Annotated in this window: 45 protein-coding genes (2 of these 45 only partly in view); 32 read left to right on the top strand and 13 right to left on the bottom strand. The window is 73.9% G+C overall.

Features of this window, described 5'->3' with window-relative positions; all coding sequences use genetic code 11:
• Nucleotides 1–1171 carry the 5' portion of a hypothetical protein gene (locus WMF33_RS12240; protein ID WP_437337297.1) on the bottom strand. 485 nt of this gene lie to the left of the window's left edge, so only the first 1171 of its 1656 coding nucleotides appear in the window; its start codon is at nt 1169–1171; its stop codon lies beyond the left edge, outside the window.
• 444 nt (nt 1172–1615) lie between these two features.
• Here WMF33_RS12240 and WMF33_RS12235 point away from each other — a divergent pair, with 444 nt between their 5' ends.
• From WMF33_RS12235 to WMF33_RS12220, 4 genes are all read left to right on the top strand, one after another.
• Nucleotides 1616–2203, top strand: a complete 588-nt coding sequence (locus WMF33_RS12235; RefSeq protein WP_437337296.1) for a hypothetical protein — start codon at nt 1616–1618, stop codon at nt 2201–2203.
• The gene (locus tag WMF33_RS12230; protein WP_061621451.1) at nt 2200–3774 is read left to right on the top strand and encodes a GMC family oxidoreductase; all 1575 of its coding nucleotides are present in this window, start codon (nt 2200–2202) and stop codon (nt 3772–3774) included. Before WMF33_RS12235 ends, WMF33_RS12230 begins: the two co-directional genes overlap by 4 nt.
• Nucleotides 3775–3839: 65 nt before the next feature.
• Entirely contained in the window at nt 3840–4931 is a 1092-nt protein-coding gene (ltaE, locus tag WMF33_RS12225) for a low-specificity L-threonine aldolase (RefSeq protein WP_437337295.1), read from the top strand.
• Nucleotides 4928–6040, top strand: a complete 1113-nt coding sequence (locus tag WMF33_RS12220; protein ID WP_437337294.1) for a tetratricopeptide repeat protein — start codon at nt 4928–4930, stop codon at nt 6038–6040. Before ltaE ends, WMF33_RS12220 begins: the two co-directional genes overlap by 4 nt.
• A 96-nt stretch (nt 6041–6136) precedes the next feature.
• On the opposite strand, the gene WMF33_RS12215 is transcribed toward WMF33_RS12220, so the two are convergent.
• Nucleotides 6137–6526, bottom strand: coding sequence for a hypothetical protein (locus WMF33_RS12215; protein ID WP_061621352.1), 390 nt, complete (start codon nt 6524–6526; stop codon nt 6137–6139).
• Between the two features lie 202 nt (nt 6527–6728).
• On the opposite strand from WMF33_RS12215, the gene WMF33_RS12210 reads away from it, so the two are divergent.
• From WMF33_RS12210 to trxA, 8 genes are all read left to right on the top strand, one after another.
• Nucleotides 6729–7520, top strand: a complete 792-nt coding sequence (locus WMF33_RS12210) for a hypothetical protein (RefSeq protein WP_437337293.1) — start codon at nt 6729–6731, stop codon at nt 7518–7520.
• Between the two features lie 75 nt (nt 7521–7595).
• On the top strand, nt 7596–9596 hold the full coding sequence (locus WMF33_RS12205) for an FHA domain-containing protein (protein ID WP_437337292.1): 2001 nt from the start codon (nt 7596–7598) through the stop codon (nt 9594–9596).
• Entirely contained in the window at nt 9593–11413 is a 1821-nt protein-coding gene (locus WMF33_RS12200; RefSeq protein WP_437337291.1) for a Stp1/IreP family PP2C-type Ser/Thr phosphatase, read from the top strand. Before WMF33_RS12205 ends, WMF33_RS12200 begins: the two co-directional genes overlap by 4 nt.
• Before the next feature lie 37 nt (nt 11414–11450).
• Nucleotides 11451–12524, top strand: coding sequence for a S1 family peptidase (locus WMF33_RS12195; protein WP_437337290.1), 1074 nt, complete (start codon nt 11451–11453; stop codon nt 12522–12524).
• Complete coding sequence (locus WMF33_RS12190; RefSeq protein WP_437339473.1) at nt 12524–14113, top strand: trypsin-like peptidase domain-containing protein; 1590 nt, start codon at nt 12524–12526, stop codon at nt 14111–14113. Before WMF33_RS12195 ends, WMF33_RS12190 begins: the two co-directional genes overlap by 1 nt.
• Before the next feature lie 15 nt (nt 14114–14128).
• Nucleotides 14129–15658: an ABC transporter permease gene (locus tag WMF33_RS12185; protein ID WP_437337289.1), complete on the top strand. Its 1530-nt coding sequence runs from the start codon at nt 14129–14131 to the stop codon at nt 15656–15658.
• Complete coding sequence (locus WMF33_RS12180) at nt 15655–16650, top strand: ABC transporter permease (protein WP_437337288.1); 996 nt, start codon at nt 15655–15657, stop codon at nt 16648–16650. Before WMF33_RS12185 ends, WMF33_RS12180 begins: the two co-directional genes overlap by 4 nt.
• A gap of 197 nt (nt 16651–16847) precedes the next feature.
• Nucleotides 16848–17489, top strand: a complete 642-nt coding sequence (trxA, locus tag WMF33_RS12175) for a thioredoxin (RefSeq protein WP_437337287.1) — start codon at nt 16848–16850, stop codon at nt 17487–17489.
• A gap of 107 nt (nt 17490–17596) precedes the next feature.
• On the opposite strand, the gene larC is transcribed toward trxA, so the two are convergent.
• Nucleotides 17597–18721: a nickel pincer cofactor biosynthesis protein LarC gene (larC, locus tag WMF33_RS12170; RefSeq protein WP_437337286.1), complete on the bottom strand. Its 1125-nt coding sequence runs from the start codon at nt 18719–18721 to the stop codon at nt 17597–17599.
• 434 nt (nt 18722–19155) lie between these two features.
• A complete protein-coding gene (gene larB, locus WMF33_RS12165; protein WP_129574425.1) occupies nt 19156–19908 on the bottom strand; it encodes a nickel pincer cofactor biosynthesis protein LarB in 753 nt (250 codons plus the stop codon).
• A 244-nt stretch (nt 19909–20152) separates the two neighbouring features.
• On the opposite strand from larB, the gene WMF33_RS12160 reads away from it, so the two are divergent.
• Both WMF33_RS12160 and WMF33_RS12155 read left to right on the top strand, forming a co-directional pair.
• Nucleotides 20153–20905, top strand: a complete 753-nt coding sequence (locus WMF33_RS12160; protein ID WP_437337285.1) for a hypothetical protein — start codon at nt 20153–20155, stop codon at nt 20903–20905.
• Between the two features lie 139 nt (nt 20906–21044).
• Entirely contained in the window at nt 21045–22409 is a 1365-nt protein-coding gene (locus WMF33_RS12155; RefSeq protein WP_437337284.1) for a TldD/PmbA family protein, read from the top strand.
• Between the two features lie 273 nt (nt 22410–22682).
• Here WMF33_RS12155 and WMF33_RS12150 read toward each other — a convergent pair whose 3' ends face one another.
• Nucleotides 22683–23312: a helix-turn-helix domain-containing protein gene (locus WMF33_RS12150; RefSeq protein ID WP_437337283.1), complete on the bottom strand. Its 630-nt coding sequence runs from the start codon at nt 23310–23312 to the stop codon at nt 22683–22685.
• 200 nt (nt 23313–23512) lie between these two features.
• Nucleotides 23513–25108 carry a lamin tail domain-containing protein gene (locus WMF33_RS12145; protein ID WP_437337282.1) on the bottom strand — a complete coding sequence of 532 codons (1596 nt, stop codon included), beginning with the start codon at nt 25106–25108 and terminating at the stop codon, nt 23513–23515.
• 77 nt (nt 25109–25185) lie between these two features.
• Here WMF33_RS12145 and WMF33_RS12140 point away from each other — a divergent pair, with 77 nt between their 5' ends.
• Nucleotides 25186–25530 carry a helix-turn-helix domain-containing protein gene (locus tag WMF33_RS12140; protein ID WP_061626783.1) on the top strand — a complete coding sequence of 115 codons (345 nt, stop codon included), beginning with the start codon at nt 25186–25188 and terminating at the stop codon, nt 25528–25530.
• 42 nt (nt 25531–25572) lie between these two features.
• Here WMF33_RS12140 and scpB read toward each other — a convergent pair whose 3' ends face one another.
• Together scpB and WMF33_RS12130 are read right to left on the bottom strand one after the other, a co-directional pair.
• Complete coding sequence (gene scpB, locus WMF33_RS12135) at nt 25573–27390, bottom strand: SMC-Scp complex subunit ScpB (RefSeq protein WP_437337281.1); 1818 nt, start codon at nt 27388–27390, stop codon at nt 25573–25575.
• A complete protein-coding gene (locus WMF33_RS12130) occupies nt 27377–29734 on the bottom strand; it encodes a segregation/condensation protein A (protein WP_437337280.1) in 2358 nt (785 codons plus the stop codon). Before WMF33_RS12130 ends, scpB begins: the two co-directional genes overlap by 14 nt.
• A gap of 125 nt (nt 29735–29859) precedes the next feature.
• On the opposite strand from WMF33_RS12130, the gene WMF33_RS12125 reads away from it, so the two are divergent.
• From WMF33_RS12125 to WMF33_RS12110, 4 genes are all read left to right on the top strand, one after another.
• Entirely contained in the window at nt 29860–32244 is a 2385-nt protein-coding gene (locus tag WMF33_RS12125; protein WP_437337279.1) for a serine/threonine protein kinase, read from the top strand.
• 10 nt (nt 32245–32254) lie between these two features.
• The gene (locus WMF33_RS12120) at nt 32255–33091 is read left to right on the top strand and encodes a hypothetical protein (protein WP_437337278.1); all 837 of its coding nucleotides are present in this window, start codon (nt 32255–32257) and stop codon (nt 33089–33091) included.
• Between the two features lie 147 nt (nt 33092–33238).
• On the top strand, nt 33239–34087 hold the full coding sequence (locus WMF33_RS12115; RefSeq protein ID WP_437337277.1) for a MaoC/PaaZ C-terminal domain-containing protein: 849 nt from the start codon (nt 33239–33241) through the stop codon (nt 34085–34087).
• A 50-nt stretch (nt 34088–34137) separates the two neighbouring features.
• Nucleotides 34138–34854 carry a peptidylprolyl isomerase gene (locus WMF33_RS12110; protein WP_437337276.1) on the top strand — a complete coding sequence of 239 codons (717 nt, stop codon included), beginning with the start codon at nt 34138–34140 and terminating at the stop codon, nt 34852–34854.
• Nucleotides 34855–34979: 125 nt separating this feature from the next.
• Here the strand turns inward: WMF33_RS12110 and WMF33_RS12105 are convergent, their stop codons facing one another.
• Complete coding sequence (locus WMF33_RS12105) at nt 34980–35999, bottom strand: DUF6599 family protein (RefSeq protein ID WP_061622174.1); 1020 nt, start codon at nt 35997–35999, stop codon at nt 34980–34982.
• Nucleotides 36000–36136: 137 nt separating this feature from the next.
• On the opposite strand from WMF33_RS12105, the gene WMF33_RS12100 reads away from it, so the two are divergent.
• From WMF33_RS12100 to WMF33_RS12055, 10 genes are all read left to right on the top strand, one after another.
• Entirely contained in the window at nt 36137–36970 is an 834-nt protein-coding gene (locus tag WMF33_RS12100; protein WP_437337275.1) for a pilus assembly FimT family protein, read from the top strand.
• Nucleotides 36967–37572: a type IV pilus modification PilV family protein gene (locus tag WMF33_RS12095; RefSeq protein WP_437337274.1), complete on the top strand. Its 606-nt coding sequence runs from the start codon at nt 36967–36969 to the stop codon at nt 37570–37572. The genes WMF33_RS12100 and WMF33_RS12095 overlap by 4 nt, the downstream gene beginning before the upstream one ends.
• A complete protein-coding gene (locus WMF33_RS12090) occupies nt 37569–38870 on the top strand; it encodes a PilW family protein (protein WP_437337273.1) in 1302 nt (433 codons plus the stop codon). The genes WMF33_RS12095 and WMF33_RS12090 overlap by 4 nt, the downstream gene beginning before the upstream one ends.
• Nucleotides 38864–39460: a pilus assembly PilX N-terminal domain-containing protein gene (locus WMF33_RS12085; protein WP_061622170.1), complete on the top strand. Its 597-nt coding sequence runs from the start codon at nt 38864–38866 to the stop codon at nt 39458–39460. Before WMF33_RS12090 ends, WMF33_RS12085 begins: the two co-directional genes overlap by 7 nt.
• Nucleotides 39461–39476: 16 nt before the next feature.
• The gene (locus WMF33_RS12080; RefSeq protein ID WP_437337272.1) at nt 39477–43121 is read left to right on the top strand and encodes a hypothetical protein; all 3645 of its coding nucleotides are present in this window, start codon (nt 39477–39479) and stop codon (nt 43119–43121) included.
• Nucleotides 43118–43663, top strand: a complete 546-nt coding sequence (locus WMF33_RS12075; protein ID WP_437337271.1) for a hypothetical protein — start codon at nt 43118–43120, stop codon at nt 43661–43663. Before WMF33_RS12080 ends, WMF33_RS12075 begins: the two co-directional genes overlap by 4 nt.
• A gap of 88 nt (nt 43664–43751) precedes the next feature.
• Entirely contained in the window at nt 43752–44873 is a 1122-nt protein-coding gene (gene gcvT / locus WMF33_RS12070) for a glycine cleavage system aminomethyltransferase GcvT (RefSeq protein WP_437337270.1), read from the top strand.
• Between the two features lie 68 nt (nt 44874–44941).
• Entirely contained in the window at nt 44942–45343 is a 402-nt protein-coding gene (gcvH, locus tag WMF33_RS12065; RefSeq protein WP_437337269.1) for a glycine cleavage system protein GcvH, read from the top strand.
• Nucleotides 45344–45384: 41 nt separating this feature from the next.
• Entirely contained in the window at nt 45385–46749 is a 1365-nt protein-coding gene (gene gcvPA, locus WMF33_RS12060) for an aminomethyl-transferring glycine dehydrogenase subunit GcvPA (RefSeq protein WP_437337268.1), read from the top strand.
• A gap of 152 nt (nt 46750–46901) precedes the next feature.
• Entirely contained in the window at nt 46902–50870 is a 3969-nt protein-coding gene (locus tag WMF33_RS12055) for a serine/threonine-protein kinase (RefSeq protein ID WP_437337267.1), read from the top strand.
• A gap of 36 nt (nt 50871–50906) precedes the next feature.
• Here WMF33_RS12055 and WMF33_RS12050 read toward each other — a convergent pair whose 3' ends face one another.
• The 3 genes from WMF33_RS12050 to WMF33_RS12040 form a co-directional block, all read right to left on the bottom strand.
• On the bottom strand, nt 50907–51110 hold the full coding sequence (locus WMF33_RS12050) for a hypothetical protein (RefSeq protein ID WP_437337266.1): 204 nt from the start codon (nt 51108–51110) through the stop codon (nt 50907–50909).
• Between the two features lie 399 nt (nt 51111–51509).
• Nucleotides 51510–52271: an esterase/lipase family protein gene (locus WMF33_RS12045; protein WP_437337265.1), complete on the bottom strand. Its 762-nt coding sequence runs from the start codon at nt 52269–52271 to the stop codon at nt 51510–51512.
• 70 nt (nt 52272–52341) lie between these two features.
• Entirely contained in the window at nt 52342–54390 is a 2049-nt protein-coding gene (locus WMF33_RS12040; RefSeq protein ID WP_437337264.1) for a hypothetical protein, read from the bottom strand.
• A gap of 61 nt (nt 54391–54451) precedes the next feature.
• Between WMF33_RS12040 and WMF33_RS12035 the strand changes: the two genes are divergently transcribed.
• The 3 genes from WMF33_RS12035 to WMF33_RS12025 all read left to right on the top strand — a co-directional run bounded on the left by WMF33_RS12035 (nt 54452) and on the right by WMF33_RS12025 (nt 57131).
• Nucleotides 54452–54979, top strand: a complete 528-nt coding sequence (locus WMF33_RS12035) for a tetratricopeptide repeat protein (RefSeq protein ID WP_437337263.1) — start codon at nt 54452–54454, stop codon at nt 54977–54979.
• 38 nt (nt 54980–55017) lie between these two features.
• Complete coding sequence (gene sthA, locus WMF33_RS12030; protein ID WP_437337262.1) at nt 55018–56415, top strand: Si-specific NAD(P)(+) transhydrogenase; 1398 nt, start codon at nt 55018–55020, stop codon at nt 56413–56415.
• A gap of 71 nt (nt 56416–56486) precedes the next feature.
• Nucleotides 56487–57131 (top strand): Uma2 family endonuclease, encoded by a 645-nt coding sequence (locus WMF33_RS12025; RefSeq protein ID WP_437337261.1) that lies wholly within the window; start codon nt 56487–56489, stop codon nt 57129–57131.
• Between the two features lie 37 nt (nt 57132–57168).
• Here the strand turns inward: WMF33_RS12025 and WMF33_RS12020 are convergent, their stop codons facing one another.
• Nucleotides 57169–57671, bottom strand: partial view of a hypothetical protein gene (locus tag WMF33_RS12020; RefSeq protein WP_437337260.1) — the 3' portion only. It continues 256 nt past the right edge of the window; 503 of the gene's 759 nt are visible here — the last part of the coding sequence; its start codon lies beyond the right edge, outside the window; the stop codon is at nt 57169–57171.

Here is a 57671-nt window from a genome sequence, read left to right as displayed (position 1 = left end):
GCCCTGCCGGCGGCGAGCTCGCCGCCCCGGAGGAGGCCCCACCCGGAGCGGCGGCCGCGGCGGGCTTGCCGGGATCCGGCGCGCCGCCGGACGACACCGAGGCTGGCGCCGCCGGCGAAGAGGCGGGCGCGTTGCCGGACGACGCGGGGGCGGACGCCGCGGGCGCCGAACCGGGCGCGCCGGCCGGCGACACCGGCGTGGACGCCGCCGGCTTCGACGCGGGCGCGCCGCCGGGCGAGACCGGCGCGGACGCCGCCGGGGCCGACGCGGGAGCGCTGGCGGCCGGCACGGCCGGCGCGGGCGCGCCGCCGGGCGGCGCGGCGGACGGCGCGGGCGCGCCGCTGCGGACCGACGACACCTCGGCCGGCGCCGCCTTCGGCGTGGCGGCGCGCGCCGCGTCGAAGCGCATCGCCTTCTGCGCGAGCTGCACCACGGGGAGGATCTCGCGCGGCGGGATGTTCGCGGCGATCACGTCCGGCCCGGCGATCGCGAGCTCGCCGTCGGCGTGGAACGGCACGCCCGGGCGCTCGCGCTCCTGCTTGAGCCGCGCGTTGTCGATGGCGACGCGGACCTCGAGCGGGATCCGGGTCTGCCACAGCCGGCCGTCGATCGCCGTGCGCACGTCCCACGGCGTGAGGATCGGCGTCCTGCCGATGCCCTCGAACGGGCTCCGGTCCGCGAGCAGCGCCTTGAGCAGCCAGGCGACGATCTCCTGGTGCTGCGGCGTGTCCTGATCCCACGGCATCGACTCGCGGAAGAACTGCCAGTAGCCCCCGGCCGGGCCGTACACGGCGAGATCGCGCGGATCGAACGCGGCCTCGAACGCGCGCGGGGTGATGTCGCCCTCGTCGATGACGGAGTCGATGAGCGCGCCCTGGAAGTCCGGCGTCTTGCGGCGGGCGGCCCGCGGCGAGAGGCCCGTGAGCGAGGTCGTGATCTGCTGGCGAACGTCGCTCCGCTCGCGGAACCAGCTCATCCGCTCGACCGCGCCGAACCGCTCGCGCAGCTTGACCGGCGTCCACCACGGCAGATCGAGCTCGCGCAGCCGCGCGATCAGCTCCGCCACGAGCTGCAGCGCAGGCTCGCTCGCGAGGTGCACGCGCGCTTCCCTCCTCAGCGTCTCGTCGTCCTTGCTATCGGGATCCCGGTGCTGCAGCGATCGCTCCGCCATCGTTCCTCCGTGTTCCCCCGGCCGCTCCGCTGAATACCAGAACCGGATCCGCGCCGGCAGCCCGCGCGCGCGGCGGTGGCGCGCGCAAGCCCGGCGGGAACCGAGCCTCGACGCGCGCGGCGCGCATCCCCGCGGACCGCCAGGATGTCGTTCTGCAACGACGCGCGAACGCGGGGCGGCGGCGCGCCGATCGAGCGCGGCCCGCGGCTCGCCACCGCGCGGTGCGTCGTGTCGGCGTCGAGGAGGAAGCGCCGGGGCCGAGGAGAGAGCGCCGGGCGCCTCGCCGCGCTCGGCCGGCCTCGACGAGCAGCGCCGCGGGCGGCGGCCGACCCTCGAACGCGACCCCTCCGCGTGGCCGCGGCCAGCGCCCGGGATCACCCGGCCGCGGCGCGCGCCGCCTTGGGCCTCGGCGCCGGGTCGATCCGGGCTTAGGCTCTCGCGGCCATGCAGGAGAACGCGGGAGAGGCGGCGCGCGAGCGCGCCGCGCGTGGGCTCGATCGGCTGGACCGCCCCGGGCGCGGGCTCTCGCCCTGGGCGCGCCGCGTCGCGTGGTCCGCCGCGGAGGCGATGCTCTGCGACGAGGACGAGCGCGGCGAGCTCGCCCCGCCGGGCGCCGAGGTGTGCGAGCGCGCGGTCGCGGCGCTGGATCTCTCGCTCGGGCAGGCCAGCCCCGAGACCCGGCGCGGCTTCGCGCTGCTGGCCGCCTGCCTCGAGCTCCTGCCGCCCTTCGTGATCGGCGCCTTCGGCCGGATGAGCCGGCTCCCGCTGGGCCGGCGGCTCGCCTACCTCGAGGCGCTGGAGTCGAGCCGCTCCGGGCTCCTCGCGATGCTGCTCGTCGCCTTCAAGGTGCCGATGTGCATCCCCGCCTTCGAGGAGGGCGCGGAGCTCGCGCTGACGGGCCTCGATCGCGAGAGCACCGCGGCGCGCCGCCGCCTGCCCGCGCTCCGCCCGGCCGCGGGCGCTCCGGCCGCGCCCCGCGCCGACGCGGGCGAGCCTCCGCGCGCGGCGCCCGCCGCCCGGGGCGACGCGTGAGCGGCGCCATCGCGTCGGGCGAGCCGATCGTCCGCGGGCGCGATCTGCCGGCGGGGTTCGACGAGGCGTGCGACGTCGCCGTGGTCGGCTCGGGCGCCGGCGGCGCGGTGGTGGCGGCGCTGCTCGCCGAGGCGGGGCGCCGCGTGATCGTGCTCGAGGAGGGCCCCTACTACCGCCCCGACGACTACCAGCGCTGGAAGCCCAGCGAGTCGCTGCGGCGATTGTTCCGCGAGGGCGGCATGGTCACGGCGTTCGGCGTGGGCGAGACGCCGATCATCTCCCTCACGCTCGGGCGCGCGGTCGGCGGCTCGTCGGTGGTGACCGGCGGGGTCTGCTTCCGCATCCCGGGCAGCGTCCACGCGCGGTGGGTGCGCGACCTCGGCCTCGACGAGCTCTCGGAGCGGGCGCTCGAGGCGGCGTACGAGAGCGTCGAGGAGCGGCTCCACGTCCGCGAGGTCCCGGAGGCGATGCGCTCCGCGTCGACGGCGCGGTTCGTCGAGGGGGCGCGGCGGCTGGGCATCCCGATGCGCCCGCTCCGCCGCAACACCGGCGACGCGTGCGAGGGGAACGGCCGGTGCAACTTCACCTGCCCCGCCGGGGCGAAGCGCTCGGTCGACGTCGCCTACCTGCCGTCGGCCACGGCGCGCGGCGCGCGCGTCGTCGCCGACGCGCTCGTCGAGCGGATCGCCGTGCGGCGCGGGCGCGCGGCCGGCGTCGAGGGGACGCTGCTCGGCGGAGAGCCCGGCGCCCCGCCGCGCCGCTTCCGCGTGCGCGCGAAGGTGGTGGTCGCCGCGTGCGGCACGCTGCACACGCCGCTGCTCCTCCGCACGGCGGGCGCGTTCAAGGCGAGCGGCGCGCTCGGCAACGACGTGACGCTGCACCCCGCGGTGCGCGTGGTCGCGCGGTTCGACGACGCGCTGAACGGCTGGGACGGCGCGCTCCAGAGCGTCTACTCCGACCACTTCGACGCCGAGGGGATCAAGCTCGTCGGCGTCTACTCGGCGGTGAACGTGCTCGCGGCCGGGCTCCCGGGCGTCGGGCCCGCGCTGCGGCGGCGGGTCCGCGCGCTGCCGCGCTGCGCGGTCTTCGGCGCCATGATCCACGACGAGGGCGGCGGCCGCGTCCGCCCCGGCTTCGGCCGCGAGCCGCTCGTCTCGTACGCGATGGCGCCGCGGGATCTCGCGCGGCTGCGCCGCTCGATCACCCTCCTCAGCGAGATGGCGATCGCCGCCGGCGCGCGCGAGGTCTACACCGCGATGATCGGCGCCCCGCCGATCACGTCGATGGACGCCGCGCTCGCGGCCGAGCGCGCCCCCGTCGACGCGCGCCGCATCGAGTGCATGGCGTTCCACCCGCTCGGGAGCGCGCGCGTCGCGAACGATCCGCGGCGCGGGATCGTCGATCAGAGCGGCGAGTGCTTCGAGCTGCCGGGGCTCTTCGTGGCCGACGGCTCCATCCTCCCCACGAGCATCGGCGTGAACTCGCAGGTGCCGATCATGGCGATGGCGACGCGCATCGCGTGGCGGATGGCCGAGCGGTTCCCGCGGCTCGCGGCGGAGGGCCCCGCGTAGGGGCGAGGGGGCGCGGTGCTAGCATGTCGGCCGGGCCGACAGCCGAGGTTTTCAGGAGGCAAGCGATGATCGATCTCCGCTCCGACACGGTGACCCGACCGACCGCGGCCATGCGCGCGGCGATGGCGGCGGCCGAGGTCGGCGACGACGTGTACCGGGAGGACCCCACCGTGCGCAGGCTCGAGGAGCGCGCCGCGGAGCTCACCGGCAAGGAGGCCGCGCTGTTCGTGCCCAGCGGGACGATGGGCAACCAGATCGCGCTGCTCTGCCACACGCAGCGCGGCGACGAGGTGATCGCGGGCGAGGGCGCGCACTGCGCGTTCTACGAGAGCGGCGCCGGGGCCGCGTGGAGCGGCGTGCAGTTCGCCTTCGCCGGGCGCGGCGGCCTGTTCACGGCGGCGGACGTCGAGGACGCGATCAAGCCGCCGCAGTACACCCAGCCGCGCACGCGCGTCGTCGCGATCGAGAACACCCACAACCGGGCCGGCGGGCGCGTCTTCCCGCAGGACGACGTCCTCGCCATCGCGGAGGTCGCGCGCGCGCACGGCCTCGCGCTCCACCTCGACGGCGCGCGCCTCTGGAACGCGGCGGTCGCCTCGGGCCGGACGGTCGCCGAGCTCGCGGCGCCGTTCGACACGGTGAGCGTCTGCTTCTCGAAGGGGCTCGGCGCCCCGGTCGGCTCCGCGCTGTGCGGCGGCGCCGACGCGATCCGCGCCGCGCTGCGCTTCCGGAAGATGCTCGGCGGCGGCATGCGGCAGGCGGGCGTGCTCGCCGCCGCCGCCCTGTATGCGCTCGCGCACCACCAGGGCCGCATCGCCGAGGACCACGAGGCCGCGCGCGCCATCGCGCGGGCGATGCGCGACGCCGCGCGCCGCGCCGCCCGGCCGGGCGCGACCGCGCCGCCCGCGACGATCGAGGAGCCCGAGACGAACATCCTCTACGTCGACACGCCCGGGATCCCGGCCGAGCGGCTCGTCGACGCCGCGCGGCGGCGCGGCGTGCTGATCGGGGCGACCGGCAAGAGCACCGTCCGCGCCGTGACCCACCTCGACGTCGCGCCGGAGCAGGTCGCGCCCGCGGCGCGCGCCCTCGCCGAGGCGCTCGACGAGGTGCTCTCGACGCCGCGCGATCGCGGCCACGAGGGCGCGCGCGCATGAGCCGCCGCGCCGCCGCCTCGGCGCTCGCCCTCGCGATCGCCGCGCTGCTCGGCCCCGCGTGCGCGCCCGCGCGCGGCGACGCCTACGTCGCCGCGATGGCCGCCGGCGAGCGCGCCTACCACGCGGGGCGCTACCACGAGGCGGCCCGCTCGTTCGACGGCGCCGCGTCGCGCGCGCTGCGCGTGAAGGACCGCGACGAGGCGCGCCTCCTGCAAGCGCGCTCGTTCGAGCGCGCCGAGGCCTGGGCCGAGGCGCGCGCGTCGTACGAGCGGCTGCTCGCCGACTCGCCGCGCGGGCCGCGTTCGGTGCGCGCGGAGTTCGAGCTCGCCGACCTCGAGATCGAGCACGGCGACGCCGACGCGGGCTACGCGATGCTCCTCGCGGCGACGCGGCGGAACCCGTCGCACGGGCTCGCGCGCAACGCGCTGAAGCGGCTCCTCCGACGCGAGGAGGAGCGCGCCGGCGCGGGCGGCGCGCTCGCGTGGCTGCGGCAGCACGGCCCGGCGTTCCGCGGGACGGAGCTCGATCAGGACGTCGCCTACAACACGGGGCTGCTCCTCGAGCAGAGCGGCGATCGCGAGGGCGCGCTGCGTACGCTCGTCGCCGCCGCGCGCGCGCACCCGTACCCGGCCGGCAGCCTGACCGACGACGCGCTGTTCCGCGCGGCGGAGCTCGCCGCCGCGCTCGGGCGCCCCGAGGAGGCCATCGGCTACCTGAGGGAGCTGCTCGCGCCGCGCGAGTCCGCCGCGACCGGCAGCTACGACCGCGCGCGGTTCGACGACGCGCAGCTGGAGATCGCGCGGCTCTACCGCGACGCGCTCGGCGATCGCGCGGCCGCCCGCCGCGAGCTGCGCAAGCTCTACACGAACCACCCCGCGTCCATCCTGCGCGACGACGCGCTCTGGGCCGAGGCGAAGCTGTGGCGCGAGGACGGCCGGACCCAGGAGGCGTGCGCGACCGCGGCGCTCATCACCCGAGAGCTCCCGGAGTCGCGCTACGCGCGATGCGCGCACGCGATCTGCCCGTCGCTCCCGGCACCGCAGCGCCCGTGCGCGGACTACATCGTGCGCGAGCTCGACAGCGGAAAGGACGGCGAAAAGGACCGCTGACGCGGGGCGCCGCACGGCGCATCGCCGTGTCGGCGGCCGGCCGTGTCGGCGGTCGGCCGTGGCGATGGACCGCCCTTTCGGCGGCCCGCCCCGCGGTCAGTCGTCCTCGTCGTCCTCGGGCTCGAGCTCGGCGTCGTCGTCGCCCTCCTCGTCGTCATCGTCGCCGAGGTCGTCGTCCTCAGCCTCGTCGAGGTCGTCGTCGTCCTCGCGCGGCTCGTACTTCAGGTCGATGCCGATGTCGCCGAGCTGCGTCTCGAGGAGCTCGAAGAGCTCGTCTACGTCGTCGCCCCCCCACTCGTCGAGCACGTCGGTCAAGAACTCAAAAAAGTCACCGCTGTCCAGACGACGCTCGATCTCTTCGACCTGCTCTTCCGAGAACGCTTCGAGGACGTCCTCGCGCAGCGCCTCGGTGTCGCCTTCCTCAACGGCATCCGCCGCAGAGAGGCGGATCTGCTTTACGGCACGCTTGTCGAGGTGAATCTCCATGAAGGTGGCTTCGTTTAGGCGACCCTCGCAGCTGCCGTCAAGCGGCGTATGGAGTCGAGCTTCACGAGACCGCTCGCCTCCCCCTCCCGTCCGCTCTTTTCCTGGCGGCGCGGCGGGGGACTGACAGCCGCCCCCGGGCCCCGCCGCCCGTGCGCGGACGGGCGTTGCCGGCGGCAGATCTCTCGCGTATCTCAAACAACTCGTGCGTTTACGACCTCCGCCCGGCGCGCTCTCGGCCGCGACCCTCGCGGCGAGCGCGCTGCTGTCCTTGACAGCGCCTGCCGCGCCGCCGGAGGGCAAGGCCGAGGGCGACCTCCCCGCCGCCGCGCCCGACGCTCGCGCCGACGCCCGGACAGGCGAGGCCGCGCGCGACGCGCAGGCGAGCGACGCCGCCGCGCGGCCACCGCCTCCTCCCGTCAAGCCGCGCGTCGAGCTCGCCGCGCGGCCGCCGCCGCTGCACGTCGAGTACGCGCAGTACGGCGTCGCCCTCGTGGCGGAGATCAGCCTCGACCCCGGCGCCGTCTGCCCGAGATCGGGGCCGCTGTACTCGTGCATCCTGGGCAGCGGCGGCGGGCTCGCGATCCGCGGCGGCTACCGATCGCCGGGCCCCTGGTACTTTGGCGGCGCGTACCAGTTCACGAAGATGGACTCGAGCAACCTCTACCGGCTCGGGATCTTCCAGCAGCTGCGCGCCGAGATGAGGTACATGCCGGACATCGGCTACCGAGCGGCGCCGTACTTTTCCGCCGGCATCGGCGGCGTCGTCTACGGCAACGAGTGGGGCGTCGAGACGGGCGGCGCGCTCATCTTCGGCGGCGTCGGCGTCGAGCTGGAGGTGTCGCGCCGCGCGGTGCTCGGCGTCAGCTGCGTCTACCGGCCGGTGCTGATCGCGGGCTGGAAGGACACGGCCAACTACGAGCGGGGCACCGGCATCGCGCAGTTCGTGGGCTTCGAGCTCCTGCTCGAGGTGCGGACCGAGCTCGGTCGGCGCTGAGCGGCTCCCCCTGCCCGCTCGAGAGAACGCACCGTCCACTTGACTCGACCGTCGCTCCGCGGTCCCCTCGGCAGCGTGATCTGCGATGTGTGCGGTCGCGACAACGCTGCCGATCTGACGTTCTGTCAGGATTGCGGCCGACGGCTCAAGGCGCGCGAGGCGCGCGTCGCCCCGCCGACGCCGCCGAGCGGCCTGCCCCAGGTGTCGCTCCCGGCGCTGCCTTCGCCCGCGCAGGCCGATGCGCCGCCAGCGAACGACGCCCGCGGGGCCGCCCGGGCGCCGGGGGCCCGCGGCGCGCCGGGGCGCCTTCGCCCGGAGGCGCCGGTGTTCTCGTTCAGCCCGATCGGCTCGGCGAGGACGGAGCCTTCCATGCCGGCGGCGCACGGCCGCGCGGAGATCGCCGCGCGGTCCGCCTCCGCGCCCGCGCGCGAGGGCGCGGGCGCGGCGACGCCGGCCGTGGGCGCGCTGGACAGCGCCATCCAGATGGCGCCGGCGCTGCAAGGGCCGCGGCCCGCGGACCGGAGCGACGCGGAGGCGCCGTCCGTGGCGCAGGCGACGCCCTCGATCACCGAGGCGCTGCTGGGGCTCTCGTGCGCGAGCTGCGGCGGGGACAACCCGCCGGGCTATCGCTACTGCGTGACGTGCGGCGCGCCGCTCCACCGGAAGGACGGCGCCGCGCCGGCGGGGGCGCTGCAGCCGGCGAGCGTCGCGCCCAGGCGAGCGAGGGGCAGCGACCCGGACGGCGCGCTGTCCCCCGCCGCGCCGTACGTGGCGCACCCCCCGCTCGACGAGACCAAGACGACGGCGCGGGGGGTCCAGGAGGCCGCGCCCCGGCACGCGCCTGCGCCCGAGGCCGCGCCGCCGCCCGCGTCGCGCGACGAGCGCCCCGGCGCCGGGGACGCGCTGCGGCAGGGCCCCGGCGCCTCGCCGCCGGCCAGGCCGGCGCCGCCTCCGCTGCCGCCGGTCGCCCAGCCGCCCCCGCGGCTGCCCCCTCCCCCGGCCAGCGGCAGCACCCCCGACAAGATCGTCGGCTCGCCGGTGCTCGACATCGCGTCGTCGCAGAAGGCGCCGGCCCGGCCGGTCGAGTGCGCGCGCTGCCACGGCCAGTGCCTCGCGGGCACGCGGTTCTGCAAGTACTGCGGGGCGCCGCTCGAGGGCGAGCGGCCCGTCTCCGAGCGCCCGTCCAGGCCCACCGCCGACCGCCCGCAGCCCGCGCCCTCGCTCGCCCCGGAGGTCGGGCGCGACCCGCCGCGGCCCCCGCACGACCCGCCGCGGCCCCCGCAGGGCGACGCCGCCGGGCCGATCTCGACCGAGGCGGGCAGCGCGCCGCCGCCCTCCCAGGTGTCGCTCGCTCCGCTGCGGGCGTCTTATTCGGTCCGCCCGCCGGCGTGGGTCCCGGCCGACACGCGGCCGGCCCGGGCGCCCGATGGCAAGCTCATCGTGATCGTCGAAGACGGGACCGAGGGGAAGAGCTTTCCCCTCACCGGCCCGCAGATCGACATCGGCCGCACCGAGGGGGATATCGTCCTCGAGGACGACCTGTACGTCTCGCCGCGGCACGCGCGGATCATTCCGCAGAACGGGTCCTGGGTTCTCCGTGACCTGGGCAGCGTCAACCGCATCTACCTGCGCATCCGGAAGACGCACGCCCTTCGAGATGCCGACTTGCTCCTCCTGGGGCTCGAGGTGTTACAGTTTCAGACCGTGAGCGACGGGGAGCGAGGCCTCGGCCATGCGATCCAGCATGGAACGTTGCTGTTTGGCTCGCCCGCCATCCACCGGCGGGCGCGACTCTGCCAGCGGACGGTGGAGGGCGTGACGCGGGACGTGTACCACCTCTACCGGGACGAGACGGTGATCGGACGGGAAACGGGAGACATCGTGTTCACGGCCGACCCGTTCCTCTCGCGACGCCACGCCGCCATCCGGAGGAACCCGGCCACGGGGGAGTTCACGCTCACCGACCTGGAGTCGTCGAACGGGACGTACGTCGCCATCCGCGAGGACGTCAGCCTCCACGATCGCGACTTCGTGCGCATCGGGCAGCACCTGTTCCGCGTGGATCTCTCCCGATGAGCGACCCGACCGTCCGCGAAACGCCGACCGAGGCGCTGGAAGTCGAGGGGCTCTCGAGCGCGGCGTCGGTGGGGACCGACCCGAGCGGCAACGCGGGCAAGGCCCTTGGTGATTCCCCGCACAGCGCCGCGTCGCTCGAGGCCGGTAAGGCGGGGTCTCTGGAAGCAGGCAAGCCCGTGAACTGGAAGCCGCCCCCGCCGCCCAAGATGCGCCCGGCCGCGAACGCCGCGCGCGAACAGAAGGCTGGCATCGCCGTGAAATCCGTGAAGGCGCCCGGCGCCCCAGGCCCCGACAAGGTCGGGAGGAAGCTCCCTCCGCCGCCGCGGGTGCGGCTCACCGCGGGCGGGCTGCGCGAGGAGGACGCGGATGGAAGCCCGACGCGGTCGGACGACCTCGCGGACGGGGCGACCCCCGACGCGCCGCCGGCCGGCGTTCACGCGCACGCCTCCCTCGCGGCCCCGTCGGTCGCCGCGTCGCACGACGGCGCGCTCGACGAGACCCCCGCCGCGGAGACCGTCGGCGACGGCTCGACCCTGCGCCCCGCCGCTGGCGACGAGCCGGCCGAGGGCGCGCAGCGCCCCGACGACACGGACGGCGGGGCCGCGGCGCCGGCCGATCCGCGTCGACCCGAGGTCGTGCTGCGGCTGTTCGGCCGGACCGACGTGGGGCAGGTCCGCGAGCACAACGAGGACAACTTCATCGTCGCGGATCTCACCAAGGCGAGCCGCGGCCTGATGGAGATGGACCGCTACCAGGTGGTCGGCGAGCGCGGCGCGCTGCTCGGCGTGTGCGACGGCATGGGCGGCGCCGCGGCCGGCGAGGTCGCGAGCCAGCTCGCGGTCGACATCATCTACCAGCGGATGAGCGCCGGCGGTCCCCCGCAGGACCACGACGAGCTCGCGGCGCGGCTCGTGCAGGCGATCGAGGCCGCGGGCCTCAGGATCTTCAGCGAGGCGAAGCTCGATCGCACCCGGCGCGGGATGGGGACGACGTCGACCATCGCCGCGCTCATGGACGATCACCTGTTCCTCGGTCAGGTCGGCGACAGCCGCGCGTACGTCCTGCGCGGCGATCGGCTCGTGCAGGTGACGCGCGATCAGTCGCTCGTGAACCAGCTCATCGAGGCCGGCCAGCTCACCGAGGAGGAGGCCGAGACCTTCGAGCACAACAACATCATCCTCCAGGCGCTCGGCACGGCGGACTCGGTGCAGGTCGACCTCACCTACGTGGAGCTCAAGCGGGGCGACACGCTGATGCTCTGCTCCGACGGGCTCTCGGGCATGGTGCGGAACGAGGAGATCCGCGAGGTGCTGCGGACCGTCGACGATCCGATCGAGGCCTGCAAGGTGCTGACGGATCGGGCCAACCAGGCGGGCGGCCACGACAACATCACGGTGGTGGTCGCGAAGTTCGACGGCGACGGGCTCGCCGAGCCGGACCTCGTGGACATCGAGGAGCTCCGTTACCAGAAGTACTCGCTGCCCGAGCACCTCCTCGCGCAGAACGCCGCCGCGTCCGAGCCGGCGCGCAAGGTGAAGGAGCTCGACGAGAAGAAGATCTCGCAGCGCCCCCCCTCGCCGAAGTCGTGGCTGAGCGCCGCGGACAGCGATCTAGACGAGGACGGCGACGACTACGACCCCGTCATCTCGCCCCTGCCGGCGGACGACGCGCTGGAGGAGCGCAAGGCCCGCGCCCCCGTCCAGGGCGACGAGCCGATCATGATCCCGACCGACGGCGCGCCGCAGTGGCTCGTGATCTTGATGATCGTGAGCGCCGTCGCGTGCGTTACCATCGCCGGCTACTACCTGCTCCGTTAGGCCGCGCGCCGCGCACGTGCGCGCGCCACCCACCGCGATGCTGCGCAGCAACGACAAGCGTGGCCGGCAGGCTCCGGCCGCCCCGCAGGAAGGGCCGCCCCCGCGGGGACCGGACGCGGACGGCCGCGTCGACGTCGCGACCGCGCAGCGCATCGTCAGGGACGCCGTCGTGCAGGCGATGCAGCGCGAGGAGAAGGCGGTCGCGCTCGTGCGGGCCAAGGCGGACGAGGCGCGGCGGCGGGTGGCGCGCCACAACCTGCTGCTCGGGCTCGGCGTCGTCGCGGCGCTCGTCGCTGTGGCGGTGGCGGGCGTGGTCGCGTACCGGTCGCGCCGGGCGGCCGACGCGCTGGCGCGCGAGGTCGGCCTCGGCGTCGCGCCCGCCGCGCGGCCGACGGGCGAGATCCCGGAGCAGGTGCTCTCGGGCCGCGCCATCTTCGAGCAGAACCGGCTCGCCCTCTACGTGATGGGCTACAAGGTGGACAACCGCATCGGCGGTTGCTGCTCGGCCTTCGCCGTCGCGCCCGATCTGCTCGCCACGAACGCGCATTGCGTCCGCGACTGCCGCGCGCGCGGCGGCACCCCGATCGTCACGCAGAACGACTCGATGGGGAAGACGCGGCTCCGCATCGTCGCGATGTCGGCCCACCCGGCGTACAAGCCCGGGCAGGCGGGGGCCGGCTCGCCGGACGTCGCCCTGCTGCGCATCGACGGCAGGGCGTCGCACACGGTGAAGCTCGCGAACGACGCCGAGCTGCGGGCGATCGGGCCGGGCGACGACGCCTACGTCCTCGGCTTCCCCGGCCGGCTGATGGATCCGCTGAGCCCCTCGGCGACGTTCCTCGAGGGCCGCATCGGGCGGGTGACCGGCATCGACGACGAGGCGACGACGCCGGACCGCGCCGTCGTCATCCAGCACGACGCGGTCACGCGCGGGGGCAACAGCGGGAGCCCCATCTTCAACCAGTACGGGCACGTGATCGGCATTCACGCCGCGCACATCGACGACGAGGACGACGTGACGATCGACGGGCGCAAGACGACGGTGACGCAGAGCTCGCCGTTCCGGATCGGGATGCGCATCGATCTGCTGAAGGGGGTCCCCGCGCCGTGATGCTGCGCGTCGTGCACACGTTCGGGCGCAACGCCGGGTCCGTGGAGCTCCATGACAAGCGCGTGGTGCGCTTCGGCCGCGCGCCGGACAACGACGTCGTGTTCGACCCGAACCACGATCGCGACGCGAGCAGCCACCACGCCGAGGCGCGCCTCGAGGCGGCGGGCTGGGTGCTGTACGACCTCGACAGCCGCAACGGAACCTACGCGGGCGGGCAGCGGATCAAGCGGCACGCGATCGCCTCGGGCGACGAGGTCACGTTCGGCGCGAAGGGCCCGCGGGTGCGGATCGAGGTCGTCGAGCGTCGGCCTCCGGGTCCGCCGCAGGCGCACGCGGCGCCGCCTCCCCCCGCGCCCGCCGCGGCCTACCCCGCGCCCACGGGCTACCCTGCGCCCGCGGCGTACCCGGCTGGCGCCGCGTACCCGGCGCCGGCGGCCGGCTATCCCGCGCCGGCCGCGTACCCGGCGCCGGCCGCCGGCCACCCCGCGCCCGCCGCCGCTCTCCCGGCGCAAGCCGCGGGCTACGCCGCGCCCGCCGCGGCCCATCCCGGGCACGTCGCCGCCGCGCCGCCGGCCGGCGCCCGGCGGGTCGGCGAGCGGACGATCGCCATGATGATCTCCTCGGCCGTCTCGGCCGCCACGGGGCGCGCGAAGCCCCGCGGCACCGTCGAGCTCAACGCCATGCTCCACAAGGAGGTGCACGCCGCGACCGCGGGCCAGCGTCGCACGACCTACATCCTCGCCTCGCTCCTCGTGGTCGCGCTCGCGAGCCTCGTCGGGCTCATCCTCTACAACCGCTCCTCCCACGACGAGATCAGCCAGCTGCGCGCCGAGCTCGCGCGCCTCCCGCCCGAGGACCCGCGGCGCAAGGAGATCGAGCGGCGCCTCGGCACGCTGCACCCTTCGAACGCCAACTTCGGGCGCAACCTCCACGACCGCTCCAGAAAGGGGATCTTCATGCTCGCCTCGGGGCGCGAGGGGTTCTGCACGGCGTTCGCGGTGCGGCCCTCCGTCCTCGCGACGAACGCGCACTGCATCACGGCGGCCAAGCGCCGCGGCGGCACGATCGTGGCGCTCGAGAACGAGGGCCGGGGCCAGATAAGCTTCGCCGTGACCAGCATGCGGACGCACCCCCAGTACCGCGACAGCGCGGACCAGCTCACCCCGGACATCGGCGTCGTGTCGATCGCGGGGCGCGCCGCCGCCGTCCTGGAGCTCGCCACCCGGGAGGAGCTCGCCGCGGCCGGCGCGGGCGACGACGTGTACCTGATCGGCTTCCCCGAGCGCCTCACCGACGCCGCGAACCCGGTCGCCACGTTCCTGGCCGCCAACATCGGCCGGATCACCGGCGCGAACGGCCGGCCCGCGGCCGCGGCCGACGCCTGGCTGATCCAGCACGACGCCCGCAGCACGAGCGGCATGAACGGGAGCCCCATCTTCAACGGCCAGGGCAAGGTCATCGGCATCAACGCCGGCGGCTACCTGGAGGGCAACGACGAGACGATCTCCGGCCAGAAGACGGAGGTGGTCAAGGCCTCCCCCTACAAGTTCGGGATGCGCATCGACCTGCTCGACGCCATCCTGCGCTGACCCCGCGCGAGAGAGATGCTCCGCCACGCGCTCCGACGGCTCCTCTGGACGCTGCCCACCCTCGTCGGCGTCTCGCTGCTGACGTTCTTCGTGCTCTCGTTCGTCCCGGATCCCACGGACGATCCGCTCCTCGCCAGCTCGCTCTCCAGCGCGGAGCTCGCGCGGCTGCGCCGGGAGCGCTTCCTCGACCTCCCGCGCTTCATCAACCTGGAGCCGCGCGACGTGCGCCTGCGCGCCCTCGCGGCCGTGCGGGCGGTCGCGGCCGGCGGCGACGGCGCGGCCGCCGCGGCCGACGAGCTGCGGCGGCTCGGCGGCGCCGCGCTGCCGCACATCCTGCCGCTCGACGCGCTCGCGCCCGAGCCGCGCACCCGCGTCGCCCTCGCGCTCGCGCCGGTCGCGGCGCGGATGGGCCTGCCGCGCGCCGACGAGGCCGCGGACCCGGCGCACGCGGTCGCCTTCTGGACGCGCTTCTGGGACGACCGCGGCATCGAGTTCCGGAGCCCGTCGGTCCGTAGCGCGGTGCGCCGCCTGGTCCGCTACGGCTCCGAGTCGCGCGCCGCCGAGCTGCTCGAGCTCGACACGTTCGCCCTGCAGCCGGTGATCGCCGCGCTCCAGCCGCCGCGCGACGCGGCGGCGCTCGAGCAGGCGCGCGCCCTCGTCGACGTCGCCGCGCACATCACCGAGATCGACGACCGGATCGCGCCGGGCGAGGACCTCGCCGAGGCGCGCGCGTGCGTCACGCGGTGGAAGTCGTTCTGGAACGTCTACCGCAGCGACTTCGAGGTCTTCTCCGGCCCGGCGCGGCTCGCGGCGACGGTGCTGGAGACGCGGTACGGCAAGTGGGCGCTCGGCGCGGTCACCCACCGCCTCGGCGTCGCGGCGACCGGCGAGCCGGTGCTCGACGAGCTCGAGCGGCGCGCGCCGGTCACGCTCACGCTCGTCTTCGGCGCGATCGCCCTGGCCTACGCCGTGGCCGTCCCGCTCGGCGCGCTGAGCGCGGCCTCGCGCGGGCGGCGGAGCGACTCCGCCATCGCGGCCGCCGTGCTCACGCTCGCGGTCCTCCCGACCGCCGTCGTGGCCGTGGCCGCCGCGCTCCTCACGGGCGGGGCGCGCTCGCTGCTCCTGCCGACGTGCCTCATCGCGCTCTCGCTCATCGCCGCGCCGACGCGTCAGCAGCGCGCGGCGCTCGTCGCCGTGCTCACGCAGGACTTCATCCGGGCCGCGCGGGCGCGCGGCGCCGGCGCCGCGCGCGCCATCGCCGTCCACGGGCTGCGCAACGCCGTGCTCCCGGTCGTGACGCTCGCGATGCTCGAGCCGCCGATGGCGCTCGGCGGCGCCTTCGTCGTCGAGCGCGTCTTCGAGCTCCACGGCCTCGGCGAGCTCACCCTCCTCGCCGTGCAGGCGCGCGACGTGAGCTGGCTCATGGCCATCTCCATCGGCGCCGCGGGCATCGCCGCGCTCGGCGTGATCGTCACCGATCTCGCGTACGTGCTCGTCGACCCGCGGCTCGGCCCGGCCGTGCTCTCGCGGAGGAGCGGCGCGTGACGCACGCGGCGGCGTTCCTCCGCCGGATGGTCGGCAGCAAGCGCGTGGCCGCGGGCACCGTCCTGCTCGGCGTGCTCGCGCTGCTCGCCATCTTCGCCGAGCTGCTCGCCGCCCCTGCGCCCATCGCCCGGCTCGGGCCGGACGGCGCCGAGATCCTGCCCGCGGTCACCGACGCCGCGGAGCTCGAGTCGCTCACCGAGGCCGAGCTCCGGGTGCGCTTCGAGGTGGGCGTCGCGATCTGGCCGCCCATCCGTTACGGCCCGGAGCAGCGCACCGACGCCGGCCCGAACGCGTCGCCCTCGCTCGATCACCCGCTCGGCACGGACTTCGAGAGCCGCGATCTCGCCGCGCGGCTGATCTACGGCGCGCGCACCGCGCTCGGCCTGTCGCTCAGCGCGGTGCTCGTGGGCATGTTCCTCGGCGTCGTGCTCGGCGGGCTCGCCGGCACGCTGCGCGGCTTCTGGAACGACGGCCTCGTCCGCCTCGTCGAGACGGTCGACACCTTCCCGGCGATCCTCGTCGTGGCGATCGTCCGCGCCATCGAGCGCGAGCCCTCCGCGCTGTCGCTGGTGCTCGCGGTCGCCTTCGTCCGCTGGGCGGAGATCGCGCGCCTCGTGCGCGCCGAGGTGCTGCGCGCCTCGAGCGAGGAGTACGTGATGGCCGCGCGCGCGCTCGGCAGCACCCGGCTGCGCGTCTTCTACCGCCACATCCTCCCGAACGCGCTCGGCCCCACGATCGTGAGCTCGGTGCTCGGCGTGGCGTCCGTGGTCCTGCTCGAGGCGGCGATCTCGTTCCTCGGGATGGGCGCGCCCACGCGCGTGGCGTCGTGGGGGGAGACGCTGGGCCAGGCGGCGCGGCACCCGAGCGAGATCCGGCTGCTCGTGCTCCCCGGCCTGCTGCTCCTGGCGACGGTCGGCGGCTCGTACCTCATCGCCGACGCGCTGCGCGACGCCGTCGACGCGCGCACCGTGCGCTCGCGGACGCCGCGCTGAGGGCGCGCGCGGCGGGGCGACGCGCGCGGCGGGGCGACGCGCCCGCGGCCGTCTCCGCTGCGCCCTGCGCCCGCCGCCGGCCGCGCGCCGAGGTCGCGCCGGGATTTCGCGAAATCGGCCTCATCCGCGCGATCTCGGCGGCGGGGGCCTCGCGCCACTCGATCTCGATGGGAAGGCCCGCTATGAATTCGCCCGCCATGGCCGTTCCCGAGATCAGCGAGCAGGAGTTCGAGCGCGAGGTGCTCCGCAGCGAGTTGCCCGTGCTCATCGATTTCACCGCCACCTGGTGCGGGCCGTGCAAAACGGTCGCGCCGGAGGTCGACGCCATCGCGCGCGAGCTCGAGGGCAAGGCCAAGGTGGTCAAGATCGACATCGACAAGTCGAAGCGCATCGCCACGATGCTGCGCATCCAGGCCGTCCCGACGTTCATGGTCTTTCACCGGGGCCGCCCGGCGGCCGCGGAGCAGGGCGTCCTCAACCGCAAGCAGCTCCGCGAGCTCCTCGATCCGTTCCTCCCGCGCGCCGAGGGCGCCATCCGGGCGGCCGAGCTGGCGCAGCTGATCCGCGAGGGCCAGGTGGTCGCCGTCGACACGCGCGAGGGCCCCGCCTACGGGCGCGCCCACATCCCCGGCGCGGTGCACATCCCGCTGGAGGAGATCGAGGGCCGGCTCGCCGAGCTCCACATGCTGACCGGCGCGCCGGTGCTCTACTGCCGCTCCGGCGACAAGTCGAAGGACGTGGCCGCGAAGCTCGCGGAGGAGGGCGTCCCCGTCGCGTTCCTCGAGGGGGGCTTCCTCGCGTGGGAGGCCGAGGCGCTGCCGATCGAGCGCCCCGACTGAGCGCGCGCGTCCGCCCTCTCCGGTGAGCGCGGCCGTCGGCCCGGCGCGCGCGCGGCGCCGAGGCGTGGCGTCGCCGCCGGCGGCGTCAGCGACCGGCGGCCGTCGCGTCACCCCTTGGCGGCCGCGAGCGCCGCCGAGACGACCTCGCGCACCGGAACGCCGTGGGTCCTCGCCGCCGCGGCGCAGTCGTCGAACTCCGGCTTGATCTGCGGCGGCCCGAACGGCCCCTCGCTGATCTTCACCCGGATGGCGCCGTACGCGGTCTTCACGGTGGTGATGCGCCGCGGCCGCTCCGTGCGGGCGACCGGGATCTTCCGGAGCCCGATGCTGGTCGTCTCGCGGAGCAGCGCCGTCGCCACCGCGTCGGCCTGGGGGGCGGCGGCGAGCGCCGCGATCGTCAGCGCGGGCCGCCCTTTCTTCATCGTGATCGGCGCCGCCCACGCGTCGAGCGCGCCTGCCGCGAACAGCGCCTCGATCGCGTGCCCCGCCACCTCGCCGGTGAGGTCGTCGACGTTGGCCTCGACGATCACGTGCGACGCGCTGCCGAGGCTCTCCTCCCCGCCCGAGCGCGTCCCCAGGACGACCCGCAGCAGGTTGGGGCGGTCCGGGAGCTCTCGCTGGCCGGCGCCGAAGCCGATCCGGTCGGGCGCGAACGTCGGCCAGCGCTCGAACCGGGTCGCCAGCGCGGAGATGATGGCCGCGCCGGTGGGCGTGACCAGCTCGGCGTCGAGGTCGACGCCGTAGGTCGGAACGCCGCGGAGGCACGCGACCGCGGCGGGCGGCGGCAGCGGGAGGATCCCGTGCCGCGCCTTGACGAACCCGCGCCCCATGGGCAGCGGCGATCCGACGACCTCCGCCCCGATGTGCACGATGGCCGCGGCGGCGCCCACGATGTCGACGATCGCGTCGACGGCGCCGACCTCGTGGAAGTGCACGTCTTCCAGGCGGATCCGGTGCACGGCGGCCTCCGCCTCCCCGAGGCGCCGGAAGATCCGGCGTGCGAGCGCGGCGACGGGCGGATCGAGCGGCGCCGCGGCGAGCATGGCGTCGATCGATCCGTAGGTGCGCTCCGGCTGCGGCGCCTCGACGTGCACGTCGAACGAGGTCGCCACGATGCCGCTGCGGTGGGCGTGCCCGCGGTGCAGGTGGAACCCCTCGATGGGCAGCGCCGCGACCGCGCGCTCGATGACGAGGAGCGGCACCCCGAGATCGAGCAGCGCGGCGATGGTCATGTCGCCGGCGATCCCGCTGAAGGCATCGAAGAACAGGATCTTGCCGGCGCCCGCGCCTTCTTCGAGGAGCGGCGCGCGCGGGTGGTCGTGCCCTTGCGCGTGGTCGTGGTCGTGATCGTGCGCGTGGTCGTGATCGTGATCGTGATCGTGACCGTGCGCATGGTCGTGATCGTGACCGTGCGCATGGCCGTGATCGTGCCCGTGCTCATGGTCGTGACCGTGCCCATGCGCATGGCCGTGATCATGCCCGTGCTCATGGTCGTGACCGTGCGCGTGGTCGTGACCGTGCCCATGCGCATGGTCGTGACCGTGCGCGTGGTCGTGACCGTGCCCATGCGCATGGTCGTGATCGTGCCCGTGTCCCATGTCTCGCCTGCTCCGTTCGCCGGGCGTCTGTGCCTCGCGGCGCTCCCGCGGTCGCGCTCGTCGAGCGCTCACTCCTTCGGCAACATGCGGTGCACCACCATCGCCGCGCCGAAGCCGCTGTCGATGTTGACCACGGCGACGCCGGAGGCGCACGACGTGAGCATGCAGAAGAGCGCGGTGAAGCCGCCCAGGGCCGCGCCGTAGCCGACCGCCGTCGGGACCGCGACGACCGGGGCCGCCACGAGCCCGCCGACCACGCTCGGCAGCGCGCCCTCCATGCCCGCGACCACGATCACGGCGGACGCCTTGCGCAGCTCCTCGACGCGATGGAGGAAGCGATGCAGCCCCGCGACCCCCACGTCGTACAGCCGCTTCGCCTCGAGCCCCACGGCGCGCAGCGTCTCGATGGCCTCCTCGGCGACCGGGAGGTCGCTCGTGCCCGCGGTCACGACCGCGACCGGACCGGCGGCGCGCTTCGGCGTCGGCGCGACCTCGACGGTGCCGGTCCGCGCCAGGGGGACGTAGCGAAACGCGGGCAAGAGCGACGCCACCGCCGCGCCCTTCGCGGCGTCGACCCGGGTCACGAGCACGTTCTGCCCGGCCCCCGAGATCTCCTGGGCGATCAGGGCGATCTGCTCGGGGGTCTTCCCTTCGCCGAAGATCACCTCAGGCACGCCCTGCCGGAGGGCGCGGTGGTGATCGACCGTCGCGACGCCCAGATCCCGGAAAGGCAGGCCTCGGAGCGCCTCGAGCGCCTCCTCGACGGCGAGCTCGCCGGTGCGAACGCGCTCAAGCATGTCCCGGACGAGGCGCGGCTCCATGTGCGCAGCCGCTTAGCGCGGCGGCGCCGCCAGAGCAAACGTTCCGCCCCGGCCGCCCGTTCCCCCCGGTCCCGTGGGGCGCCCGGCCGTGCGCGTCCGGCGGCTCGGCGCGCGCTCCTCTCGCTCGGCGCGCCGTCCCCGGGCGCGCCATCCCGGCGCGCTCCCTCCCTTCCTTGTGCCGCTCCACGCAAACTCTCCAGGCTCTTTGCACAGGAGGGGGCGACAGGACTACGTTCCGCGCCGCGTGCCCGCCTTCGTCGCTCCCCTCGTCGGCTTTGCTCTCGGCGCGCTGCTCGCATGGTTCAGCGCAGCAGCCCCTCACCGCCCAGGCGCGCTGCGCGCGGCGGAGCCACGGCTCGCGTCCGGCCCGCCCGATCGGCCGCTCGCCCTCGTCTCCCTGTTCGCCGTCCTCGTCTTCGCCCCGGTCTGCGCCTACTTCCTCGTCTTCGCGCCCGACTGGAGCTTCGCGTACCTCGTCGACACCCGCCGGGTCCCGTCCGCCGTCGACCTCGTGCTGCTCCTCCTCGACGCCGCCTCGGTGCCCGCCGGGTTCGTCGCCGCGCAGCGCTTCGCCGCGAGCGCCGGCGGCCGTCCGACCGCGCAGCGCTCGATCCGCGCGCTGGCCGTCTTCGCCGGCGCGCCGCTCGCGATCGCCCTGATCGCCGTCCTCGCCTTGTCCCGGCGCCTCGCGCTCGACGGCACCTACCGGCAGGTCGAGGGCGACTTCGGCGTCCATCCGATCACCGGCGGTCCGCTCGGCTACGCGCTCCTCTGGATGCACACCATGCTCGCCGCCGGCTTCGCGGTCACCGTGAGCGCCCTCCTCCGGCGCGAGCCGCCGGGCGGCGGACAGAAGGGTGAGCCCCCCGCCGGCCCGCGCCCCCGCGCCGTCCCGAGCGCGCCGGCTCCAGCGGTGGAGCCGCCCCGGCCCGCCTCGACGCGCCCGCAGCGCCGGCTCGGCCTCGGCAAGGGTGGCCGCTCGAACCGGCCGGGCTGAGGCGCACCCGCGAGCGCGGCCGCCGCGTCACCGCGTCACCGCGTCGACGGACCGTCGCGGCGGCCGGCCCGCCGCGTCACCGCGTTGACGGAGCCACCGCGCTCCTCCACCCTGTCGCCTCATGTCCGAACGAGCCCGCATGGATCGTCAGATCGAAGAACTGATGGAGCTGGCCGAGCAGGTGGTGACCCGCGCCAGGAAAGGCGGCGCCGACGTCGCGGAGGCGATCGCCCGCTCCGGCTCCGAGCTCACCACCAAGGTGCGGCTCGGCGAGCCCGAGCTCGTCGAGGAGGCCGTCCACAAGGGCCTCGGCATGCGGATCATCAAGAAGCAGCGCGTCGCGCTGACCTCGACCTCCGACCTCACGCCCCGCGGCCTCGATCGGTTCGTCGCGGACGCGCTGGAGCTCGCCGACATCTCTCAAGAGGACGAGTTCGCCGGCCCCGCCGATCCGGAGCTCATCGCCAAGGGGAACTTCCCCGCGCTCGATCTCTACGATCCGTCGGGCGGCGAGGTCACGGCCGCGCAGGCCATCGACCTCGCGCGCCGCGGCGAGCAGGCAGCGCGCGACGCCGACCCCCGCATCACGAACAGCGAGGGCGCGACGTTCTCGCGCAGCGCGGGCGCCTACGCCCTCGTCCTGTCCGGCGGGTTCCGCGGCGGCGTCGCCGGCTCGTACGCCCAGCTCGTGGTCTCCCCGGTCGCCGACGACAGCGACGACAAGAAGCGCCGCGGCTTCTACTTCACCGCCCGGCGCCACCTCGCGGACCTGGACGCCCCGGAGGCCGTGGGCCGCGAGGCGGCCCGCCGGACGCTGCGCAAGCTCGGCGCCCGCAAGGTGCCGACCTGCGAGGCGCCCGTCGTCTTCGACCCGGACGTCGCCCGCTCGATGCTCGGTCTGCTCGGCTCCTGCCTCATGGGCAGCTCGATCTGGCGCAAGTCGAGCTACCTCATCGGCCGCGAGGGGACGCGCGTCGCCAGCGATCTCATCACCGTCGTCGACGACCCCTTGCTCCCGCGCGCGCCCGGCTCGCGCCCGTTCGACGGCGAGGGCCTCCCGTCCAGGCGCAACGTCGTGGTCGAGCAGGGCATCCTGAAGACCTACCTCTGCGACAGCTACAGCGGCCGGAAGCTCAAGCGCCCCTCGACCGGCAGCGCCTCGCGCGGCGCCGGCGGCGGCGTGGGCCCATCGACCTCGAACTTCATCCTGCAGCCCACCTCCACGCCGGCGGAAGAGATCGTCCGCTCCACGCCGCGCGGGCTGTACGTCACCGAGATGATGGGCTTCGGCTTCAACGCCGTGACCGGCGATTTCTCCCGGGGCGCCGCCGGCTTCTGGATCGAGAACGGTGAGCTGACCCACCCGGTCAGCGAGGTGACCATCTCGCTGAACCTCGACGAGCTCTTGCAGCGGATCGACGCGGTCGGGAACGACCTCGATCTCCGGACGGCGACGTCATCTCCGACGTTCCGGGTCTCCGCCATGACCATCGCCGGCAGCTGAGCGAGCTCGGCCGCCGTCGCCAGAGCGTGTCCGCGGCGCGGCCCGCGCTCCTCGACCTCTTCTTCTTCAGCTCATCCAGGAAAGCGCAGGAGCGGACTCGGCAGCTGGGTTGCGAGCGACCCTTCAACCGGCCCCAGGTTGCGCTGCGGAGGGGGGTTCTGTCCTCAGCGGGTCGTGCTTGCAGTGCTGCGCTCGGTGGCGGGCTCTCCTCCGTCGCCCGCGGCCGTCCTCGCCCAGCCGTTGAGCTGGGCGTAGGACGGCCGGGGCCCTCGCTCAGCGCGAGGATCCGCCTGCGGCCAGGCTCCGCGGCGGCTCTTCCGAGGCTGCGCCGGCGCTCGCCTGGAGGGGCGCTCCCGGCTGCGCGGCCGCTTCAGGCATCAGGAATGCCCTTAGCTGCTGCGCGTCGTTGCGGCCGATCCTCCCCACGAACGGGGGCAGGCTGATCGGCTCGTCCGACAGCGCGACGAACGTCCCCTGCGAGTTCGCTCGGTGGAGCGCCTCGAAGAGGGAGGTGACGTCCACGTCGCCGGACACGGCCCGAACGTCGATGATGTACACGTCCGCGGGGTCCGCCCCCGCGTAGATCAGCGCGTCATACGGGTGGCTCGCGTGCCGGATGGGCACGCCTTCCCCGAGGGCTCGCGCCACGTGGGCCATCGTGTCCTTGGTGCCGATGGCCATCATCGACTTGGAGGTCGCCTTGGCGAGCTCCCGGGGCACCGAATAGCCCCATGCACGGAGGAACTCGGCCACGTCCGCCGCCTTGAAGCGCAAGTGTCTCCCTGGCGTACGGAAATGGGCAATCCTCCCTCGATCCACCCAATTATGGATTGTCTTCAAGTCGACCTCGCACAGGGCTGCGAGGTCGGATGCGGTCAACAGCTTCTCACGAACACCAGCCATCGCCGAACTCCACGCGAAAGGCACCTGCCGCACAGCTCGCGTTCACAGCGCGGCAGCGTCTCCTCAGGTGGCGGCCCCCCCCACCCGTCTGTCTACTCGATTGAAACCTAGCTCTCACAGACGGGTCCGTCACCCGCTTTGCTCGAATTTTCTCTGCCCCTCGGAGAGATCGCCCTGTACGGAGGCAAACTCCCCATCCTTCAGGGGATGTCCTGGTTCATTATGTTCACGCGCCCGGGCGTCGGCCAGCTGGTCACGAAGGAGCCAGCCGAGCCGTCGGGAGCGCGCGGCCCTACGCGGGCCAGGCTCATCCCTGCTTTCGGCTCGGGCATGGCGGGCGACCTGGACAAGACTGCACCTCCTCCATCCATCAATTTGAGCGGTTCTCCCGAGTTTGACAGCCCATGGTTGCCAAGTTTTGGCACCCGGAGCAGGAGCGCCTCCGGAGGAGCCGGAGGATCGAGCTCATCATCGGAGAGAAATCCCTCGTTGACGACCAGCGCGTACGCGCCGGGCGCCAGCGAAATGGAAGGCAATTCGGTCTCTCCGCCCACATCGGCCAACACATACCCTGTAAGGTCAGCTGGGACATCGCCATCATTGTAGAGCTCGACCCATTCCTGCCCCGGCTCCGGCCCGACAGGATTTGCCAGTACCTCGTTGATGATCACGTGGGGCATGGGCTCGCGCGTCATGGCCGAGAACGTCCGCCGCTCCATGCGGCCGGCGTTGTCGACGGTGGCAATGGCGAGCTCCACGGCGGTGAGGGGCGGCAAGGGCCCGAGGACGAACGGCTCGCCCGGTCGCAGGGCGAGGACCTCGTCCAGCCCCTCGCCCGCGATCGCCCAGAGCAGCGGCGCATCCGCCGACCGGACGCGGATCCGATCGTCGGCGACCTGGGCGCACCCCGGCCCGAGAGGCACTTCGTCCGGCGCGCACGCCGCGGCGACGGCGGAGAGGGGCTCCGACTCCAGCGCAAACGGACGCGGATCGAGGCTCACGGCCCCGGGCTCGCCGTCGAACGCGACGGGCGGGCCCACGAGGCGCAGCTCGTCCGCCTCGCCCGGCGCCGGGGGCGACTCCCCCTCGAAGCGCAGGCAGCGGGCGCCGATGCCCTCGACGGCGCCGGGGCGCAGCTCGCCCGCCGGCCCGCTCGGCTCGAGGGTCGCCGCGGCGATCGTCTCCGGGAGCGGCGCATCGCCACACCAGACGCCGAAGCCGAGGCTCGCCCCGGCGTCGGGCGGCGGCCAGATCCGCGGGAGCACGGGGGGCGAGCCCTCCGCGGCGACCTGGAGGTGGTGCGAGAAGACGGGGCTGCCGCTCGCGACGGCGTAGGTCTCGCCGGGCGCGAGCGGGACGAGCGGCGCCACGGTCAGCGTGAGGTCCCCCGGGGGCGTGCCGTCCAGCCAGGCGATCGACGGGACGACGCGCGCCGAGAGCGCCTTCGACAGCTCGCCCTGCTCGATCTGGCGGAGGTGCGCCGCGCCGACCTTGCCGCGGACGACCAGCGCACGGGCAGGATCGACGCCCTCGAGCGAGGCGCCCGGGAGGCGCACCCGCAGCCGCAGCACCGGCGGCGCGGCGTGCAGGGGCGCTTCGGGCTCGATGTGGAGCTCGGGGCCCACGTCCGCGGGGTCGGCGAGCTCGGCGTCCTCTTCGTCAGGCGGGGAGCGAGGGGGAGCCGCGAGCTCCGGCGCGCAGGACAGGGCGGAGGCCGCGAGCGGCGCGAGCGCGAGCGGCAGGGCGCGGCGAGCGCGGGGGATGCACGAGGGGCGAGTCGGCGGGTGCTGGGTCATGACGCGGAGTTCGGCAGGAGCTCGCCGCCGGTTGCTCGACGTCGCTTTTTTTTTCGAGGCCGCTACCCTCGCCTCGCATGGCCCCCGAGGACATCAAGAAGCTCCGGCAGGAGCTTGGGTGCACGGCCCGCGAGCTCGCCGGAGCGCTGGGCATCGAGCAGGAGACGGTGCTCGCCTGGGAGCACGGCGACCTGTTCCCGACCAAGCGCTTCGTCGGAATGATGGAGGAGCTGCGGCGCAAAGGTCCGGAGGCGATCCCCCGCAAGAAGAAGAAGCAGGCGGCCGCCTCGCCGCTCCAGCTGCTCTCCGACCCCGAGCTCTGGCGGCTCTTCCGCAAGCTCCTCGCCCACCCCGAGCTGAGGAGCGCAGCGATGAAGCTGGCCGACACCTATCCGGATCCGATGGACGCCCCACCGTCGTGAGCGACGGGCCGATGGGCCTGAGGATCAGAAGGAGATGACGAATCAGTCGTCGTCGTCCTCGTCCTCGTCGTCCTCGTCGTCCTCGTCGTCCTCGTCCTCGTCCTCGTCCTCGTCGTCTTCCTCGTCGTCTTCCTCGCCCTCTTCGTCCTCGTCCTCGCCCTCTTCGTCCTCGTCCTCGCCCTCTTCGTCCTCTTCGTCCTCGTCCTCGTCCTCTTCGCCCTCTTCGTCCTCGTCTTCCTCGTCCTCGCCCTCTTCGTCCTCGTCTCCCCCTTCGCCGTCTTCCTCGTCTTCGCCCTCTTCGTCCTCGTCTTCGTCCTCTTCGTCTTCGTCCTCTTCGTCGCGCAACGCATCCTCCTCGGCAGGGTTGTCGCGCCGGACGGCGGCCTTCTCGACAGCCCCAGCATCCTCCCCAACGACCGAGCTCCCCTCACGCACGTGATCTTCCATGGCTTCCATCGCAACATCTCCCTCCCGCGGCGCAGTAGGCGACACGCCGACGTCTTCCGGTAGATCCTCGGCCGCAGTGACGACCGTCGTCCGGATTGATCCCTCCGCGCCGGCGAAGCTCTCCTGTCCCGCGGTCGCCACCGCCGTCTCCGGCGGCTCTTCGCCGAGCTCGCGCTCGTAGGCGCGTCGCGACTCCTCGGTCAGCTCGGTGAACTCGCGCAGGGTCGGCAGCTCGCCGAGCGCCTTCAGGCCGAAGAACTCGAGGAACTGCGCCGTCGTGCCGTACAGCATCGGGCGCCCGGGCTCGTCCTTCTTGCCCAGGATCCTCACGAGGTCTCGCTCTAGGAGCGACTTGAGCGCCGCGCCGGAATCGACGCCGCGGATCTCGTCGATCTCCGGCCGCGTGATCGGCTGCCGGTAGGCCACGATCGCGAGCGTCTCGGTCTGGGCGCGAGACATCTTGACCGGCTTCTGATCGGTCACCTCGCGAACGAACGGCGCGAACGCGGGGCTCGTCCGGAAGACGTACCCTCCGGCGACCTCGTCCAGCCGGAACCCCCGCCCGTCGTACTCCGCGACGAGCTCGGCCAAGAGCTCGCGCACGACGCGGTGCTCTGCGTTCGCCGAACGCGCGAGCTCGCGGGCCGGCACCGGTCGCTCCGCCACGAAGATGAGCGCCTCCAGCACGCCCTTCAGATGCTTGCGCGCGACCGCGGAGAGCCCGGGCACCTGCGCGGGCCCCGAGGTCGCGCTCCGGACGGGAGCATCGGCGCGACGCGCAGGATCGCCGAGCTGGGACCAGGCGCCTGCGCGGAAGCGAGCGAGCGGATCCTGCCGCGTCGCCCTGGGGGCGCGCGGCTCTTTCTTCGCGCCGCGCGATCGCTTCGCTCCGCCGAGCCACGCGTACGCCGCCGCCCGCAGACGCGCCGGAGTGCCCCGCCCGCTCGCCCGCGCCGGCGCGGCCTGCGCCGACGTCTTCGGCGCGCCCTCCGCCGACGTCTTCGGCGCACGCGGCTCCTTCTTCGCCCCCCTCGGCCGCTTCGCTCCGCCGAGCCACGCGTACGCCGCCGCGCGCAGACGCGCCGGCGTGCCCTGCGCGTTCGGCTTCGCCGGCGCGCCCTGCCCTGGCGTCCTCGGCGCCCGCGGCTCCTTCTTTGCTCCTCGCGGCCGCTTCGCTCCGCCGAGCCATGCGTACGCCGCCGCCCGCAGACGCGCCGGCGTGCCCTGCGCGTTCGCCTTCGCCGGCGCGCCCTGCCCCGGCGTCTTCGGCGCGCGCGGCTCCTTCTTCGCTCCTCGTGACCGCTTCGCTCCGCCGAGCCACGCGTGCGCCGCCGCCCTCAGCTGCGCCGGCGCGCCCTGTCCTGTCGTCTTCGCCACGCGCCGCCGCTTCGCCGCGGCATCAGCCACCGTCACGGCCACTCCCTGCGTCTACCTCATCCACCTCTTCCGCCGGCGCAGCCTCTTCCGGCGGTGTCGCGGCCTCCTCCGAGGCCGGCAGGTCGCTCGGATCCGCGGCCGCATCGCGCTCCGTCTGCTCCAGAGCGGGACCGGCGTCTGGTTCGGCCGCTGCCTCGCCCTCCACGAGCTCGTGCGCGCGGCTCGTCTCCTCCGCCGGCTCGGCCCGCTCCGGCCCTGCAGGTTCGCCGCTCGATGGCTCGGTCAGCTCCGGCCACATCGCCGCTTCGCTCGGCGCCTCCGTAGCCTCCGCAGGCTCAGGCGCCTCCGCCTCGGCGCTCATGGCCTCCACGGGCTCGGCAACCTCCGGCCACGCCGGCTCTCCGCTAGGTGCCTCCGCAGCCCCCGCAGGCTCAGGCGCCTCCGTTTCGACGCCCATGGCCTCCACGGGCTCGGCAACCTCCGGCCACGCCGGCTCCTCGCTCGGCGCCTCCGTAAGCTCGGGCGCCTCCGCAAACTCGGGCGCCTCCGACGTCTCCACAAGCTCGGGCGCCTCCGAAGCGTCCGCAAGCTCAAGCGCCTCCGAAGTCTCCGCAAGCTCGGGCGCCTCCGACGTCTCCACAAGCTCGGGCGCCTCCGAAGCGTCCGCAAGCTCGGGCGCCTCCACTTCGACGCTCCTGTGCTCCAAGGGCGCGGCCATACCCGGCCACGCCGACTCTTCGCTCGGCGCTTCCGCAGCCTCCGCAAGCTCAGGCGCCTCCGCCGGCTCAAGCGCCTCCGCCGGCTCAAGCGCCTCCGCCGGCTCAAGCGCCTCCGCCGGCTCAAGCGCCTCCGCCAGCTCAAGCGCCTCCGCCGGCTCAGGCGCCTCCGCAGCCGCCGCCGGCTGAGGCACCTCCGCCTCGACGCACCTGTCCTCCACGGGCTCGACCAGCTCGGCCGCCTCGATGAGCTCCGGCTCCGCCGCCTCGATGAGCCCCGGCTCGGCCGCCTCCACGAGCCCCAGCTCCGCCGCCTCCACGAGCCCCGGCTCCGCCGCCTCCACGAACTCCGGCTCCGCCGCCTCGATGAGCTCCAGCTCCGCCGCCTCCACGAGCCCCAGCTCCGCTGCCTCCACGAGCTCCGGCTCCGCCGCCTCGATGAGCTCCGGCTCCGCCGCCTCCACGAGCTCCGGCTCCGCCGCCTCCACGAGCTCCGGCTCCGCCGCCTCCACGAGCTCCGGCTCCGCCGCCTCCACGAGCTCCGGCTCCGCGAGCTCGCCGCCCCCCACGCTCGCGGCCTCCGCTCCATCACCCTCGCCGGCAGCAGGCGGCGCGCCCGCATCTTCGCCCCCGGCCGCCTCGACCCGCTCCGCCGACGGCGCCCCCTCGTCGACCTCGAAATCGGCCGGAGGCGTGCCGTCCGGCACCGAGAGCTGGATGTGGATCGGCGCCAGCGGGTCCGTCTGGTGGACCCGGATCAGCCTCAGCTTGCACATCTCGAGCACGGCCAGGAACGTGATGACGACCTCGAAGCGGGGAATGACGCCCCCCTTCGAGACGCTGTCGAGCAGCAGATCCTCGAAGCGCATCGACCGCCGCGCCGAGAGCTTCTCCGTGAGCTCCACGATGCGATCCGTGATGCTGATGCGATCGAAGACGACCTCGTGATCAATCTGGACGTTCGTCCGCTTCAGCACCCGCTCGAAGGCGTCCAGCAGGCCGAAGATGGGCATCGACGCGAACGGAGCAGGGCCCTTGGGCACCTCGCTCTCGCTCATGCCGCGCGTGAACACGTCCCGCCCCAGCGTGCCGCGATCGGCCAGATCGGCCGCGGCCATCTTGTACTTCTGGTACTCCAGGAGCCGCCGGACGAGCTCGGCCCGCGGATCCTCCTCCTCGCCCGGCATCCCGTCGTCGTCCTGCCCCGCAGGGACGCTCGGCAGCAGCATCTTCGACTTGATGTGCGCCAGCGTCGCCGCCATCACGAGGTACTCGCTCGCAAGATCGATCGACAGCGAGCGCATGAGCTTCAGGTACTCGAGGTACTTTTCCGTGACGAAGCTCACGGGGATGTCGAGGATGTCGAGCTCGTGCTGCTGGATGAGGTGCAGCAGCAGGTCGAGCGGCCCCTCGAACGTGGGAAGCGTGACGACGTACTCGCCCTCCCGCGGCCCCGCGTCCGCCGCCGCCTCGGCCCGGGACGCGGCCTCCCGGGCCGAAGCGGCCTCCCGGGCCGAGGCGGCATCACGGGCGGGCGAGGCGGGCGCGGCGGCGCGCGAAGTAGCGGCGGTGCCCCGGCCGGCGGCGGGCGCAGGAGCGGCGCCCGCGTTGCCACGCCCTTTGCCGCCGCGCGCCCTCGCTGCGCCCGCCTTGGAACCGCTCACGCCGCGACCGTAGTCGCAAGGCGCCGGTCGGTCCACGCCCGAGCGTCCCCCGGCGGCGCGACGCGCCGAAACGCCGCTCCCTCCGAGAATTTGTGGCGGGAGCGGTGCTAGGATCAGCGCGGTCGATGAAGCCGTCCCCCGCGAAGAGCTGCCCCTCGTGCGGTGAGCGCTACGACGCGGGCGTGCTGTATTGCCCGCGCGACGGCACCCCGCTCGCGAGCTCGCGCAAGAGCGCCTCGTTGGGCGCCGCCGAGCGCGATCCGTACGTGGGCCTCACCCTCGGCGGGCAGATCCAGGTCCGCCACCTCATCGGCATCGGCTCGATGGGCCGCGTCTACCGCGCCTTCCAGGCAGGGATCGAGCGCGACGTGGCGGTGAAGGTCCTCCACCGCGAGCTCAGCAGCAACGCCGAGCTCGTGAGCCGCTTCCACCGCGAGGCCAAGATCGCGAGCCGGCTCGTCCACCCGAACGTCGTCCAGGTGCTCATGACCGGGAGCATCCCCGCCACGGCCGACGCCAGGATCGGCGGCGAGCTCTACCTCGTCATGGAGCACCTCGACGGCATCTCGCTGCTCTCGGCGCTCGCCGCCGCCGGCACGGCGGGCGAGAGCGAGGCGCTCCCGCTCCCGAGGGCGCTCCACGTCATCCTCCAGGTGTGCGACGCGGTCGGCGAGGCGCACGCGCAGGGCATCGTCCACCGCGATCTCAAGCCCGAGAACATCATGCTCGTCCGCCGCGGCGAGGACCCGGACTACGTGAAGGTGCTCGACTTCGGCATCGCCCGCCTCGACTGGGCCGACAAGGCGATGACCACGCAGGCTGGGCTCATCTTCGGCACGGCCAAGTACATCTCCCCCGAAGGCGCCGAGGGGCAGCGGGTCGGCCCGCCCGCGGACGTCTACTCGATCGCCACGATGCTCTACCAGTGCCTCGCCGGCCGCGCGCCGTTCGAGGGCGACTCGCCCGTCGCGCTGCTCGTCCAGCACACCCACGCCCCGCCGGCGGACCTGCGCAGCATCGCGCGCTCGAGCTACGTGCCCGCGCCGATCGCGCAGGTCGTGATGCAGAACCTCGCCAAGAAGCCCTCGGACCGCGCCCCGGACGCGCGCTCCCTCGGCCGCGATCTCGCCCTCGCCGTGCGTGCGAGCGGCCTCGACCCCGACGAGATCGCCGCCCAGCCCGGGCTCCTGCGCGCCAGCGCGGTCATGAAGCTGGCGTCCAAGTCGCGCACCAAGTCGCTCGACCTCTCCCCCGCGCTCGCCGCCAAGATCGGAGGCATCGCCGCGCCCACGCTGGAGAGCGCCCGCGTCAGCGACCTCGATCCGCTCCTCCCGTCGAGCGAGTCGGCGCTCTATGGCGGCCCCGCGTCGCCCCGCCACGAGGAAGATCCCGCCTCGACGAGCGACGAGGAGCGCTCCTCGTCGCCCCGAACGAGCGGCGTCGAGCGGTACTCCGCGAGCGGCGGCGAGCGGTACTCCGCGAGCGGCGGCGAGCGCGCCTCGTCGCCCAGAGCGAGCGGCGTCGAGCGCTCCTCGGCGAGCGACGCGGAGCGCGCCTCGTCGCCCAGAGCGAGCGGCGTCGAGCGCTCCTCCTTCAGCAGCGCGGACTTCAGCGGCGCGCCGGACGAGCCCGCGCGGACGGCGATCGGCCTCGGCATCGACCCCGCGCGCGACTCCGCGCCCGCACCGTCGACCATGCAGGGCGTCGCGTCCGCGCCGCCGCAGCTCCCCCGCCGCGCGGTGATCGCCCGCGCCACCGCGCTCCTCGCGTGCGCCGGCGCGGTGGGGCTCGTCGCGTTCCTCGGCGGGCGGCACCTCGGCGCCTTCGGGGGGAAGACCGCCCAAGACTCCCTGGAAGGGCACATCGACCGCGCGCGCGACTGCATGGGCAGGCACGCGTGGGACACGCCGCCCGGCGAGAACGTGAAGGACATCATCGCGCAGGCCCTCGCGCGGTGGCCCAGGGACGCGCGGCTGGTCGCGCTCCGGCGCGAGTCCGCCGAGCGCGTCGTCGCCGACGCCCTCGGGCGGAAGTACGCCGGCGACAGGGCCGGCGCCATCCGCCTGGCGAAGCTCGCGATCGAGCTGCACCCGGAGCTCACCACGGCCCAGCACCTCGTCGCCGAGCTCTCGGCCCCGCCGAGCGACGCCCCCGAAGAGCCGCCGCCGCAGGTCTCCCCGCAGAGCAGCGGGCTCCGGAACGCCGGCCCGGATCGCCGGCCGCCCCCGCGCCGTCCGGCGCCGGACGGCGACCGCGGCTCGACCCCCGGCCAGCCGCCGGCGGCGGGTCCCCGCGGCGCGCCGGCCCCGCCGCCAGCGTCGGGAGGCGCGGGCGCGCCCGCGAAGACCGGCGCCGCCCCGCCGCCAGCGTCGGGAGGCGCGGGCGCGCCCGCGAAGGCCGGCACCGCCCCGCCGCCGGCCAGCGACGCGCCGGTCCTGCCGCCGTCGCCGCCCCCGCTGCCCACGGAGGGCTCCTCGCCGCTCCCCTCGTCGACCGGTCCGTGGCTATAATTCGACGAAGGTGAATCGAGGCGGCTGGTACCCGACGTCGCGCGCGCCCACCAACGTCCGCGCTGGGGAGGGTGACCGAGCAGCGCCGCCGCGCCGAGACGGCGCCCGCTCGAAGCGCCGCGCCGCGGGCGCAGCGGGCGCCGCCGCGCTCGCCCTGCTCCTCTTCGCGGCCCCCGGCCGCGCCGACGAGAGCAGGGCGGCCCGCCGCGCCGCCGCCGCGCGCGAGCGCGATCGCCCCTACACCATGGTCGAGATGAGCGGCGGCGTGATGACGCTCCCCGGCGCCGACGTCTGCCCCGTCCTGGCCCCAGAGGCGTGCGAGCAGGGCGAGACGAGCGTCTCCTTCGGCATCCACAACCTCTACCGCTGGGGCGACATCGGCTTCGGCGCGGGCATCTTCTGGGCGGCGTCGCTGAGCACCGACGCCGCGCACGGGGCCAGCAGCCTCGAGCGCGATCACTCGCGCCGCTACTTCATGCTCGACGGGGTGTTCCGCTACTACGCCCTCCGCACGCCCAAGACGGAGTGGTGGGTCGGCGCGACCGTCGGCGGCGTCGTCGTCAACGACTCCTGGTCGGTCGAGGCCGATCGCAACCCGTACTCGGACACGGCGTACGTCGGTCCCAGGGCAGCGACGATCGGCACCGAAGGGGTCGCCGCGGGGCTCGCGATCGGAGGAGACTGGGCGTTCGCCGAGAACTGGAGCGTCGGGAGCCACCTTCGCTACTCGAGCTGGTTCCTCCCGGAGCAGCGCAAGATCTCGCCGACCGGCGATCGCGCGTCGCTCTCCGAGCGCGTCGACATGTTCAACATCGGCGTGCTCATCGCCTATCGCGTCGCGCTCTGATCCCGCGCGCGCGGGCGCCGCTGGCTCCCGCGCGCGCGGGAGGAATCAGAGCGCGCGCACGCCGACCGCTCGGCGTGCGCCAGTTGACGCGACATCGCCAGGTCTGTACGCCTCCTCGACCGTTTCCATCCTGCGAGGAGCCCCCCGATGCCGCTGAATCTCTCGACGGTCGGCCACACGACCAAGCCCAGCGCCTTCACCTTCAACTGGAAGACCCTGGCCACCTACGCGCTCGGCATCGGCGCCCGTCGCGAGGAGCTCGAGTACCTCTACGAGGGCGTGCCGGGCGGCATGAAGGTCTACCCCACGTTCGGCGTCATCCCCTCGCAGGACGCCGTGTTCGCGGCGCTCGAGGCGGCCGGGGCCGAGCTGCCGCTCATCGTCCACGGCGGCCAGACGCTCCGCGTGCACCGGCCGCTCCCGACGAGCGGGACGCTGTTCACCACCGCCACCGTGTCCGGCATCTACGACCTCAAGAAGTTCGCGCAGGTGATCGTCGAGACGAAGACGACCCTCAACGATGAGCCGCTCTTCGACACGGTGTGGTCGATCATCGTGCGCGGCGTCGGCGGCTTCGGCGGGCCGCGCCCGCCGCAGAGCGAGCCTGCGGCCTCGGCGCCGAAGGACCGCGAGCCCGACTGGGTCGTCGAGCAGGCGACCACGCCCGAGCAGGCGCTCCTGTACCGGCTCTCGGGCGACGAGAACCCGCTCCACGCCGACCCGGAGGTCGCGGCGAAGGCGGGCTTCGCGCAGGGCCCCATCCTGCACGGCCTCTGCACGTACGGCTTCGCGGCGCGCGCGATCATCCAGAAGGCCGCGGGCGGCGACGCGAGCCGGCTGCGCGCCTACGGCGCGCAGTTCCGCAAGCCGGTCTGGCCCGGCGACACCCTCATCACGCGGGGCTACATGCTCGAGGGCGGCAAGGTCGCGCTGGTGACCTCGGTCAAAGAGCGCCCCGATCCCGTGCTCACGAGCGCGTGGGCGGAGATCGGCTGACGGCCGGCGCGGCCGCGTGCTAAGGCCGAGGCCCGGATCAGGGAAGCGATATGAGCAAGACGACCGAGAAGGACAGGGCCAAGGACGACGAGGACCTCGACGAGGACGAGTCGACCGACGAAGGCAACGACGACGGGGAGGAGGAAGAGGCGAAGGCCACCGCGGTCCGCGGACGCGGCCACGCGCACGACGACGACGACGACGCGGACGACGACGGCGCCGATCCAGAAGATGCGTACTGGTGGACGCCGCACGCGGTGCTCAGCGCGCTCGTGCTGATCGGGCTCCTCGGCTTCTTCGGCATGTTCAACAAGACGCCGCTCGCTCGCCTCGCCGCCCCTGTCGCCCCGGAGCCGGACGAGCACGCGCACACGGCCGCCGCCGCGCCTCCCGCGCCCGCCCCGACGCCCCGTCCGGCGCAGTCGGCGCAGCCGCCCCGGGAGATGTTCGGCGCGAAGCACCTGCTCGTCATGTACCAGGGGAGCCGGCGCGCGCCCGCGACGATCACGCGCACGAAGGAGGAGGCGAAGGCCCGCGCGACCGAGGCCATGACGAAGGCCAAGGCCGACCCGAGCAAGTTCGCGGACATCGTGAAGGAGTACTCGGACGAGCCGGGCGCGGACCGGCGCGGCGGCGACCTCGGCAAGTTCCCGAAGGGCGCGATGGTCCCGGAGTTTCAGACGGGCCTCGAGAAGATCAAGGTCGGCGAGGTGAGCGACCTCGTCGAGACGCCGTTCGGCTTCCACGTCATCCTCCGCACGCAGTGAGCGCGCGGCGCCTCCGGCCCGCGGCGCCTCCGGCCCGAACGGCGCCGCAGCGCTGCCGGCCCGCGCGCCGCAGCGCTGCCGGCCCGCGCGCCGCAGCGCCGTGAGCGACCCGTTCGCTCGCGCGCTCAGCGCGCCGGCGCGGTGACGATCTTCTTCAGCCTCGCCGACTTCTCTTCCTTGGTCAGCGTCAGCTTCGCGTGCTCGTCGGCCGTCATGCCGCTGCGGAGCACGCGGGCCTCGTCGCCGACCCCGTAGACGGTCTTGTCGGCGCGGGCGAAGATCCACTCGGTGGCGGGGCTCTCGCCCTCCTTGTGCATGAGGCGCACCGAGCCGTCGCCGATGCCCTTCTCCCGGACGGCGCCCGGCAGCTTCGCCAGCGTCGACAGCACGTCCTTGGCCTGATCGACGTCGGCGCGCACGATCGCGGCCACCCGGTAGCGCTTGTCGACCTCCTTGTAGTAGCCGAACGCGCCGGGACCCGCGCCGTCGACCCCGAGCACGTCCTTGGTCTCGTAGCGGACCCCGAGCGGGATCATGTTGTCCTTGGGGAGCGCCGCCGCCGCCGGCGGCAGCGACGGCTCGCCGGGCAGCTTCGAGCCCATCTCCTTCACGAGCCCCGGCAGGACCTTCTCGCTCGACGACTTGAGCGCCGCCTCGGCCAGCGCCTCGTCGTTGTACGTGATCTCGGCGAGGTACTGCCCGCGCCAGAGGTACGCGTTCCCGACCCCCATCGCGGCCGCGCCGCCGCCGTCGATCTGGCGCGGCGTCGCCTCGTCGGCGGGGTCGCCGTCGCCCACGGTGCGCTTCGTGAACATCCCGTAGGCGCCCTCGGTGGACCCGAACTTCGAGAGGTGCACGTCGACCGTCGCCGAGCCGCCGGCGCCGCTCACGTAGCGCGCCTCGACCACCCGCCGCACCCCGAATCCCTTGTAGATCTCGCACTCCCCGTCGAACATGTCGCAGATGCTGTCGAGCGGCAGGGGCGCCGATTCGCCGAACGTCTTCTCGGCGCCGTTCGGGTCGAGGCAGAACCCGCCCGTCATGCGCGGGAAGAACGGCGCGCTCGCCGCGTCGCTGATCGTCCCGCCGCCGTCCGCGCACGCGGCCGGCTTCGCGGCCGGCGGCGGCGGCGGCGGCGCGCCCATGGGCTCCTCCTTCTTGCTGCAGCCCGCGGACAGCGCGGCCGCGAGCGCGCCCGCGAGCAGCGCACAGCTCCCGGCGCGGAAGCGCCGGGGCCTTTCGCCGCACGCGACAGGCGCGCTGTGGGCAGACGGGACTCTCGATGAACACCTTTCCGGCGGGAATCGCATGGCCCGTTCGCCTTGCACCTTTTTTCATAGCGCCGCAATCGTTAGCGCCCGTCCCGGACCGCTTTGAGAGATTCATCATGCAAATCCATGGTTTAGCGCGCATCGCCGAGGGCATGCGGCTTGCCTTTGCCGGCCCTCTGGTGCGTCCCTTCCCCTGTTCGCGACCTCCTCTTCGAGATCCCGATCGACCGCGGTCGTCGTCACCGCGAGAGCGCGCGCGGCGCCGCCGCAATGGGCGCGGCTTCACCCTGCCGGAGCTGCTCGCGGTGATCGTCCTCATCGGCATCCTGGCGGCCGCCGCGTCGCCGAGCTTCGTGAACGGCATGCGCGATCGCCGCGTGAACCGCACCGCGATGGAGATCAGCGGCCTTTACCGGCTCGCGCGCTACCAGGCGATCGGCCGCGGGGCGGCGGTGCTCGTGCGGTGGACGGCCGCGACGGGGCAGTTCGAGGTGCGGCAGGCGCGGGTCCAGAACATCGCCGCCGGCTCGCTCATCGCGACGAGCTGCCGCAGCATCGCCGACTGGACGAACGCCGCCCTGACCGACCCCGTCACGACGCTGCAAACGGCGGGCGTCGAGCTGGCGGCCGTGGAGCTCCGCGATCCGACCGCCCCCGATGGCGCCGTGCGCGCGAACGCCGACATCTGCTTCACGCCGAGGGGGCGGACGTACGTGCGCTATGCGGCCTCCGGGGAGTTCGTGCCGCTGCTCGGCGCGATCCGGGTGAACGTGACCAACACGAGGACCGGCCTCTTGCGCTCGGTCTTCGTCCCGCCGAACGGCGTCGCGAGGCTCGGCCTGTGAGCGCGGCGCGGGTGAGGCGAGCGGGGCGCTCCGGCTACACGCTCATCGAGGTCATGGCGGCGCTCGGCGTGCTCGCCATCGGCGCCACCGGGGTGCTCGCGCTGCAGAAGGCCACGCTCATCAGCAACACGAACGCGCGCAACATCGCGATCGCCAACAACATCGCCATGACCTGGGCGGAGCGGCTGCGGGTGGACGCGCTCCAGTGGAACGAGCCCCGGCGGGTCCCCGACCTCGACGGCGACACCCAGTGGCTCAGGCTCACGACCGCCAGCCCGTTCCCGGCGAAGGTGACGCCCACGCGGGTCGACGCGCTCGGGGCGCCGAGCGCCGACGTGTTCGGGACCGACATCCACCTCGGCGACACGTCGGAGCCCGCGTTCTGCACGCACGTCCGCTTCCGCCAGTTCACCCACCCCACGACGGGGACGCGGCTCTGGGAGAGCCTCATCCGCGCCGAGATCCGCGTCATCTGGGAGCGCAATGGGACCCCGATCAACTGCGCGGTCGACCCGGTCGACGTCGACCAGCAGCCGGACCGGTTCGGCGCGGTCTACCTGACGACCGGCGTCCTCCGAAACACGAGCGAGGACCGACGATGACGACGGATCGCCGCATCTCCCCCGCGCGGGCGCGCGCCTCTGGACAGCGAGGCTTCACGCTCGTGGAGCTGCTCGTGGCGATGGCCGCCGGCCTCGTCGTGTCGCTGGCGGCGTTCCTGCTCTCGAAGAACGCGACGCGCTTCTTCCAGAACGAGGCGAGGGCGTCCGCCTCTCACCTCGCCGCGACCGTCGGGCTGAACCGGCTCGCCGCGGACCTGCAGCGCGCCGCGTACCTCTCGACGCCCAACATCCGCCTCGATCCGGAGGTCTGCCAGGTCCCGCCCGCGCCGCTCGGCCTGAATCGCCTCGCGGGCATCTGGATCCGGCGGCAAGGATCGGTGTTCGAGGGCGGGTCGGAGCTCAGCCAGAGCGTCGCCAACGAGCTGTATCCGGACTCGATCATCATCGGCGGGAGCTTGAGCAGCAACGAGCTCTTCGAGTTCAGGAAGATCAGCGACGCGACCGGCGCCCTGGTCGTCGAGCTCAATCCGAACAGCGCCGCCGTGCAGCGCACGCTCCAGCGCGCGAACGGCAGCGGACAGGGGCTGTCCCAGATCTTCGCGCCGAACCGCATTCTGCGCGTCATGGTCCGGGGCCAGACCCAGTTTCTCTACGGGGTCATCCAGGGCACCAACGTGCAGGGCGATCCGCCCAACCTCATCGCCATCACCCTCAAGCCGTCTCCCGGCCTGCCGATGCTCTCGGGGTTCGGTCGGTGCGGCGTGACCCCCGGCGGCGCCACCGGCGACGCCGGATGGGTGAACGTCGTCAACCGCGTCCGCTACAACATCCGGAGCCTCGTCGGCAAAGAGACGCCCTACGCCCCCCTCGTCGCGCCCATCGCGGCGGAGCAGACCGGCGACGACGGCCGCACCGAGCTCGTGCGGGTCGAGCTCGACGATGAGAACAACGAGATCCCGGAGACGCTCGAGCTCATCGCGGAGTACGCCGTCGATCTCAAGTTCGGGATCTCCGCCGCGGAGGAGAGCGCCGATCCGAACGTGACCGACCCGTTCATCACGCGATATCCGATCATGGCGACCGACAACGCCGCCGTGTACAACATCGCCGCCTCGAACGACCAGTCGGACGCCGCCCCGCAGCGCGTGCGGTCGGTCCAGGTCCGGCTCTCGACCCGCACCCGGGCGCCCGACCGCGACGTCGGCTTCCCCGAGCGCTCCGACGGCCGCAGGCTCAGGTTCCTGATCCCCGGCATCGTCGGCGAGACCACCTTCGCCCGGATGCGCACGCTCTACGCCGACATCGCGCTCCCGAACCAGGCCTACGTCAAATGGTGAACGCAAGCATCGCCCGATCCCGCCGGCGCGCCCACGAGCGGGGCGCCGCCGTGTTCATCGTCGTGCTGGTCATCACGATGCTCATGGCCATCGGCCTGTTCGCGGCCAACGTCGCCACGCTGTCGACCATCGCCACCGGCCACGAGCGCCGGATGACGCAGACGCATTACCTCGCCGAGTACGCGATGCAGCTCGCGCTCGCCGAGATCGAGCAGAACGGCGGCCTGGACGCCATCGCCCCGACGGAGTCGACAAACTGCTCGATCAGCACCGAGCCGTGCTGGTCGTTCTACCCGCACACGTTCGACGCGGCGGAAGATCTCGTGGAGCTGCCCGCGCCCGAGGTGCCGGGGAGCCTCGGCCGCGCCGACGTCGCGTGGATCGCCAAGGTGGAGATCACCGACAAGATCAAGCCCGCGATAGGCAATCGCGCCGGCAGCGACCAGGGCGGCCCGAACGCCGTGAGCGCCGATTACTGCACGGTCACCATGAACGCGCGGCTCATCGCCTGGCCGAACGGCGCGGTCATGGAAGAGGCGGGCAGCCAGGAATCCCTGTCCGTCGTTGCCGATATCCTCTGCTCGAAGTGACGAACCGGAGCGCACGATGCGAAACCTGACGAAGGTCCTTGTCACGATGGGCTCCGCGGCCACGGTCGGCCTCGTCGCCGCCCGCGCGCACGCGCAGGCCATGGATGTCGAGCCGCCGCTGCCGAACGTCCTCCTGCTGGTCGACACGTCGGGCTCGATGGAGAAGACGGTGGCGGGCGGGGAGCCGGACTGCAACCCGCTCACGCCCCCGGCCTCCGAGGCGCAGAAGAGCCGCTGGACGAAGCTCGTCGAGTCGCTCACCGGCCCGATCCCGGACTTCTCCTGCTACGCGCAGCCCCGCACGCAGTCCGAGTTCATCGACGAGTTCACCATCGACGGGGAGCCGCCGTACGACGCGAACTACTACCTCGCGTTCCATCGCCTGCTCTCCAACGGCTGCACGCCGACCCCCGGGCCGACCCACAACGACGTGGTCGGGCACAGGTACGACGATGCGGCCATCCCTTGCACGTTCCCCTACGACGCTCCCAACGGCCTGCTCGACGTCTACCAGGACCGGATCCGGTTCTCGCTGATGACGTTCGACACGCTCCCCGACGCGCGCACCGGGCTCGTCGGCGGCGTTCGCAACGCCCAGAGCGGCATGCGCGGGATGTGGAGCTACTTCCTCGAGTTCCAGAGCGGCGCGGGCTACCCGGCGCGGGGCAACCCGCCCGACTGCGCCGTCGAGGAGGTGGAGGTCGGCGCCAAGAACCCGGCGGCGCCGCTCTGGGAAGGGCCGCTCATCCCCTTCCCGACCTACGACGCGGCCATCGACGCCGTGCGCGAAAAGAACCTGAGAATCCAGAAGGCGCTCCTCGCGACGCGGCCGTACGGCGCCACGCCGCTCGCCGGGATGCTGTCCGACGCGCGCGACTACATCCTCAACGAGGCCTCCCTCTGGGAGGGCCAGCCGCTCGGGCCGCGCGACGATCCGTACATCAGCGGCGGCTGCCGCAAGACCTCGATCGTGCTCGTCTCCGACGGCGAGCCGAACCTCGATCTGCGCCCGACGTGCGCGCAGGGCCCAGGGCCCGGCCCCGAGGGCACGGGCTGCCCGTACGAGGAGCCGCACGTCATCGCGCACTCGCTCAACACCCACGTGAACCCGAACCGGCGCGTGCGGACCTATGCCGTCGGGTTCGGCCTCACCACGCAGGCGCGGCAGGAGCTCAGCGATCCGACCTTCGACTGCGCGCGGATCTCCAGCACCGATTTCCTGCCCGCCGGGCGCTGCGACAACGCCACCGGCGCGGTCAAGGCGTGCTGCACGCTCTCGCGCATCGCCATCGAGGGCGGGACCGACCGCGGCTACTTCCCCGACGACACCAACGAGCTGTCCGCGGTCATGTCGCAGATCTTCGCGCGCATCTCCGCGAACTCGACGAGCCGCACCCTCCCCGTCTTCGCGATGGCGACCTCGACCGTGAACACCGGCAGCGAGGCCGCGGGGGTCGCCTACCAGTTCGGCTCGTCGTTCAGCCCGCCGGCGGACGGCTCGCTCTGGAGCGGCAACCTCGAGCGCAAGCGCTACGTCTGCGAGTCCGTGAACGGCGTGATAACGACGCAGCTGGAGGACGTCGACCCCAGCAAGGGCGACGACTTCGCGGCCAACGTGAGCTCCAACGATCTGGCGCGGCCGCGGAGGTTCCTCACCGTGATCGGCGATCTCGACGTCGCCGAGCAGCGCATCTGGTCGCAGCGGACCATCCGCCCCGCGGCCGCCGCCGTGGACGACCTCAGCGACTACACGGGCACGGTGACCGGCAGCGGCACGCCTGCGCCGGCGCAGGCGTTCGCGGACGCCCTCTCCAGCGCGCCGCGCGCGCTCGGCCTCAATCCCAGCCTGGGCACCGTCCCCTCGCAGTGCTCGGGCGGGCTGCAGGCGACCACCGCCGAGGTCTGCGCCGAGCGCATCATCGAGTGGGAGACCGGCGAGCCGATGCCCACGAACGTCCCGTCCCGCGACGGCAACGAGCTCGGCAGCATCTACCACTCCACGCCGGTCGTCGTGGGGCCGCCGCGCGACTACATCCCCGACGAGTCCTACCGGCTCTTCGCGGAGCAGCCCGCGCAGGCGAACCGGCCGCTCGTGCTCTACACCGCCACGACCGACGGGCAGCTCCACGCCTTCCAGGTGACGGCCGCGACCGCGACCGACACGCTCAAGGTGGACCGGGTCGAGAACAACGAGCTCTGGTCCTTCCTGCCGCCCTACGTCCTCCCCCGCCTCCTCGATACGTTCAACCAGCAATCGATCCTGCTCGACGGCGCGCCCGTCGTGAAGAACGTCGTCTTCGAGCGCACGTCGGCGCAGATCAGCGCGGCGAGCGCGCCGTGGAGCACGGTGCTGCTCGCCGGCGGCGGCGCGGGCGGCGGCTTCTACTACGCGCTCGACGTGACGAACCCCGCGGCGCCGCGGTTCCTCTGGCAGCTCTCCACCGACAAGGACGGCAACCCGCTGTTCGGCGCGTCGACCCCGACGCCGGCGATCGGCATGGTCGAGATGGAGGACCGCGGCGAGATCCGCGAGATCGCGGTCGCCATCCTGCCCGGCGGCTCCGCCCCGCTCGACGCGAGCCAGAGCGCGTGCCCCCGGAAGGGCACGACGAACCCGCTCTTCCATCCGACGGGCAGCCTGTCGGTCCGCAGCTCGGTGCGGTGCTGGGGCACCGCGGGCAGCGGCGGCTCCGTCGGGCCGGCGCGCTCGCTCACGATCGTCCGGCTCGAGACCGGCGAGGTGCTCCGCACGTTCCGAGGCCTCCCCTCCGAGGCTCCGGCCGGGCTCTCGACGCGGACCAAGGAGGTCGACTTCGACTCGCCGATCACCGGCGTCCCCGTGCCGTTCCCGGCGGGCGTCGGCGAGGTCGCCGAGCGCATCTACGTCGGGGACGCCGACGGGACGCTCTGGCGCGTCAACCTGTCGAGCACGGACCCGGAGGAGTGGAGCGTGTCCCTCGCCTGGGACGCGTACTCGTTCGCGAGCGACACCGCGGCGAGCAGCCAGCCGATCCAGACGACGCCGATCGTGAGCACCGACGCGCTCGGCAACACGGTCGTCCTGTTCTCCACCGGCGATCAGGAGTCGTTCACGCCGGGCGTCGAGACGCGGGTCTGGTCGATCACCGAGCGGCCGCACGAGACGAGCGTGCACATCTCCGAGAACTGGGTCGTGCCCCTCACGAACGGCAAGCGCGTGACCGGGCCCATCTCCCTCTTCAACGGCTGCGCGTACTTCGCGACGTTCACGCCCGTGGCGCCCGGGACCTTCGCGTGCGCGGACGGGTTCGGCTCGATCTGGGGCGTCGACTACCTGGTCGGCCAGGCGGCGACCCCGGCCGCGTACCCGAGGGGGAGCGGCTGCCTCGTCGAGGATCCGCTCCAGCCTCCCTTCGAGGATCAGGCGCCGGGCACGGTCGTCTTCGGCGTCGCCGTGACGCAGAAGCCGACCTGCACGGAGACGGAGGAGTACACCGATCCGCACTTCGGCCCGCAGACGATCATCCGGCAGTCGACCCCGCCCGAGTACCAGCTCGTGTTCCACACCGGCGCCGCGGGCCAGGAGGACGCGCAGGGGGGCGAGACGCGCACGACCACGAGGACGCTGCAGCCGCCGCGCAAGGTCGTTAAGATCGACTCGTGGGCGACCATCCTCGAATGAAGCGCGGCGGCCTGTCGCGCGCCGCAGCGGCGCTCGCCGCGGCCGTCATCTGTGCGTCGGCCGCGTCCGCCTGCCGCGGCGACGCGCCGGCGCCAGCGCCGACGCCGCCGTCGGCGAGCGAGGCCTCCGCGCCGAGGCCGCCCGTCGACCAGGCGCTGCCGGGCGAGCTCGCCGAGGGCACCGAGCAGGCGTTCGGCCTCCCCATCCCGCGGCGCATGAAGGTGCGCGCGCGCTTCCCCGACGCGGTCTTCGCGGTCGGGGAAATCCCGGCCGAGCGGGTGGCCAATTACGTGCGCACGCGCGTGCTCGCCGGCAACGTCGAGACCGGGCCGGCGAAGACGATCTTCTCGCGCGCGACCGTGAAGAGCGCGCCGCAGCGGATGCTCCGCGTCGAGGTCGTCTCGCGCGCGCACGTCTCGGAGCTCGTCGTCCGCGACGAGACGCGGCCGCCCCCGGAGCGGGGGCTTTCCGTCGAGGAGCGCTGGCGTCGCAGCGGGCTCACGCCGGACGGCAAGGTGCTCGATCCCACGCGCCTCGAGTGAGCGCGCGCCGCCGGCGGCCTCGACGTGGCGCGTCGTGGAGGCCGCCACGCCAGTCGACATCCCCGACCTTTCGAAGTAGATCGCGCCCGTGTCGACCAAGCCGCTCCCCACCGCTCCGCTCCGAAGGACCCCGCTCTACGACGAGCACATCAAGCTCGGCGGCCGCATGGTCCCGTTCGCCGGCTGGGAAATGCCGGTCCAGTACAAAGGCGTGACCGAGGAGCACCGGGCGGTGCGCACCGCCGCCGGGCTCTTCGACGTCTCGCACATGGGCGAGATGATCCTGAGCGGCGAGCACGCCGGACGGGTGGTCGACCACCTCGTCACGAACGACGTCAAGAAGCTGGAGGACGGACACGCGCTCTACACGTGCGCGTGCAACGAGGGCGGCACGATCCTCGACGATCTCATCGTTTACCGGATCGACGCGCGGCAGTGGCTCATCGTCTGCAACGCGTCGAACCGCGACAAGATCGCGGCCCACTTCCGGAGCGCGGCGCAGGGCCACTGCAGCTTCGAGGACGCCTCGGACCGCACCGCGATGATGGCGCTCCAGGGGCCGAAGGCGCTCGACATCGTCGCGCTCGCGGGCGGCGACGGCCCGGCGCTGCGCGAGCTGCCGTCGTTCCACTTCCGCGACGCGACGCTCGCCAACGTCCGCTGCACCGTGGCCCGCACCGGCTACACCGGCGAGGACGGCATCGAGATCTTCTGCTCCCCGTCCGACGCGCAGCGGCTCTGGCGCGCGCTGGTCGAGCTCGGCGGCCCGCTCGGCCTCGAGGCGACGGGCCTCGGCGCGCGCGACACGCTCCGCCTGGAGGCGCGCCTGTCGCTCTACGGCAACGACATCGACGAGACCACGAACCCCATCGAGGCGGGCCTCGGCTGGGTGGTGAAGCTCGACAAGGGCGATTTCGTCGGGCGCGCCGCGCTCCAGCGCGTCAAGGACGAGGGGCCCGCGCGCAAGCTGATCGGCTTCGAGATGGTGGGGCGCGGCATCGCGCGCCACGGCTACCCGCTGCTCGACGAAGGCGGCGAGAAGGTCGGCGTGTGCACGAGCGGCAGCCCCGGGCCGACCGTCGGCAAGAACATCGGGCTCGGCTACCTGCCGGCGTCGATGGCCAAGGTGGGGACCGCGTTCCAGGTCGACTGCCGCGGGCGCACGGTCGAGGCCGTCGTGGTCAAGACCCCGTTCTACAAGCGGGCCTGACGCGCGGGGCGCGCCCGAGCGGCCGCGAGACGAGCAGAGATCCAGGTTGGCAAAGGGAGAAGAAGTCCATGGCGAGCGATGATGTCCGGACGGACCGGCGGTACACGAAGGACCACGAGTGGGCCAAGCAGGAGAACGACCACGTCTTCGTCGGGATCACCGCCTTCGCGGTCGATCAGCTCGGCGACATCACGTTGGTCAACCTCGACGTGAAGCCGGGCGACACGCTCACGGCGGGCAAGGCGTTCGGCACCATCGAGAGCGTGAAGACGCTGAGCGATCTGTTCGCGCCGCTCAGCGGCAAGGTCGTGCGCGTGAACGGCGATCTCGAGAGCCGCCCCGAGCTCGTCAACGACGACTGCTACGGCAAGGCGTGGATGATCGAGGTCGCGCCCTCGGACCAGGGCGAGCTCGCCGCGCTCATGGACCCCGCCGCCTACGCCGAGCTCCTGAAGACCGCGGCGCACTGAGCGCCGCGCCCTCCGCATCACCCTGCCCGCTGCACAACACCATGCGTTACCTGCCCCACACGCCCGAGGAAATCAGCGAGATGCTGCAGGCCGTCGGCCTGTCGTCGCTCGAGGAGCTCTACAGCGCGATCCCGAAGGAGGCGCGCCTCACGCGCCCGCTCTCGATGGATCCGCCCCTCGACGAGGCCTCGCTCATGCGGCACCTCGAGGAGCTCGCGCAGAAGAACCGCGCCGGGCGCATGCTCTCGTTCCTGGGCGCCGGCGCCTACGAGCACCACTTCCCGCCGGCCGCCGATCAGCTGCTGCTCCGCAGCGAGTTCTACACCGCCTACACGCCGTACCAGCCCGAGGTCTCCCAGGGCACGCTCCAGGTGATCTTCGAGTTCCAGACGATCGTGAGCGAGATCCTCGGGCTGCCGGTCGCCAACGCGTCGATGTACGACGGCGCGAGCGCGCTCGCCGAGGCCGTGCTGATGGCCCGCAGGCTCACGGGGCGCGAGCGCACGGTGCTGTCCGAGGGCGTGCACCCCGACTACGTGGGCACGGTCGAGACGTACGTGCACGGCATCGGCAGCGGCAAGGCGTCGCTCGCCCGCGTCGACGTCGGCCGCGACGGCACGGCGGACGTCGAGGCGCTGACGCGGGCGATCGACGAGACGACCGCGTGCGTGGTGGTCGGCTATCCGAATTTCTTCGGCGTCGTGGGCGACATCCGGAGGGTGGCCGAGGCGTGCCACCAGAAGGGCGCGCTGCTGATCACGGTCACGCTCGATCCGTACGCGCTCGCGCTGCTCGAGTCGCCGGGCGCGCTCGGCGCCGACATCGCGGTGGCGGAGGGCCAGCCGCTCGGGCTGCCGCCGCAGTACGGCGGGCCGAACGTCGGGCTGTTCGCGTGCAGGAACGACCGCAAGTACCTCCAGCAGGTGCCGGGCAGGCTGGTCGGCGAGACGGTCGACAAGCACGGGACCCGGGGGTACGTGCTGACGCTCGCCACGCGCGAGCAGCACATCCGGAGGGAGCGGGCGACGAGCAACATCTGCACGAACAGCGGCCTGTGCGCGACGGCGGTCACGATGCGGATGTGCATGCTCGGCAAGCGCGGCTTCGTCGAGGCGGCGCGGCAGTGCCTCGCGAAGGCGGAGCACCTCAAGCGGGAGATCGCGCGGCTCGACGGGTACGCGCTGCCGCTCTCGGCGCCGACGTTCCACGAGTTCGTCGTGAAGGTCCGCGGCGGCGACGCCGGGAAGCTCACGCGGGCGCTGGCCGAGCAGGGCGTCATCCCGGGGCTCGATCTCGGCCGCATCGACGCCCGGCGGCGCGACGAGCTCCTCGTCGCGGTGACCGAGCGGCATAGCCGCGCGGACCTCGATCGGCTCGTGGAGGCGCTCGCGGGCTTCTCGGGCTGACGCCCCGGGCGGGGGCGAAGGGCGCGCGGGGGCGAAAGGTACGGGGCCGCGGCTGATTGGCCCCCCCGGCGACCTCGTCGCCGCTTGGAGGCCGCGCCGGTCGAGTGCTCCCAGGTACAAACACGCCTCGAACCGGGCGATACTTCGCCGCTATGCGCGGGGGAGAGGTGATCGCCGGGCGATTCGAGCTTGAAAAGCTCGGAGGCGCCGGTGGAATGGGGGAGGTTTACCAGGCGCGCGATCGAGCGTCCGGCGGGACCGTCGCCGTCAAGGTGCTCTACCAGCTCGACGCGCGGAACGCCGAGCGCCTGATGCGCGAGGCCGCGCTGCTCGCCGAGCTCGATCACCCGGGCATCTGTCGCTACGTGGCGCACGGGTGGACGGCGGAGGGCGCGCCCTACCTCGCCATGGAGTGGCTCGAGGGAGAGGACCTCGGCGCGCGGCTCTCGCGCCGCGATCTCAGCGTGGACGAGGCGGTCACGCTCGTGACGCGCGCCGCCGAGGCGCTCGCGGTCGTGCACGCGCGGAGGATCGTTCATCGCGATCTCAAGCCCTCCAACCTGTTCCTCGTGGATGGCGACGTCGCGCGGGTGAAGCTGCTCGACTTCGGGATCGCCCGGTTCTCCGAGGCGACGCGGATGACCCAGTCGGGGATGATCGTGGGGACCCCCGCCTACATCGCTCCCGAGCAGGCCCGGAGCAGGACGGCGGTCGACGCGCGCGCCGACGTGTTCGCGCTCGGCTGCGTGCTGTTCGAGTGCCTGACCGGCGTGCAGGCGTTCCGGGGCGACAGCTTCATGGCGACGCTGCTGAAGATCGTGCTGGAGGACGCCCCGCGGGCGAGCGAGCTGCGGGCGGAGGTCCCGCCGCACCTCGACGCGCTCTGTGCCCGGATGCTCGCCAAGAACCCGGCGGAGCGCCCGCGCGACGGCGCGGCGGTGGCCGCGGCGATCGAGGCGGTCGGCCTGGGCGCGACGGTCTCCCTGGCGGCGGCGCCGGCGAGCTCGGCGCCCTCGTCGCCGCTGTCGCTGACCCACAGGGAACGGCGGGTGCAGTGCGTGCTGCTGATGGCCCCCGGGCCGGGCGCGGCCAGCGGCGCGGGGAGGCCGGACGCGGAGACCGAGATCGCCTCGGCCTCGGACGAGGTGACCCGCGAGGTCGCCGGGCTCGGGTGCCAGCTCGACCTCCTTTTGGACAGCTCGATCCTGGTCACGTTCACGGGGACGGGCCTGGCCACGGATCAGGCGGTGCGAGCGGCCCGCTGCGCGCTCTCGCTGCGCAAGCACGCCGGCGACCGGCCGATCGCCCTGGCGACGGGCACCGCCGAGCTCTCGGGGAGGCTGCCCGCCAGCAACCTCATGGACCGGGTGGCGCGGACGCTGGCGCAGCCCGCGCCCGCCGCCGCGCACGCCGCCGGGCAGGCGCGGCCGATCGCGATCGACGAGGTGACCGCGGGGCTGCTCGACGCCCGCTTCGATGTGGTCGAGACCGAGGCGGGCCTGTGGCTCCACGGCGAGCAGGCGCTCGCGAAGGGCGCGCGGACGCTGCTCGGCCGGCCGACCGCGTGCGTCGGGCGCGACTGGGTGATCGCGGCGCTCGAGGCGCTCCGCGCCCAGTGCATCGAGGAGTCGAGGGCGCGCGCGGTGCTCGTGACCGGGCCGGCGGGCATGGGCAAGTCGCGCATCGCCTACGAGATGCTGCTCCGCGCGCGCCAGCGCGAGCCCTCGTTCGCGTTGTGGGTCGGCCGAGGAGACCCGCTGCGCGCGGGCGCGGCGCTCGGCCTGCTCGGCCAGGCGCTGCGGCAGGCGTGCGGCGGCATCCAGGACGGGGAGCCGCTCGAGGCGCGCCGGGACAAGCTCCGCGCCCACGTCGGCAGGTATTTCGGCGGGGCCGACGCGCAGCGCGTGTCGGAGTTCCTCGGAGAGCTCCTGAGCACGCCGTTCCCCGACGAGGAGAGCCTCCAGCTGCGCGCCGCGCGCGGCGACGTCCGGCTCCTCGGCGACCAGATGCAGCGGGCCTGGGTGGATTTCCTCGAGGCGTCGTGCGACGAGCGCCCCTTGCTCCTCGTGCTCGAGGACCTGCACTGGAGCGACACGCCGACGGTCCAGTACATCGACGAGGCGCTGCGCCGCGTCCGCGACAAGCCGTGGATGCTGCTCGCGCTGGCGCGCCCGGACGTGCACGAGCTGTTCCCCGGGCTGTGGGCCGAGCGGGGGCTCCAGGAGATCCGCCTCGAGCCGCTGACCTCCAAGGCGAGCGCGCGGCTCGTGCGGCAGGTGCTCGGCGATCGGGTGAGCGACGCGACGCTGGAGCGCATCGTGGCGCAGGCCGAAGGCAACGCGTTCTACCTGGAGGAGCTGATCCGCGCGACCGCCGAAGGCGACGTGCGGGACGCCCCGGAGACGGTGCTGGCGATGGTGCGGTCCAGGCTCGAAGGGCTGGACGACGTGGCGCGCCGGCTGCTGCGCGCCGGGAGCGTGTTCGGGGACGTCTTCTGGCGAGGCGCGCTCGACGCGCTGCTGGGCGGCGCGGGCGGCGCGGGCGGCGCGGGCGGCGCGGGCGGCGCGGAGATCGACGGTCACCTCGCCCGCCTGGAGCGGCTGGAGTGGCTCGTCACCCGGTCGGCGTCGAGGTTCCAGGGCGAGCGGGAGATCGCGTTCCGGCACGCGCTCGTGCGCGAGGCGGCCTACGGGATGCTGACCGAGGAGGATCGCGCGCTCGGGCACCGGCTGGCGGGGGCGTGGCTCGAGCGCGCCGCCGAGCCGTCGGCGGCGGTCATCGCCGAGCACCTCGATCGCGGCGGTGATCGCGCGCGCGCCGCGGAGCTCTACCAGAGAGCGGCGGCGCAGGCGTTCGCCGCGAACGACTTCGGCGCGGTGGTCCAGTGGGCCGAGCGCGCGCTCTCGCTCGGGGCGAGCGGCGAGGCTCAGGGGGAGCTGCTCTTGCTGCGGGCCGAGGCGCGGAGGTGGCGCGGGGATCTCGCCGAGTTCGGTCGCTGCGCGCAGATCGCGCTGCGGGTGCTGCCGAAGGGCACCGCGGCCTGGTACGCCGCGCTGTCCGAGGCCGGGCGCGCGGCGAGGCACCTCGGGCAGCCCGAGGATCTCCTCCAGCTCGACGCGGCGCTCGCCGACGCGTGGCCCGAGGGGCAGGCGTCCGCTCCGGCGGTGACGGCGGCGGCGTCGATCGCGCTGGACCTCTTGCTCGCGGGCCTCCACGACCGGGCCGAGGCGCTCCATCGGCGCATCGAGGCGGTCGCCGAGCGCTTCCGCGACGACCCGAGCGTGAGCGGGCCGATCTACCGGCAGCGCGGGATGCGCGAGCTCTTCGCCGGGCACCTCGACGAGAGCTGCGCGATGGCCGCGCAGGCCCTCCGTTGCTACGAGCAGGTCGGCGATCTGCGGCGGGCGTGCATCGAGCGCTGCAACCTCGGGTTCCGGGAGTCGCTGCTCGGCGCCTATGCGGAGGCGATGGCGCGGCTGCGCGCCGCGGTCGCGGAGGCCGAGCGGATGGGGCTCGACTACGTGCTCGGCTTCACGCTGCACGATCTGGGTCGTGTCCTCTGGCGCACCGGCGCCCTCGAGGAGGCGCGCGTGGTGCAGGCGAGGGCCGCGGCGCTGTGCGCGGCGCAGGGCAGCCGGCGCGGGGAGGGCTGGTCTCGGACGTACCTCGCGGGGATCCTGCGAAGCGCGGGCCAGCTCGACGAGGCGGAGGTCGAGGCCCGCCGCGCGGCGGCGCTGCTGGAGACGGCGCAGCAGGCCCAGGTCGCGGCCCGGGCGACGCTGGCGTCCGTGCTGCTCGCGCGCGGCAGGTCGGCCGAGGCGCTCGCGGAGAGCCGCGAGGCCGTGGCGCAGCTGGCCGCGGTGGAGAGCGTCGAGGAGGGGGAAGCGATGACCCGCCTCGTGTACGCGGAGGCGCTCTTCGCGGCGGGGGATCGCGCCGGGGCGCGCGCCGCGATCGCCGAGGCGCGCGAGCGGCTGCTCGAGGTGGCGATGCGGATCGCGGATGCCGGGATGCGCGAGAGGTTCCTCCGCGATGTGGAGGAGAACGCGCGGACGCTGGAGCTCGCGCGGGCGTGGGTCGACGGCGGTGCGGATCGGGACCCAGCCGGCGAAGGAGGGTAGATCCGAGCGCGTCGGGCCTCTCCGCCGGCGATCGGGTCAGCGCGAGGCGACGTCCCGCCCGCGCTGCTGCGCGGGGAACGGGTTCGGCCACACCGGCAAGAGCGCCTGTCGGTACACGGTGAGCCGCAGCAGATCGATCCCCGCGATGGCGCCGAACGACACGGCGTCGTCGGTCCCGTAGCTCCCCTGGAGCGACAGGCTGATCCCGAGCGGCGCCCCCAGCGTGAGCGCGCCGGCCACGCCGGTGGAGCCCCCCCCCAGAAGCGCTGGTAGCCGCCCACGTCGAGGGCGAGGCCGAGCTGGCCGGCCTGGAAGCCGCGCGTCGCGACCCGCGCGAGCAACGCGAGATCGATCCCGCTGTCCAGGAGCGGCGTCGCGCGCACGAGGCCGCCCACGATGACCGGCGCGTCCGGCGTGGTCCCGACGCCGACGTCGAGCGAGAGCGCGCCGTCGAGGACGAGGTCGCTGTCCCCCTGCTTCCAGCCGACCGCGCCGGCGCCGACGAAGGTCCACGCGGAGGCGTCCGCGCGCGAGGGCGAGGACCAGGCGAGCGGGGCGAGCAGAGCCCCGAGGGCGAGGAGACAGGCGATCGGCGAGCGCACGCGAGCGAGCTACCACGAAGCGCCGAGCGGCGATAGGTCAGGGCGCGCCGCCCCGCCGCTCGACGATCCGCCGCGCCACGAGCGCGGCCACCTCGGGGTCGAAGAGGAGCGTGTTGTGCCCGCGCGCCTCCATCACGCGCACCTCGAAGCCCGGCAACGCGTGCGCGATGGGCGAGCGGACCAGCGTGTCGGCCCCCGCGACGATCGACAGGTGCGGGATGCTCGAGCGCGCCGTCCCGAGGAGGACGCGCCGGAGGAGCGGGCTCGAGGCGTCGAGATCGCGCGCGCCCCCGAAGCCGAGCAGCGCGACGCGCGGGATGCCGCCGAACGGGCTCGCCATCGAGATGGTCTGCACGACCCGCGGATCGCCGACCTCCTGCGCGAAGAAGCGGCACACGATGCCGCCCATGCTGTGGCCGACGAGGTGCAAGCGCGCCCCGCCCGGCAGCGCCGCGACGAGGGTCGCGAGGCGCGCCGACAGCTCCTCGACGCCGGGCCCCGGGGCGTACGACATCGTCGCGGTGTGCACCGACCCCGCCGGAGGCTCGGCCGGGGCCGGCCGGCCTCTCGCCCGCGACGCGGACGCGTGGCGCTCGATCGCCGTCCGGAGCGGCCGGAGGACGCCGGCCGACGCGAAGAGGCCGTGCAGGATGATCACCACGTCGTCGCCGTCGCGCGTCCCGGCAGGGATCACCGGCGCGAGGGTGTCGTACGGCAGGAGGACCGCCTGCCGCGCGAACGAGGCCACCTCCCTGCCAGCGGTCGCCGCGAAGGCCGACGCTCGGAACCACCTCACCACGTGGTGGCTCTTACCATGGATCCGTCGCGCGGCGCCCCAGCGCCCGCCCGACGCGCTGCGTCCCGGCCGATCACGGCCGCAGCAGCCAGACGTGGAAGCTGCGGAAGGTCCCGAGGAGCGAGCGGATCCGGATCCGATCGCCCGGCATGACGTCGCGCAGCGGCACGCGGATCTCGGACCAGCGGTTCGCCGGGCGCTCGGGCACCTCGACGCGCGCCTCGCCGCCCGCGTCGCGCAGGGCCGCGACGCCGAGCGCGATCGGACCGCCCCCGTCGGTGCGCAGCGCGAGGACGGCAGGCCCCCGGGCGATCGCGGCGACGGCGTCGATCGTGAACGACTGCTCACGCCCCTCGGGGATGAGCCTGCCAGCGTCGAACCGCGGCGCGCCGTCGCCGCCCGCGCCGTCGCCGCCGCCCGGCAGCACCGCGCCGATGACCCAGCCGCCGCGCGGCGACGGGAAGGCGTAGCCGTGGGCCCGCTCGTCGACGAGATCGGCGATGTCCACCTCGTCGATGACCCCGGCGCGGCGCTCCCCCGGCGGGGCGAGCGCCGACCAGTCCGCCTCGTAGATCACCTTCTCGTCCGCGGCGCACATGACGTTGTCCTCGATCTTCACCGCGTCGACGCGCCGGCCGAAGACGTCCGCGAGGCCGCCCCACCAGGAGGGGTACAGGGCGAAGACGTCCGGCCGCTCGGCCGGGTCGAGCCGCTCGATGAGCTCGACCACAGCGGGCACGCCGTGCACCGAGGCCCGCGCGAACGGCATCCCCCGGTAGCCGCCGAGGCCGAGCCCGTCGATGGCGGGGATGCCCGACAGGTACGGGATCGCGCCCGCGTCGCCGAGGAGCACCCGCCGCGGCGCGCGCGCAGCGATGCGCCGCGCGACCTCGACGTGCTGGCCGGCGATGTTCGCCGAGGCGCGGGCGAAGTGATCGATCTGCCGCGCGAACCCCGCGGACGGCGCGGCGAGCGCCGCGACCGCGAGCGCCGCCGCGACCCCCGCCGCGAGCCGGCCCCGCCGCGCGAGCGCCTCGGCCCCGAGCGCCGCGGCGAGGAGCAGCATCGCGAGCGACGGGGCGGCGTAGCGGAGGTTCTGGTAACGCGCCGTCGCGTTGAGCGCGACGAGCAGCAGCGAGCCGTACGCGCCGAGCAGGAGCGGCACGGCGACGCGCCGCGAGCGGCGATCGAGCGCCGCGACGGCGCCGAGCACCGGCAGGACGAGGGAGAGCCACGGGCCGCCGAGGGCGCTCTCCAGCGCCTGCACCCGCAGCGCGGCGAGGTTCTTGATCACCTCCACGGCCTTCTCGAGCGGCGTGGGGTACGGGTTCGAGAGGAGGAGCTTGCGCACGGCCCCGGCGGCGCCCCACTCGCCCGTGAAGGCGCGGTTCGCGGCCGCGTGCGCGCCGAGGAGCAGCGCGGTGGGCAGCGACGCGCGCGCGAGCGACGCGGCCGCGCCGAGCGAGCCCGCGGCGTGGGCGACGGCGACGGCGAGCGGCGCCGCCAGGGTGATCGCCTCGGGCCGCGTCGCGACGAGCAGCGCGGCGAGGAGCCCCGCCCGGAGCTGCTCGGCCGGGCGCCGCGCCGGCGGGGCGAGCTCCGCGCGCCGCACCGCGACGAGCGCCCGGCCCAGCACGGCGCCGAGCAGCGCGACCTCCATGCCGGAGAACCAGCTCCAGTCGAGCAGCGGCACGGCGACGACGAAGAGCGGCGCGATCCAGCCGACCCAGCGGGACGAGGCGGCGCCGGGGCCGCCGCGCGGATCGAGGAGCCGCCGGAGCGAGCGGCACAGGTCGAGCAGCGCGGCGCAGGCGAGGAGCGCGGCGAAGAGGCCGAGCCAGGCGCCGCGGAAGCCGAGCAGGTACCCGGGCGCGAGGGCGAGGGGGTACGTCAGGCTGGTCCCGCCCGAGGAGTAGCCGTTGCCGGGGATCCACGAGAACGGGTGGCCCAGGGCCGCGGCGCGGGCGAAGCCGAAGTGGATGTAGACGTCGTCGAGCGGCGCCGGCCAGGCGCCGCCCGTCCTTGCGAGCGCGGGCCCGTAGAACGCCGCGGCCGCGCCGAGGACCGGGACGGCGGCGCTCGCGTGCCACAGGAGCAGCCTGATCCAAGGCGCGCGCCTCACGGCTCGGCCGGTACCACGAAGGGGCCGGGACCGGGCGGCAATTCTGGCTAGACTGCGGGCCATGGTGCTCAGGGCTGTGGTGGATGAATCGGTGGACGCCGCCCACTGGGAGGCGGTCGAGGAGGCGGCCGAGCTCCTTCAGGAGGAGCAGGTCCAGGAGGCGCTCGTCGCGCTGCGCGACGTGATCAAGGCCTCGCCGTCGAACCCGTACGCGTACAACCTGCTCGGGCACGCGCTCTACGAGCTCGGCCAGCTCGAGCCGGCGCGCGACGCCTACCGCGCCGCCGTGCGGCTCGCGCCGAGCTTCCTCGGGGCGCGGGTGGCCCTGTCGCACGCGCTCCGGCGCCTCGGCGACACCGACGGGGCGATCGCGCAGGCGAAGGAGGCGCTCCGCCGGTTCCCGAAGGACGGCGAGGCGATGCACGCGATGGGGCTCGCCTACGCGGCGCGCGGGAACCGTGCGCTCGCTCGCAAGCACCTCCAGGGCTTCCTGGACGCGGGCCCGGAGGTGGAGGCCGCGATGGAGGTGCGCCAGATCCTCGAGATGCTCGGCGTCGGGGACGACGACGAGCCGCTCCAGTTCGAGTAGCCTCTCCCGGGGCGCGCGGCGCGCCTCGGAGGAACGCGATGGCGACCACCCCGCACTTCGATCTCATCATCATCGGAACGGGGCCGGGCGGCGAAGGCGCCGCCATGACGGCCGCGAAGCACGGCAAATCGGTCGCGGCGATCGAGCGCTACACGCGGGTGGGCGGGGGCTGCACCCACTGGGGGACGATCCCGAGCAAGGCGCTGCGCCGCGCGATCTACCACATGAACCTGGTCAACCAGAGCCCCATCTACAAGCGGATGGATGTGGTCCCGGAGTACCCGTTCGCCGAGCTCCTCGCGACGGCGAACCACGTGATCGACGAGCAGGTCGACCTGCGCGAGAGCTTCTACGATCGGAACCGCGTCCAGCTCATCCCGGGGCAAGCCCGCTTCGTCGATCCGCACACGGTCGAGGTCGAGGGCGACGGGGGCCAGCGCCGGCGCTTCACGGCCGACACCTTCGTCGTCGCGACCGGCTCGCGGCCGTACCGGCCGGACGACATCGACTTCAGCCACCCGCGCATCTTCGACAGCGACACGCTGCTGCGCATGGATCAGACCCCCCGCAGCATCACGATCTTCGGGGCGGGCGTCATCGGCTGCGAGTACGCGTCGATGCTGCGCAACATGCAGATCGCCGTGAACCTCGTGAACACGCGCGCCCATCTCCTGGAGTTCCTCGACGACGAGATCACCGACGCGCTCGGGTACCACTTCTGCGACAAGGGGATCCGCGTCCTCAACGGCGAGGAGCACGAGAAGGTCGAGGCCACCAAGGAGGGCGTCGTGCTCTCCCTGAAGAGCGGGAAGAAGCTCCGGAGCGACGTCTTCCTGTGGGCGAACGGGAGGACGGGCAACACGGCCGATCTCGGCCTGGAGAACCTCGGGATCACGCCGAACAAGCGCGGTCAGCTCGAGGTCAACGAGACCTTCCAGACGAGCCAGCCGCACGTCTACGCGGTCGGCGACGTCGTCGGCTTCCCGGCGCTCGCGAGCGCGAGCTACGACCAGGGCCGGTTCGCGGCCAGCCACATCTGCGGCGACGCCGACGAGAAGCTGGTCCGGGACATCCCCACGGGCATCTACACGACGCCGGAGATCTCGTCGCTCGGCAAGAGCGAGCGCGAGCTCACGGCGGCGAAGGTGCCCTACGAGGTGGGGAAATCGACGTTCAAGACGCTCGCCCGCGCGCAGATCACGGGCCAGCAGGTCGGGATGCTGAAGCTGATCTTCCACCGCGAGACGCTCGCGCTGCTCGGGATCCACTGCTTCGGCGAGAACGCCGCGGAGATCATCCACATCGGGCAGGCGATCATGTCGCAGCCGGCGCCGAACAACACGATCCGGTATTTCGTGAACACGACGTTCAACTACCCCACCATGGCCGAGGCCTACCGGGTGGCGGCGCTCGACGGGCTCGGGCGGGTGTTCTGAGGGAGGCGCTCGGGGTCGGCGGTTGCAAGCGGGCGGCGCCGCGGGGATACTCCCGGTAGGAGCACGCTGTCATGGCCGCCGCTGCACCCCTCCTCGCCCCCCCTGCTGAACGCGCCGAAGCGGTCGCGGCAAGCGGCTCGGAAGACCAGCTCTTCGTCGTCCATGACGTCTCGTGGGAGGAGTACGAGGGCCTCCTCACGGCCCTCGGCGACCGCGCAGGCGTGCGGGTGACGTACTGCGAGGGAGTGCTGGAGCTGATGAGCCCGGGAGGACCGCACGAAGGGCGGAAGAAGATCCTGGCCCGCCTCGTCGAGACCTACGCGGAGGAGGCAGAGCTGCCGCTCAGCGGGTACGGCAGCATGACCGTCCGCGAGCGGCTCGTGAAGCGGGGGGTGGAGCCGGACGAGTGCTACGTGCTCGGGACGGTGGAGGACGGGGACATCCCGGAGCTCGCGATCGAGGTCATCGAGAAGAGCGGGACGATCGACAAGCTCTCCGTTTATGCGGGGCTCGGCGTGCCCGAGGTCTGGTTCCTGAAGAAGGGGAAGCTCTCGCTCCACCTCCTCGGCCCGGAGGGCTACGCCGAGGCGGAGCGGAGCCGGTTCTTGCCGGGGCTCGACATCACGGCGCTGACGGAGTTCATGGTGCGCCAGGGAGACCAGACGGCCGTGGTGCGCGCGTGGCGAGCGATGCTCCGGGAGCGCGGCAAACGGTGAGCGCGGCCCGCTGAGCGGCGACGGGCCAGCTCCTTCGCTACGCCCCGCCCCGCCCCCGCGCCGCGCACGCCGCGGCGATCGCCTCCGCCCCGGCCTCCCGCGCCGCGATCTCGCACGCGCGCCACGCCGCGAGCCGCTCCGGCGCCGCCGCGCCGCGCGCCGCGGCCGCGACCCGCGCCTCGACCGAGCGCGCGAAGGCGCAGAGCGCCGCCTCGTCCCCGCGCTCCGACAGGAGCACGCCCAGCGTGAGCGCCGCGTGCGCGACCTGCCGCTCCGCGCCCGGGTACATCGGCTCCGCGAGCGCCTCGGCGAGCGCCGGCAGGTCGCGGCGCGCCGCGGCCTCGCGCGCCCGCACCTCGGGCGACGCGGCCTCGGCCCCCGCGACGCCGACGCGCCGCTCCAGGTAGCCCACCACCGAGCGGGCGACGCGCTGGAACGAGGCGAGCCCGTCGGTCGGCACCTCCAGCACGCCGCCCCCGGCGCGCGCGCCCGCCGCGTCGAGGTCGAGCACGATCACGAGATCCTCCCGCTCCCCGACGA

The sequence above is a fragment of the Sorangium sp. So ce394 genome (genome assembly GCF_051474665.1).
Classification (GTDB): Bacteria; Myxococcota_A; Polyangia; order Polyangiales; family Polyangiaceae; genus Sorangium; species Sorangium cellulosum_D.
This window is presented reverse-complemented; position numbering and strand designations above follow the sequence as displayed.

What these genes read in the sequence shown, in the direction of transcription:
- WMF33_RS12235 (WP_437337296.1), top strand. Translation starts at nt 1,616, where the DNA reads ATGCAGGAGAACGCGGGAGAGGCGGCGCGCGAGCGCGCCGCGCGTGGG.
- ltaE (WP_437337295.1), top strand. Translation starts at nt 3,840, where the DNA reads ATGATCGATCTCCGCTCCGACACGGTGACCCGACCGACCGCGGCCATG.
- WMF33_RS12220 (WP_437337294.1), top strand. Translation starts at nt 4,928, where the DNA reads ATGAGCCGCCGCGCCGCCGCCTCGGCGCTCGCCCTCGCGATCGCCGCG.
- WMF33_RS12215 (WP_061621352.1), bottom strand. Translation starts at nt 6,526, where the DNA reads ATGGAGATTCACCTCGACAAGCGTGCCGTAAAGCAGATCCGCCTCTCT.
- WMF33_RS12200 (WP_437337291.1), top strand. Translation starts at nt 9,593, where the DNA reads ATGAGCGACCCGACCGTCCGCGAAACGCCGACCGAGGCGCTGGAAGTC.
- WMF33_RS12195 (WP_437337290.1), top strand. Translation starts at nt 11,451, where the DNA reads ATGCTGCGCAGCAACGACAAGCGTGGCCGGCAGGCTCCGGCCGCCCCG.
- WMF33_RS12190 (WP_437339473.1), top strand. Translation starts at nt 12,524, where the DNA reads ATGCTGCGCGTCGTGCACACGTTCGGGCGCAACGCCGGGTCCGTGGAG.
- WMF33_RS12185 (WP_437337289.1), top strand. Translation starts at nt 14,129, where the DNA reads ATGCTCCGCCACGCGCTCCGACGGCTCCTCTGGACGCTGCCCACCCTC.
- trxA (WP_437337287.1), top strand. Translation starts at nt 16,848, where the DNA reads ATGGCCGTTCCCGAGATCAGCGAGCAGGAGTTCGAGCGCGAGGTGCTC.
- larC (WP_437337286.1), bottom strand. Translation starts at nt 18,721, where the DNA reads ATGACCATCGCCGCGCTGCTCGATCTCGGGGTGCCGCTCCTCGTCATC.
- larB (WP_129574425.1), bottom strand. Translation starts at nt 19,908, where the DNA reads ATGGAGCCGCGCCTCGTCCGGGACATGCTTGAGCGCGTTCGCACCGGC.
- WMF33_RS12155 (WP_437337284.1), top strand. Translation starts at nt 21,045, where the DNA reads ATGGATCGTCAGATCGAAGAACTGATGGAGCTGGCCGAGCAGGTGGTG.
- WMF33_RS12150 (WP_437337283.1), bottom strand. Translation starts at nt 23,312, where the DNA reads ATGGCTGGTGTTCGTGAGAAGCTGTTGACCGCATCCGACCTCGCAGCC.
- WMF33_RS12145 (WP_437337282.1), bottom strand. Translation starts at nt 25,108, where the DNA reads ATGACCCAGCACCCGCCGACTCGCCCCTCGTGCATCCCCCGCGCTCGC.
- WMF33_RS12140 (WP_061626783.1), top strand. Translation starts at nt 25,186, where the DNA reads ATGGCCCCCGAGGACATCAAGAAGCTCCGGCAGGAGCTTGGGTGCACG.
- WMF33_RS12125 (WP_437337279.1), top strand. Translation starts at nt 29,860, where the DNA reads ATGAAGCCGTCCCCCGCGAAGAGCTGCCCCTCGTGCGGTGAGCGCTAC.
- WMF33_RS12115 (WP_437337277.1), top strand. Translation starts at nt 33,239, where the DNA reads ATGCCGCTGAATCTCTCGACGGTCGGCCACACGACCAAGCCCAGCGCC.
- WMF33_RS12110 (WP_437337276.1), top strand. Translation starts at nt 34,138, where the DNA reads ATGAGCAAGACGACCGAGAAGGACAGGGCCAAGGACGACGAGGACCTC.
- WMF33_RS12105 (WP_061622174.1), bottom strand. Translation starts at nt 35,999, where the DNA reads ATGGGCGCGCCGCCGCCGCCGCCGCCGGCCGCGAAGCCGGCCGCGTGC.
- WMF33_RS12100 (WP_437337275.1), top strand. Translation starts at nt 36,137, where the DNA reads ATGAACACCTTTCCGGCGGGAATCGCATGGCCCGTTCGCCTTGCACCT.
- WMF33_RS12090 (WP_437337273.1), top strand. Translation starts at nt 37,569, where the DNA reads ATGACGACGGATCGCCGCATCTCCCCCGCGCGGGCGCGCGCCTCTGGA.
- WMF33_RS12085 (WP_061622170.1), top strand. Translation starts at nt 38,864, where the DNA reads ATGGTGAACGCAAGCATCGCCCGATCCCGCCGGCGCGCCCACGAGCGG.
- WMF33_RS12080 (WP_437337272.1), top strand. Translation starts at nt 39,477, where the DNA reads ATGCGAAACCTGACGAAGGTCCTTGTCACGATGGGCTCCGCGGCCACG.
- WMF33_RS12075 (WP_437337271.1), top strand. Translation starts at nt 43,118, where the DNA reads ATGAAGCGCGGCGGCCTGTCGCGCGCCGCAGCGGCGCTCGCCGCGGCC.
- gcvH (WP_437337269.1), top strand. Translation starts at nt 44,942, where the DNA reads ATGGCGAGCGATGATGTCCGGACGGACCGGCGGTACACGAAGGACCAC.
- gcvPA (WP_437337268.1), top strand. Translation starts at nt 45,385, where the DNA reads ATGCGTTACCTGCCCCACACGCCCGAGGAAATCAGCGAGATGCTGCAG.
- WMF33_RS12055 (WP_437337267.1), top strand. Translation starts at nt 46,902, where the DNA reads ATGCGCGGGGGAGAGGTGATCGCCGGGCGATTCGAGCTTGAAAAGCTC.
- WMF33_RS12035 (WP_437337263.1), top strand. Translation starts at nt 54,452, where the DNA reads ATGGTGCTCAGGGCTGTGGTGGATGAATCGGTGGACGCCGCCCACTGG.
- sthA (WP_437337262.1), top strand. Translation starts at nt 55,018, where the DNA reads ATGGCGACCACCCCGCACTTCGATCTCATCATCATCGGAACGGGGCCG.
- WMF33_RS12025 (WP_437337261.1), top strand. Translation starts at nt 56,487, where the DNA reads ATGGCCGCCGCTGCACCCCTCCTCGCCCCCCCTGCTGAACGCGCCGAA.